The organism is Coprococcus sp. TM115-187, from assembly GCF_027679115.1.
Taxonomy (GTDB): domain Bacteria; phylum Bacillota; class Clostridia; order Lachnospirales; family Lachnospiraceae; genus Allocoprococcus; species Allocoprococcus comes.
Genome location: NZ_JAQEKS010000021.1, coordinates 1 through 49777, shown reverse-complemented (window position 1 = coordinate 49777; position 49777 = coordinate 1). Strand labels below are relative to the sequence as shown.

45 protein-coding genes and 6 pseudogenes are annotated in these 49777 nt (G+C 39.6%); 30 read left to right on the top strand and 21 right to left on the bottom strand.

What is annotated here, in order from left to right; all coding sequences use genetic code 11:
• Positions 1-71 precede the first annotated feature (71 nt).
• On the top strand, positions 72-1292 hold the full coding sequence (gene tet(40), locus PGW42_RS12385; protein ID WP_118442957.1) for a tetracycline efflux MFS transporter Tet(40): 1221 nt from the start codon (positions 72-74) through the stop codon (positions 1290-1292).
• Positions 1293-1891: 599 nt separating this feature from the next.
• A pseudogene (locus PGW42_RS12380) lies at positions 1892-2122 on the top strand (sigma-70 family RNA polymerase sigma factor); the annotation flags it as partial.
• A 511-nt stretch (positions 2123-2633) separates the two neighbouring features.
• Here the strand turns inward: PGW42_RS12380 and tnpC are convergent.
• From tnpC to PGW42_RS12355, 5 genes are all read right to left on the bottom strand, one after another.
• Positions 2634-4271 carry an IS66 family transposase gene (tnpC, locus tag PGW42_RS12375; RefSeq protein ID WP_270204030.1) on the bottom strand — a complete coding sequence of 546 codons (1638 nt, stop codon included), beginning with the start codon at positions 4269-4271 and terminating at the stop codon, positions 2634-2636.
• A 144-nt stretch (positions 4272-4415) separates the two neighbouring features.
• Positions 4416-4754 (bottom strand): IS66 family insertion sequence element accessory protein TnpB, encoded by a 339-nt coding sequence (gene tnpB / locus PGW42_RS12370; RefSeq protein ID WP_024852967.1) that lies wholly within the window; start codon positions 4752-4754, stop codon positions 4416-4418.
• The gene (tnpA, locus tag PGW42_RS12365; protein WP_117989149.1) at positions 4748-5164 is read right to left on the bottom strand and encodes an IS66 family insertion sequence element accessory protein TnpA; all 417 of its coding nucleotides are present in this window, start codon (positions 5162-5164) and stop codon (positions 4748-4750) included. Before tnpA ends, tnpB begins: the two co-directional genes overlap by 7 nt.
• Before the next feature lie 132 nt (positions 5165-5296).
• Entirely contained in the window at positions 5297-6505 is a 1209-nt protein-coding gene (locus PGW42_RS12360; protein ID WP_117559307.1) for a metal-dependent hydrolase family protein, read from the bottom strand.
• 214 nt (positions 6506-6719) lie between these two features.
• Positions 6720-7778, bottom strand: a complete 1059-nt coding sequence (locus PGW42_RS12355) for an AraC family transcriptional regulator (protein ID WP_117559305.1) — start codon at positions 7776-7778, stop codon at positions 6720-6722.
• A gap of 248 nt (positions 7779-8026) precedes the next feature.
• Here PGW42_RS12355 and PGW42_RS12350 point away from each other — a divergent pair, with 248 nt between their 5' ends.
• From PGW42_RS12350 to PGW42_RS12340, 3 genes are all read left to right on the top strand, one after another.
• Positions 8027-9403, top strand: coding sequence for an MFS transporter (locus tag PGW42_RS12350; RefSeq protein WP_117559303.1), 1377 nt, complete (start codon positions 8027-8029; stop codon positions 9401-9403).
• 10 nt (positions 9404-9413) lie between these two features.
• Positions 9414-11807, top strand: coding sequence for a glycoside hydrolase family 2 TIM barrel-domain containing protein (locus PGW42_RS12345; protein ID WP_117559301.1), 2394 nt, complete (start codon positions 9414-9416; stop codon positions 11805-11807).
• Positions 11808-12092: 285 nt separating this feature from the next.
• Positions 12093-12524 (top strand): helix-turn-helix domain-containing protein, encoded by a 432-nt coding sequence (locus tag PGW42_RS12340; protein WP_117559299.1) that lies wholly within the window; start codon positions 12093-12095, stop codon positions 12522-12524.
• Positions 12525-12732: 208 nt separating this feature from the next.
• Here PGW42_RS12340 and PGW42_RS12335 read toward each other — a convergent pair.
• A pseudogene (locus PGW42_RS12335) lies at positions 12733-13657 on the bottom strand (radical SAM protein).
• 174 nt (positions 13658-13831) lie between these two features.
• On the opposite strand from PGW42_RS12335, the gene PGW42_RS12330 reads away from it, so the two are divergent.
• On the top strand, positions 13832-14161 hold the full coding sequence (locus PGW42_RS12330; protein ID WP_117559297.1) for a winged helix-turn-helix transcriptional regulator: 330 nt from the start codon (positions 13832-13834) through the stop codon (positions 14159-14161).
• A 59-nt stretch (positions 14162-14220) separates the two neighbouring features.
• Here the strand turns inward: PGW42_RS12330 and PGW42_RS12325 are convergent, their stop codons facing one another.
• The 4 genes and pseudogenes from PGW42_RS12325 to PGW42_RS12310 form a co-directional block, all read right to left on the bottom strand.
• Entirely contained in the window at positions 14221-14610 is a 390-nt protein-coding gene (locus PGW42_RS12325; RefSeq protein ID WP_005334921.1) for a hypothetical protein, read from the bottom strand.
• Complete coding sequence (locus tag PGW42_RS12320; protein ID WP_119196260.1) at positions 14610-15176, bottom strand: immunity protein YezG family protein; 567 nt, start codon at positions 15174-15176, stop codon at positions 14610-14612. Before PGW42_RS12320 ends, PGW42_RS12325 begins: the two co-directional genes overlap by 1 nt.
• Before the next feature lie 35 nt (positions 15177-15211).
• Positions 15212-15694, bottom strand: a complete 483-nt coding sequence (locus PGW42_RS12315; protein ID WP_187306740.1) for an SMI1/KNR4 family protein — start codon at positions 15692-15694, stop codon at positions 15212-15214.
• Between the two features lie 118 nt (positions 15695-15812).
• Positions 15813-16013 (bottom strand): annotated as a pseudogene (locus PGW42_RS12310) (conjugal transfer protein); the annotation flags it as partial.
• Between PGW42_RS12310 and PGW42_RS16280 the strand changes: the two are divergent.
• The 13 genes and pseudogenes from PGW42_RS16280 to PGW42_RS12250 form a co-directional block, all read left to right on the top strand.
• A pseudogene (locus tag PGW42_RS16280) lies at positions 16014-16169 on the top strand (IS30 family transposase); the annotation flags it as partial.
• A 25-nt stretch (positions 16170-16194) separates the two neighbouring features.
• A pseudogene (locus tag PGW42_RS16170) lies at positions 16195-16293 on the top strand (cytidylate kinase-like family protein); the annotation flags it as partial.
• 533 nt (positions 16294-16826) lie between these two features.
• Positions 16827-17834: a nuclear transport factor 2 family protein gene (locus tag PGW42_RS12300; RefSeq protein WP_270204029.1), complete on the top strand. Its 1008-nt coding sequence runs from the start codon at positions 16827-16829 to the stop codon at positions 17832-17834.
• A 32-nt stretch (positions 17835-17866) separates the two neighbouring features.
• Positions 17867-19024: an ester cyclase gene (locus tag PGW42_RS12295; RefSeq protein WP_330677049.1), complete on the top strand. Its 1158-nt coding sequence runs from the start codon at positions 17867-17869 to the stop codon at positions 19022-19024.
• Between the two features lie 2 nt (positions 19025-19026).
• On the top strand, positions 19027-20280 hold the full coding sequence (locus PGW42_RS12290) for an MFS transporter (RefSeq protein WP_270204028.1): 1254 nt from the start codon (positions 19027-19029) through the stop codon (positions 20278-20280).
• A gap of 22 nt (positions 20281-20302) precedes the next feature.
• Entirely contained in the window at positions 20303-21898 is a 1596-nt protein-coding gene (locus PGW42_RS12285; protein WP_270204027.1) for a sodium:solute symporter family transporter, read from the top strand.
• Between the two features lie 14 nt (positions 21899-21912).
• Complete coding sequence (locus tag PGW42_RS12280) at positions 21913-22944, top strand: LacI family DNA-binding transcriptional regulator (RefSeq protein ID WP_270204026.1); 1032 nt, start codon at positions 21913-21915, stop codon at positions 22942-22944.
• A gap of 265 nt (positions 22945-23209) precedes the next feature.
• Positions 23210-23542: a DUF3784 domain-containing protein gene (locus tag PGW42_RS12275; protein ID WP_270204031.1), complete on the top strand. Its 333-nt coding sequence runs from the start codon at positions 23210-23212 to the stop codon at positions 23540-23542.
• Between the two features lie 62 nt (positions 23543-23604).
• On the top strand, positions 23605-24057 hold the full coding sequence (locus PGW42_RS12270) for a VOC family protein (protein ID WP_270204025.1): 453 nt from the start codon (positions 23605-23607) through the stop codon (positions 24055-24057).
• A gap of 360 nt (positions 24058-24417) precedes the next feature.
• Positions 24418-24783, top strand: a pseudogene (locus PGW42_RS12265) (transposase); the annotation flags it as partial.
• 333 nt (positions 24784-25116) lie between these two features.
• The gene (locus tag PGW42_RS12260) at positions 25117-25275 is read left to right on the top strand and encodes a hypothetical protein (RefSeq protein WP_270204001.1); all 159 of its coding nucleotides are present in this window, start codon (positions 25117-25119) and stop codon (positions 25273-25275) included.
• 111 nt (positions 25276-25386) lie between these two features.
• Complete coding sequence (locus PGW42_RS12255; RefSeq protein WP_270204002.1) at positions 25387-26448, top strand: Fic family protein; 1062 nt, start codon at positions 25387-25389, stop codon at positions 26446-26448.
• A 97-nt stretch (positions 26449-26545) separates the two neighbouring features.
• Positions 26546-26821, top strand: a complete 276-nt coding sequence (locus tag PGW42_RS12250) for a hypothetical protein (protein WP_270204003.1) — start codon at positions 26546-26548, stop codon at positions 26819-26821.
• A gap of 36 nt (positions 26822-26857) precedes the next feature.
• Here the strand turns inward: PGW42_RS12250 and PGW42_RS12245 are convergent, their stop codons facing one another.
• The 6 genes from PGW42_RS12245 to PGW42_RS12220 form a co-directional block, all read right to left on the bottom strand.
• Complete coding sequence (locus PGW42_RS12245; RefSeq protein ID WP_270204004.1) at positions 26858-27487, bottom strand: YczE/YyaS/YitT family protein; 630 nt, start codon at positions 27485-27487, stop codon at positions 26858-26860.
• Positions 27488-27490: 3 nt separating this feature from the next.
• The gene (locus PGW42_RS12240) at positions 27491-29734 is read right to left on the bottom strand and encodes an alpha-galactosidase (protein ID WP_270204005.1); all 2244 of its coding nucleotides are present in this window, start codon (positions 29732-29734) and stop codon (positions 27491-27493) included.
• A 33-nt stretch (positions 29735-29767) separates the two neighbouring features.
• Entirely contained in the window at positions 29768-31186 is a 1419-nt protein-coding gene (melB, locus tag PGW42_RS12235) for a melibiose:sodium transporter MelB (protein ID WP_270204006.1), read from the bottom strand.
• Positions 31187-31363: 177 nt separating this feature from the next.
• On the bottom strand, positions 31364-32281 hold the full coding sequence (locus tag PGW42_RS12230) for an AraC family transcriptional regulator (RefSeq protein WP_270204007.1): 918 nt from the start codon (positions 32279-32281) through the stop codon (positions 31364-31366).
• Between the two features lie 195 nt (positions 32282-32476).
• Complete coding sequence (locus tag PGW42_RS12225; RefSeq protein ID WP_270204008.1) at positions 32477-34237, bottom strand: diguanylate cyclase domain-containing protein; 1761 nt, start codon at positions 34235-34237, stop codon at positions 32477-32479.
• Positions 34238-34439: 202 nt separating this feature from the next.
• Complete coding sequence (locus tag PGW42_RS12220) at positions 34440-35198, bottom strand: GntR family transcriptional regulator (protein WP_270204009.1); 759 nt, start codon at positions 35196-35198, stop codon at positions 34440-34442.
• A gap of 414 nt (positions 35199-35612) precedes the next feature.
• Between PGW42_RS12220 and PGW42_RS12215 the strand changes: the two genes are divergently transcribed.
• Together PGW42_RS12215 and PGW42_RS12210 are read left to right on the top strand one after the other, a co-directional pair.
• Positions 35613-36374 (top strand): creatininase family protein, encoded by a 762-nt coding sequence (locus PGW42_RS12215; RefSeq protein WP_117824036.1) that lies wholly within the window; start codon positions 35613-35615, stop codon positions 36372-36374.
• A 12-nt stretch (positions 36375-36386) separates the two neighbouring features.
• The gene (locus PGW42_RS12210) at positions 36387-37463 is read left to right on the top strand and encodes a M42 family metallopeptidase (RefSeq protein WP_118219167.1); all 1077 of its coding nucleotides are present in this window, start codon (positions 36387-36389) and stop codon (positions 37461-37463) included.
• Positions 37464-37639: 176 nt separating this feature from the next.
• Here the strand turns inward: PGW42_RS12210 and PGW42_RS12205 are convergent, their stop codons facing one another.
• The 3 genes from PGW42_RS12205 to PGW42_RS12195 are packed head-to-tail and all read right to left on the bottom strand — an operon-like array spanning position 37640 to position 39644.
• Entirely contained in the window at positions 37640-38581 is a 942-nt protein-coding gene (locus PGW42_RS12205; RefSeq protein ID WP_118199478.1) for a TlpA disulfide reductase family protein, read from the bottom strand.
• A gap of 42 nt (positions 38582-38623) precedes the next feature.
• Positions 38624-39511, bottom strand: a complete 888-nt coding sequence (locus PGW42_RS12200; protein ID WP_117558043.1) for a 4Fe-4S binding protein — start codon at positions 39509-39511, stop codon at positions 38624-38626.
• Positions 39504-39644 carry a CD1871A family CXXC motif-containing protein gene (locus PGW42_RS12195; protein ID WP_020435933.1) on the bottom strand — a complete coding sequence of 47 codons (141 nt, stop codon included), beginning with the start codon at positions 39642-39644 and terminating at the stop codon, positions 39504-39506. Before PGW42_RS12195 ends, PGW42_RS12200 begins: the two co-directional genes overlap by 8 nt.
• A gap of 45 nt (positions 39645-39689) precedes the next feature.
• On the opposite strand from PGW42_RS12195, the gene PGW42_RS12190 reads away from it, so the two are divergent.
• Together PGW42_RS12190 and PGW42_RS12185 are read left to right on the top strand one after the other, a co-directional pair.
• Positions 39690-40430 carry a response regulator transcription factor gene (locus tag PGW42_RS12190; RefSeq protein ID WP_270204010.1) on the top strand — a complete coding sequence of 247 codons (741 nt, stop codon included), beginning with the start codon at positions 39690-39692 and terminating at the stop codon, positions 40428-40430.
• Positions 40427-41611: a sensor histidine kinase gene (locus tag PGW42_RS12185; protein WP_117824032.1), complete on the top strand. Its 1185-nt coding sequence runs from the start codon at positions 40427-40429 to the stop codon at positions 41609-41611. The genes PGW42_RS12190 and PGW42_RS12185 overlap by 4 nt, the downstream gene beginning before the upstream one ends.
• Before the next feature lie 133 nt (positions 41612-41744).
• Here the strand turns inward: PGW42_RS12185 and PGW42_RS12180 are convergent, their stop codons facing one another.
• Positions 41745-42593 carry a LysR family transcriptional regulator gene (locus tag PGW42_RS12180; protein ID WP_117835971.1) on the bottom strand — a complete coding sequence of 283 codons (849 nt, stop codon included), beginning with the start codon at positions 42591-42593 and terminating at the stop codon, positions 41745-41747.
• 343 nt (positions 42594-42936) lie between these two features.
• Between PGW42_RS12180 and PGW42_RS12175 the strand changes: the two genes are divergently transcribed.
• From PGW42_RS12175 to PGW42_RS12145, 7 genes are all read left to right on the top strand, one after another.
• Positions 42937-44685 (top strand): ABC transporter ATP-binding protein, encoded by a 1749-nt coding sequence (locus PGW42_RS12175; RefSeq protein ID WP_117824030.1) that lies wholly within the window; start codon positions 42937-42939, stop codon positions 44683-44685.
• A 2-nt stretch (positions 44686-44687) separates the two neighbouring features.
• On the top strand, positions 44688-46418 hold the full coding sequence (locus PGW42_RS12170) for an ABC transporter ATP-binding protein (protein ID WP_270204011.1): 1731 nt from the start codon (positions 44688-44690) through the stop codon (positions 46416-46418).
• 326 nt (positions 46419-46744) lie between these two features.
• Complete coding sequence (locus tag PGW42_RS12165) at positions 46745-46951, top strand: helix-turn-helix domain-containing protein (protein ID WP_005341250.1); 207 nt, start codon at positions 46745-46747, stop codon at positions 46949-46951.
• Between the two features lie 69 nt (positions 46952-47020).
• A complete protein-coding gene (locus PGW42_RS12160) occupies positions 47021-47449 on the top strand; it encodes a hypothetical protein (RefSeq protein WP_117558053.1) in 429 nt (142 codons plus the stop codon).
• Positions 47450-47501: 52 nt separating this feature from the next.
• Complete coding sequence (locus tag PGW42_RS12155; protein ID WP_055155951.1) at positions 47502-47717, top strand: DUF3791 domain-containing protein; 216 nt, start codon at positions 47502-47504, stop codon at positions 47715-47717.
• Positions 47674-47931: a DUF3990 domain-containing protein gene (locus PGW42_RS12150; RefSeq protein WP_227084783.1), complete on the top strand. Its 258-nt coding sequence runs from the start codon at positions 47674-47676 to the stop codon at positions 47929-47931. The genes PGW42_RS12155 and PGW42_RS12150 overlap by 44 nt, the downstream gene beginning before the upstream one ends.
• Complete coding sequence (locus tag PGW42_RS12145) at positions 47919-48149, top strand: hypothetical protein (protein WP_055155952.1); 231 nt, start codon at positions 47919-47921, stop codon at positions 48147-48149. Before PGW42_RS12150 ends, PGW42_RS12145 begins: the two co-directional genes overlap by 13 nt.
• Before the next feature lie 170 nt (positions 48150-48319).
• On the opposite strand, the gene PGW42_RS12140 is transcribed toward PGW42_RS12145, so the two are convergent.
• Positions 48320-49663 (bottom strand): D-serine ammonia-lyase, encoded by a 1344-nt coding sequence (locus tag PGW42_RS12140; protein ID WP_270204012.1) that lies wholly within the window; start codon positions 49661-49663, stop codon positions 48320-48322.
• Between the last annotated feature and the right edge of the window lie 114 nt (positions 49664-49777).

The window sequence follows — 49777 nt, the reverse complement described above, 5'->3', positions numbered from 1 at the left end:
ATGTTCCACAAGTTAGCTTAACAGCTTGCAAAAGTCATATAAAATGAGATTTGAAAGGAGAATGTAACTTCATGTTTGCTAAAAATTCAAAGGCATATTCTGTCTACCTGCTGTTCCGATTTGTCTGTTCCCTGGCGGTTTCTATGTCCACAGTGCTTTCCATCGTGTACCACCTGGAGGTGGTGCAGCTGGATGCTTTCCAGCTTGTCCTGGTAGGGACGGTTCAGGAGACCTCCTGCTTTCTGTTCGAGATGCCCACCGGTGTGGTGGCGGATTTGTATAGCCGTCGGCGCTCGGTGCTGATTGGAATGTTCCTCTACGGCCTGGGCTTTCTGATGGAGGGTGCGCTACCGTGGTTCGCGCCGGTTCTGCTGGCCCAGGTTGTCTGGGGTTGCGGTGATACCTTCATCACCGGCGCTCTGGAGGCGTGGATTGCCTCGGAGGAAGAGGACAAACCCATAGACAAGGTGTTCCTGCGGGGCAGTCAAATGGGGCAAATCGGCGGCGTTCTGGGCGTGGTGCTGGGCACACTGCTGGGAAACATAAACCTGCAAATGCCTGTCATCTTGGGGGGCAGTTTGTGCTTGTTGTTGGGGCTGGTGATGGTTCGCATCATGCCAGAAACCAACTTCTCCCCTGCTATTGAGGAACGGCAGGGCTTGCTTAAAGACTTTGTCTGCCTGTTCAAGCTCAACCTGGGCTTTGTGAAAGGCGCACCTGTGTTGCTGGCGCTCTTAGCAATCACACTATGCGGGGGACTTGCCAGTGAAGGCTTTGACCGGCTCTCCACCGCTCATTTTCTGGATGACACGGTAATACCCGTTATCGGGCCGCTGAACAGCGTCACTTGGTTCGGTGTTATCAGTCTTATCGGCAGCGGCTTAGGTATTCTGGCTTCTCAGTTGCTCATCGCCCGCATGGAGAAAAAAGGGACTGTCAGCCGAACCAGTGTGGTCATGTCCACCAGCGCCGGGTATATCCTGTTCCTGGTTCTCTTCGCGGTGGGGCGGAGCTTTTGGTTCATGTTGTTGGTGTTCCTGCTGGCGGGGCTTATGCGCACCATCAAGGAGCCTGTGCTGGCCGCCTGGATGAACGACCAAGTGGATGAGAAAATGCGCGCCACAGTCTTTTCCACCAGCGGACAGCTGGACTCTTTCGGGCAGATCATCGGCGGGCCTATTGTGGGGCTGGTAGCCCAGCAGGTGTCCATACCCTGGGGGCTGGTCTGTACCGCTTTCCTGCTGTTGCCCGCGCTGTTCTTAGTGCCGGTGGCGGGAAAGAAGCGGGATTGATATGGCATAGTTAAGTTTACTGACGAGCGGGAGATTACTTCCGCTCGTCTTCATTTAGTAGCGCAAAATTTGAGGACTCTTTATTTCCTTATTCGGTATAGCGGAGGCGGCTGTCAATTCGACATAATTTTCTTGTGATACTTTACCGTACATGAGCATTTGTTTCGTATTTGAAAGAACAAACTCACCAAATAAAAAAAACGATATTCGGGTGGGTTATTTTGTTATACCCTAAATTACCCTCTGAATTTGTTTTTAAATTTGGAGGGATTTTTTTATGTCCTTTTTTCGGGCAGTTATCTATCTGCTCATACGAAGCAAAATTTATCAATACATAGCATATCAGAGAACGGCAGGAAACCAGTTAAAAAAATTTCTGCCAGTGCAACGGTACTTCTCACCTTGAAAGTAGAAGTACAATCTCCATACAATAGAATTACTATTTCCTATAACCGTAAAGGTCACAGAGCCTTTGCGGTTTTTCTTTTGTCGATTTTTGTTGGAAAGTGCCGTAGGGCTGTTTCTGATATGCGGTGTCGTTCTCCGCCTCTCCATCTGGATTTTTTACATTTCAAAAATTCAGATGGGAGGTATTTATGGTGAAATATGCACCAAGAAAGGTATATATCAGAGAAAGTGGCGGCTATGTGGAATTATCCTACACGGAGTTCTGCCGTTGCAGGGAATCCGACCAGACCTATATGGACAAGCTGTTTATCCCCATTCAAGGCTGTCTGCTTGAAGTCGTGAGGGAGCAATACACAGACTTCTACCGTGACAAGGAACGGTGGCGTTATCTGCAAAAATTAGATACAAAGAATAGACTGCTATAAGTCCTTTTTAAGTAATCCAAGAAGAAAATCATTTGAAGAATATAAAGATATTGCTTTGGTTTGTGGATGGTATGGAGAAAAGAAAATACTTGACGATATCCTCGAATATATTTGGAATAATGTGCAAAAGGATAAAAATCATCCTTTTTTTAGAAATAAAGATAGAGGAGTAGAAGGATGGTTTGAAAAAATTTGCAAGGACTCAAATGATTATGAGAGACTTCATGAAATATGTGGGAGAGAAATACAAAAACATAAAGTAGAAAAGTTGCCATATAGAAACATTATTTAAAATCAGGTATACTTCAGAAGTGTCAAAAGGACTTCTGCCTATTATAGAAAGCTGATAAAATAGCTATGACATAAAGCACAGTTTACTGTACCCTAATATCATAGCTATTTTAAAATCACTCTATATTATGTAAGCGCTTAAATTTTAGACATGGATACAAAAATCCCCGGCCACATTTCTGCAACCGGAGCACCTTGATAATTCACATATGATTGATTATTGACTTGAGTCGTTTGCACGACGTTCGATTTCAGCTTTGACTTCTTCGTTCCATGAGGCAAGCCTATCTAACTCTTCATCGCTCATCCTATCATTCGGGAGTTTTTCCAGAAGATAGGTTAGATAGTGATAGACGTTTACTCCATTTGCTTTCGCCATTTCTACCATTGTGTAGACGATAGCACTGGCCTGGGCGCCGTTTGGAGTATCACAGAACAGCCAGTTTTTCCGGCCTACTGTAAACGGACGAATAGCGTTTTCACTGAGATTATTAGAAAAACTGCAGTGACCATCTTCCAAATAGGTCATAAGATAGGATCGGCGATTCTGAATATAGGTAACTGCCTTATCCATCCTTGATCCACGGACTGGATTTTGTTTATCAAGCCACGACAAAAAGCCTTCTACTATCGGCTTTTCTTTCTCAAGACGAGCTTTCTTGATAGCATCGAAGGATGAGTACTTCGCTTTAATGACATCTTCCAAATGGAAAAGCTGGTTGATATACATCATGCCTTGAACAGATGGCTGTGTATAATCCAGTTGCTTTCCTTTCGGAATCGCATCTGTCAGATATCTGCGGATGTGTGCCCAGCATGCTGTCCGTTTGGCATCAGGAACTTTGTTGTAACCACTGTAACCATCACACATCAGATATCCCTTGAATCCCTCAAGGAATTCTACTGCGTTATTCCCGGCACGGGTTTCTGAATATTTATAAAGGATGATTGGGAATCCGCCATCTTCCCCGCTGCGGAATAACCACATGTAAGATTTGGTCTGTGCACGCCTACCGGATTCGTGTAATACCTGGAGTGGTGTTTCATCTGCCATTGCGAATTCCCTTTTTAAGAGTTGCCGGTGGAAGTAATCATACATCGGGGTGAAATAATCCAATGTATTACGGATTACCCAGTTTGCCATCGTTGCTCTTGTGATAGCAACACCGTACTGTTCCCAGTCTTTTTCCTGCCGGGTATAAGGAAGACTGTTACAAAACTTCTGATACATGACCCAGGCGATAGTATCTGCCGCAGCCATACCGTGAAGCATATGTGCATGGCCGTCTTTTCCCTTTTTGATAACAGTAACGTCATCGTTATTACATTCCGGGCAAATATAATTTAAGCTGTATATTTCGATCACTTTTAACTTTGCCGGTACGAAGGAAAGTTCGCGGCGTACGAATTCTTCACCGATTTTTACCAGAGGAGCGTTGCAAACAGGGCAGACTTTTTCTGCATCCGGAAGATCCAGATATTTTTTGACTACTGGAATCCCTTTGAACCGTTCTGCGTTAGTTGCACGGGATTTCCGCTTTTTTGTCTCTTTCTCAGGCAAAAGACTTTCCAACGCTTCTGGTTCTGCAATAGTTGGATTCTGTTCCAGTTCGGCTTCATTAAATAAATTCAATTGTCCCGGAACATCCATGGAACGTTTTTCGCTGGAAGAACCGAAAAGCTTTTTGCGAAGCAGATCCACTTCTTCCTTTAAATTATCCCGTTCCTGAGTAAGAGCCTCTTCCCGTTTGTTAGCGGCATCTACAGTTGCCTGAAGTGTTTTTATCATTTTTTTCAGATCGTTGATCATGTCTTTCAACTCACGGAGTTGAAGGTCTTTAGAACTGTCTGCCACTGCGTTTCCCTCCCGGTTTTTGATACTTTTATTATACCAGAAATCATGGAAAACTCCTAGGAAAACGGGTCAATAAGAGGCTTGAAAAACGCTGAATTTTCAAGGAAATCCAGTGCTTTTATGTGTATTTTTTTGCCGTACAGTTTAAGTGGTTTTAATAGCTTTTGGCTGCTCGATATCGATGCCTGACATCAGCCAGTCGAACTCTCTCCAAGTGAGATTCCGGACTTCTGATTTATCCCGGGGCCACCGGTAAGAGCCTTGGGCGGTGAGTCTTTTGTAGATCATAACAATTCCGTCAGGCTCTTTTAAGATAGCTTTAATCCTGTCGCATTTGCGTCCACAGAATAGATAGAGCGAATGGTCGATTTCCATAGAGAACTGCTCCTGAATAATTGCGCATAATCCATCGATAGATTTACGCATATCTGTTCTGCCACAAACGATATAGATTGCATCGACATTGGAAATGTCCGCTAACATAATGGCTCCTTTAATGCATCCATTAAAATTTTTAGAAGCATAGGCTGAACAGTATTGCTCATACGGATTGTTAATCCTTTTGCTTCAATCTCAATCGTATGTGAATTGTCAAGGTACATAGAACTGCTTCTTTCATCTTGAAACAGTTCTGCCGGAGAAAGTTCCGGTTCTATAGCAATCTGAACGACATCCTGTTTGTGGGATGTAAGATCAAGAGTGCTGGCTTTGCCAATCGGATCTGGTATCTGACAGGCTCTTTTGCGCAGACGGGAAACGGCATTATAGAAGCAACTTGGAGAAATACCTTGTGCTTCACACCATGCAGCGTCTGTTAATCCACTTTGCCTGCATTCAGTTACCAGCTCCATCCAATCATCCAAGGAACGCCTTGGTGCACGTTTATCACTCATAATGAAACCTCCAAATGTAGTAAATTTCTACTTTCTATCAAAGAAGTGGAGTAAAAATCTATCTTCTATTATTATGAGTTAGAAAAGGGCGAATATCTAGTTACCCAAAAACTAAGCGCTTACTATATTATTTCATGATTTGTAAACTTCTCCATCTTTCATAACAAATGAACACTCTGTCATAACAGAAATATCTTCCAATGGATTTTTATCAAATCCAACAATATCTGCCAATTTTCCCGGTTGAATTGTTCCAATCTGGTTCTGTAGTTTTAGAAGTTCAGAATTTACCTTTGTTGCAGAAAGTAGTGCACCAGCTGGAGAAAATCCATACCTTGTCATTAACTCAAACTCAAAACCCTGATCACCATGATTGTCGAATGCACATCCAGCATCTGAGCCAAATCCAATCTTAACTCCCATATCAATCATTCTTTTAATATGCTTTCCATGATTTTTTAAACATTCCTCCGCCTTTTCGGCCATCCATTTTGGAAGTGCACCTTTTTTCCCAAATTCAATAATTCGTTCTGCCGCAATTATTGTAGGAATTAAATATACACCATGTTCTACCATCATCTCCATTGCTTCCTCATCTATGAGCATTCCATGTTCAATAGATGTTACGCCTGCCTTGATAGCATTTTTGATTCCTTCTGCTCCATGTGCATGTGCTGATGAAATTCTTCCCTTTAAATTAGCAATCTCTAATGCCGCCTTCATTTCGTCAAATGTTAATTCTGCTGCACCTGGCTCATCTCCGAATGACATAACACCTCCAGTTGCAAAAAGTTTTATTTGATCTGCTCCATACTTTAAATTTAATCTGGCAGCATTTCTTGCCTCATCCGCTCCATTCACAACAATTCCCAAAGATGCATTCAAAATTTGGGGACTAAAATGACTATCACCATGTCCACCTATAGAAGTTAGGGCCGGACCCGAAACAAACATTCTTGGTCCTTTTATGAGTTTATTATCAATAGCCTTCTTAACTGCTATATCAGAAAAATTAACTCCACCTTCATCTCTTATAGTAGTAAATCCAGCCATAAGATCCTTTTTAGCCTCTAACATAGCACTGATTGTAACTTCTTCTGGAAGTTTATGATACATAGGATCTACTGTGGGTGAACCATCTAAACATACATGTACATGGGCGTCAATTAATCCGGGCATTATAAACTTATCTGTTAAATCAATAACTTCACCTTCATCCTTGCACAAATTTTCTTTGATAACATCTATAATTATATTATCCTCTATCACAATACACATATTGTGTTGAACACTTTCATCCTCTGCTGTAAATAGCTGACCACATTTTATTATTTTCTTCATCTCTCTACCTCCTAAAAAATCATAGGTACAATAATACCTGCAAAAACAACTGAAGCAATTGTAACAGTTGTAAAACCACCAACTAGAGCTTTGAATACGAAATCTAATATTTTCAAAACTTCAATAAATAAACACAATTATCAATACAATACTCTTCATAAAAAATAAAATAGGATATTTAGTTGATCTGTTCCAATTAACGAAAAAAGGATCCTCATTTTGATCGTAGCTGGCTGTTTTTCCGATATTGGGCAGGCGTAACACCGTATTGTTTTTTAAAAAAGCTATTAAAATAGGTGTGCCCTGAGAATCCCAGATCATCAATGATCTCCGAGATTGTTTTGTCAGTGCAGGAAAGCAGGCGTGCAGCTTCTTTGATCATAAAAAATTTTCGGTATTCAAGCAAACTCATTCCCACAGAACGGTTGACGATTTTATTCAGATAACTGTCACTGTAATGAAGGATATCCGAGATTTCCTGACGGCTGATCTTACCGCGGTGGGATTCCAGAAGCCTTTGGATCTGTATAAATAAATATTCATCTTTACTATTGTCCACGGATATTTTACGTGAAGTATAGAGAGAGTAATCAAGCATTATCCCTAAAATTTTAGATATCATACCTTGCACTGCGGCATAACTTCCGAAAGAAAAATGCTGGTTTTCTTCCGATAATCGGTCAAAGAGATCTTCCAGTGCAGGAGTGATCCTGTCAACAGGAACTTTTGGATAAAAATCAAGGTATTGTTTCTCTCGATTGTTTAATGATCTTCGAAAAAAGTCATATATTTTATTTTGTCTTTGGCTGAGGACCCCTTCCTTGTTAATGGAAAGATCATTTGCCATTAATTTAGAAACAAAATCATCTGAAAGCATTAAAAAGTATAGAGTAGTATTTTGGAAAGGTAATTCACGATGACGGACCGAATGATCCAGTAGACAGCACTGTCCTTCATGATAGAGGTATTTTTGGTCCTCGATCTTTTGTTCTGTACTTCCCCTCATTACAAACATGATCTCAAAAAAGTTGTGTTGATGTCGTCGGGAAAAATTTTTAATAGTTTCTGAGAGCACATGCTCATTCTGGTAAAAATAGTGAGGAGCCTCTGCATATGTCTTAAAGAGATCACTGTCATAGTCAAATACTTCTTTTATCAGCAGATAGGGGGATTTTAGCTCATATAGAGCTGATATGGAACTGTCAGAATAATAAATATCGAATGCATTTTGAGGACCTGGATACATATTTTGATAACTAGTGGTATTGTGCATGTATTCTGAACTCCCTTCTGGTGGACTGATCGAATTTCCATTCTTGTGTTAGGCTTATTATACTATAGAATGAGATCTGTATGAAAGTACTTTGCAGTATTTTGGCGCGTTTTTGATATAAAGTGGTGGTTGTGTCCTGTTTTTATTATTGGATATTTCGGAGAAAAAAGTAATATTAAATTGACATTTATCATATGTTTCCGGAAACTATATTTTAACAAATTTTATGAGAAAGGTGGAAAAGAGGAATGGAAAATACGTCAGAAAAAAAATATTTAACCTTTATCCAGAAGGTGGGATACGGAGTCGGGGATCTTGGATCTAATTATTGTTGGACCTTTGTGGCATCATTTATTATGATCTATTGTACGAATACTTTAGGAATACGCTCAGGAGTGATCGGCGTTATCATGATGCTTTCTAAATTTTTGGATGGAGTATCAGATGTTATAATGGGGAGGATTATCGATCGGACAAAGAGTAAAATGGGAAAGGCGAGATTCTGGTATGCACTCAGCGCTTTCCCGGTAGCTTTTTTTACCTTTTTGCTGTTTAACGTACCGTCTGGTTTTACAAAGAACACGCAGTATGTGTATATATTTATCGCCTATACACTTATGGGAGTTGTATTTTACACGATGAGCAATATTGCATACTCCTCTTTAACTGCACTCGTAACAAAAAATCAAAAAGAACGTGTCCAATTGGGAAGTTACCGTTATATTTTTGCGGGATTGGCTGTTATTTTGATCGGTACATTTACATCTGACCTGGTAGAGTATTTTGGCGGGGGACAGCACGGATGGACGATCGTGTCATTGATCTATTCTTTGATCTGTTTTGTTTTTCTTTTTATTCCTGTTTTAGCGGTAAAAGAATTATCAGACAGTGAACTGATGGAAAGTGGAAATGAAACGGAAAAAGAGAATAAGATCGGATTTATAGAGTCGGTTATGCTCCTTTTTAAAAATAAATATTTTATTATGCTCCTGGTTTGGTATCTCGTTATGTATCTAGCAAGTGGAGTAACAAGTGGTCTTGGTATCTATTATACAACATATAAACTGAACAATGCCGGATTGCTGGGAACATTGAGCATGGTTGGTATGATCCCGGCAATGATCATTCTTCTTTTTGTACCCCAGCTTACAGAAAAATTTGGCATTCGCAGGGTTTCAATCTGGGGAGCAGTATTTGGAATCGCAGGAGGTATTCTGGCGCTCATCGGCGGGAATACAGAATTCTGTTTCATAGCAATTGTTATCGGTCTTGTAGGGAAGTCAGCTGGAACTGCACCAATGCGAGGCGGAGTGAATGCTCTTATTGCTGCTGCTGATGACTATTCTGCACTGAAGTTCGGAAAACGTGTGACGGGAATGATGTATTCCTGTTCTTCTGTAGGATTGAAAGTGGGTACTGGATTTGGAACAGCAGTGACAGGGATTTTACTCGAATTTGCAAAGTTTAATGGAACTACAGAGGCACAGTCGGCTTTTACAGTGAGCGTTATTAATTATGGATATATCCTGGCGGTTGTGATTCCTTCGGTGGTGACATTGCTTGTGCTGGTTTTCCTGAATGTAGAAAAGGAAAATAAAAGAATGAGAGAATTAGGGAAAAAGTAGGGAAATCAAAATGAAGAAAATATTGCTTAATTCAGATTGGTACTTTAAATATAAAACAATTGGGAATAAGGCGGCAGACATACCTGGGCAAATGATCACTCTTCCGCATGATGCGATGATAGGACTGGACTGTTCAGAAGATGGCGATAGAAAAAAAGGATTTTATCCAAATGTACATCTTCTATATTCAAAAGAGATTTATATACAGTCAGAGTGGAAAGGAGAGTATATCGCTCTTCAGTTCGATGGAATATATAAGAATTCCAGAGTATATGTCAACGGAGTTTATGCCGGGGGGAACAGGTGCGGTTATGACCGTTTTATAATAGAAGTTCATGCATTACTGAAATATGGAGAGACAAATCTGATCACGGTGGAAGCGGACTCATCATGTGATTCCCGTTGGTATACAGGAGCAGGAATATACAGGAACGTTTATCTACTCAGGGGAGGAAAGATTCATTTCTGCCCGGGAAAAGTAAGGTTTAGCACCATATCTGCCAATGAGGAAGAAGCGGTTCTTGAGACAGAGCTATATATTTGTAATGAAGATATGCTCACTCATGAGGTGGAAGCCATGGTGGAACTGCGAGACGGAAATGGAAACATCGCGGCTGTCAGCAAAAGAGCAGTTACATTAAAAGATAGAGAGACGACCCGTGTATCGTGGAGGATTTATGTTGATGATCCGAAATTATGGAGTCCGGATGATCCTCATATTTACAGATGTACGGTAAAGCTGTTGAAAGAAGAAACGATAGAAGAGGTGCAGACAGAAACCGGGATCCGTATGATTTCCCTCAGCAGAAAAAAAGGATTTTGTGTCAATGGAAAGACCGTGTGTATGTATGGAGGGTGTATCCACCATGATAATGGAATCCTGGGAAGCGCTGTGTATAAAGAAGCGGAATACAGAAAAATCCGAATGCTTAAAGAAGCCGGATATAACGCAGTCCGCTGCTCTCATAATCCAATGAGTGAGGAACTCATGTCAGCATGTGACAGATACGGCATGCTGGTGATGGCGGAACTTACAGATATGTGGAACTACAGAAAATCGGAAAATGATTTCAGTGAGAATTTTGAGACAGACTGGAAGCAGTCCGCAGAAGCACTGGTAAATCTGTGTTTTAATCATCCGAGTGTTGTTATGTATTCCATCGGAAATGAGATACGTGAACTGGGTCGTCTGGATGGGAAAGTTATTTGCAGAGAGCTTGCTAATGCATTTCGTCTGCTTGACTCCACACGCTTTATTACAGCAGGTATTAATTCCATGTTGACAGTAAAACCAGGTCCGTCAGCTATACCGGAGAAGAAAAAAGAAGTTGATATCAATACGGTGATCTTTGATTTTATGGATAAGATAAATGAAATGCAGTGTGCGGAACCGGTGATAGAATCAACGAAAGAAACAAGTGGTATCCTTGATATTGTCGGTTATAATTATGCGGAGGATAAACAGTTACTGGATATGGAGAACTTTACGGATTGGATCTGCGTGGGCAGCGAGACATTTCCAAAAGATATTGCTAAAAACTGGGAACTTGTAAAAAAATACCCTGCTATTCTGGGAGATTTCTCCTGGACCTCCTGGGATTATCTTGGAGAACCGGGAATTGGGCGGAACCGGGGAACCGTTAATCGAAGCGGGGATATTTATGAAGTTTTCCCCTATAAAACAGCAAATTGCGGAGATTTTGATATAACCGGATATCGCCGTCCCCAGAGTTATTATCGTGAATGTATGATCGGACACAGGACAGATCCTTATCTTGCTGTGTATAATATGAAATGTGAGGCAGAAAAAGCTATAAAAACCCCTTGGTCCTGGCCAGATGTAGTCTCAAGTTGGAGCTGGAGAGGTCATGAAGGAGAACCGGTTCGTGTAGAAGTGTATGGGGTCGGTGAAGAAGCAGAATTGATCATAAATGGCAAGAGTGTAGGACGAAAGCCTGTAAGAAAGGTAACAGAAGGTAAAGATCTTGCAGGAGTTACTGTGTTTGAAACAATCTATCAACCTGGATATATTGAAGCAATCCTATATGCAGAAGGTAAAGAATTCGGGAAATATCGTGTCGAAACAGCTTCAGATGAATTGGAGCTCCGTATCTGTGAAGAAAATGGAGAGTGGGGAGACATCAGGTTCTTTGAAGTGTGCCTTACAGATAGAAACGGTGTATTAAAGACTGACTGTGACAGAAAGATCACAGTGAGTGTGGAGGGAGAAGGAGTCCTTCAAGGATTTGGAAGTGCACTTATGACCAGTACGGAAAATTTCACACAAGGTGAATATACCACATTTTACGGAAGGGCGCAGCTGGCAGTGCGGCCTGTCGGAAGAGGAAAGATAATAGTGAAGGCCGAAACAGATGGAACGGAAACTCTGAAAAAAACATTCTGAGCGGTAGATTTATCTGGGAGCATTAATAAACATATGAGTTTGAATTTTCCGAAAGGGCTCAAAGAATTTTTCAATATCAGAATAAAGAAACAATAAATGATAAGGGACAAGATCAGCATCTTGTCTCTTTTATTTGTTAGGGCAAGGCCCTGTTTTGCATTGTGAAGTTTTTCGTTGATCCGAAAAACGAAACTTTGAAAAACAAATAAACCACCTGCTGTTGATATGATACCTCTAAAGTAGACAGATTAAATATAAAAATCTGTTACTTTGGGGGTATTTCTCATGTCCAGAAAAGCAAAGTTTACACCAGAAGAAAAAGAACAGGCTGTTATAGATTATCTTGAAGGAAATAAATCCAGAACACAGATATGTGGAGAACTATGTATATCTTCAAGAACTATTCAGGACTGGGTCTTGATTTATAACAAACATGGACTTGCCGGTTTTTCAAGAAAAATACGAAATGGTTCTTATTCAAAAGAATTTAAAATGAAAGTGGTTGAGGAATATATAAGAGGTGACGGCTCTTCCATTGATTTAGGAATAAAATATGATATCCCTTCCGGTCTTTTAAGAAACTGGATCAGGATGTATAATGCCAATAGAGCGCTTAAGGATTACAATCCGAAACAGGAGGTCTATATGGCAGAACGGATGATATGGAAAAAGAGTATCATCAGAAATGGTTTCATGTTAAGGTTTTACTTCCTATGATTCCTGTTTTTGCGGTAGGCGGAATTATTATATCATTTTTGATGGTGTGGTCCTGGTGATTAATTAAGGAATATTAAGTGGTATGCAAATTCCAGTGATGATGTTGAAAAATCGGCGTTTGGCTGGTAAATCGGGCGTTGCATGAATACAAGAATACACCCCATAGTGTATTTATATTGCTACAGGGTGTATTCACAAACAGGTTTGCTTATAAATGAGGGAGATTTTTTCTGTAGTGTAGCAGTTCAGTTTCATCGGCTTCCGAAATAATTCTATCGAGTGTCTTCAGTAATTTTTCTTTGTCCTCCGGCAAAAGTCCCTGAAGTTGAAAGGCGTTGGAAGCTCCCATGGCGGCAAAATAGGTTGAAATATTCAAATTCTCCACAAGGACACGGAGTTCCCGATATTTTTCAATTTCATCTTCTGCTTCCCAGTTTCCGTTTTGTATTTCCTGATACAGTTCTGATTCCGGGTAGATTGTCAGCATATTCGGCCCGATCAGAAAAGGATGTAGCTGATTGAAAATTTCTGCTGAGGCTATCGCACCGGTTTCTCCATTTCCTTTACCAGAAATGCTGGTCAGATAGAAGAAGCCGTACTCAATGCCCGCCTGCTCCAACCTTTTGCATTGGGTTAGAATATCTTGCGAAGTATAACCTTTTCGCATGAAGGACAACGCCGCATCATCTCCGGTTTCTACTCCAATCGTCAGTCTGTTATATCCTACCTGCCGGAGTTGCAGCAATTCTTCATCCGTCTTATTCTTTGAATCTGTAATACGGGCAAAACAGCCGATTGATTCGACAGATGGCAGATACTTTCGGATGAGTGCTGCAATTTCAAGGAGTTTGTCTGTTTTGAGAACGAATGGGTTTGCCCCAGTTAGGAAAACTCTTTGTATCGGCTTTGGACGTGGCAATCCATGTAGTTTGTTTGTTATTATGGAAGCAGGATTATTGCGTAAGACCTGTACCTCCAATAAGTCGCTTTCGATATCCTTTATGGGTGTCATCCTGAATTTGAAGGGCAGGTCACTGTACAGCGTGCAAAATTTGCACTTGTGATGTGTGCACTTCTAAAAGCAGTGAATCTGCCTCGTAGGGTGGACGCCAGATGGTTCCTGTATAGTGCATGGTAAATACCTCCTGTTGCAATGATTATGTGCAGGTAACGGGCAAACCTACACATGACTTTCCCGTTAACAACATTATAGAAAAGCACAGCGAAAATAAAAGTACGGTACTTTTTTATAGTACCTTTTTTTGGGCGTGAAATTGGATATAATGACAGAGAAGGAGATGAAAAGAATGAGAAAATCTGAATCCGCAATCAATCGGTGCAAAACAATTTCCACCGTGCAGAAATTACTGGGAGGAAAATATAAAATTGAAATTCTTTGGTATATCGGAAAATGTGATGTCCGGAGGTTTGGTCAGCTTCGCCGCCAGATCGGAGAAATAACGGAAAGTTCCCTTACAAAGCAACTCCGAGAATTAGAGGCAGACGGTTTTATCCTTCGCCACGATTTTTGTGAGGTTCCTCCACGTGTGGAGTATTCATTGACAGAACTGGGAGAAAGTTTTTTATCTGTTCTTGACTATATGAAGGATTGGGGAGATGCGAATCTGTCTGTGTAAAAAGCGGATACTAAAAATTCAAAATTTTCTATTTTATCAAAAACAAATTGAGGTAATTTTTAAATTCCCTTATAATTTAACAAATCTTCTCTAAATTGTTCCCAATTAAACTTTCCTTTTGATTTTACCTTTTTAATTGCCTTAATTAACATTTGTTTAATTAACTCAATTTTTTCTTTACTATCCGCATTATAATAGCTTTCAAAATCCATTCTAATATCAATTATTGCACAAGTCCCTAAAGATATAATTTGAACTTTTTCTTTCCATAATCCTTGATTATATATTTCTTTTGGAGCAACAATAGGTGTTATTCCAATTATAGTTAAAGTTTCACTGTATTCTTTTGTTTTAAAGAAATTATGCAGATTCTGACAATAGCTATATACCTCATCATCTACACCATAATAATTTGTAAAATATGCAGGAGAATTTATATTCAATTCCATTATGAGTCCTCTTTCTCTATTTTCTGCTCTAAATACCTGTTAAAAATATTTGTTAAAAACGGACTATTTTCAGGCTTTGCTCCAAAAGTTTCGTAAGCCCAGATAATTTCCCTTTCTACTTGTCCATACTCTGATTTTGCCATTACATCGTAATTAAAGTTTACCTTAAAATCTCCTGTGTTGTGAACCGAAAGACACATTTGTTCCCAAATTTTAAGATTATTTTGAACAAAACAATCATATATTCTAAGTAAAACAGAATCCATTTCATTACTACATTGGTCATTAAATGAAGATAAATCAAAACATTTTATATATTTTTCTTCATAAATCCCTTTTACAAAAAATACGGACGACCAGCTATTTTTATTTGATTCTACTTCTCCCAGATAATGAAATACTTCCCATTCCATAGGAAGTGTAGATATAATAGTATTTGCTAATTCACTGTATAAATTATCTAACGTAAGCTCAATCCTATCGTCTGTCTTTGGTTCTTCTATTTTCTTTATTTCTTCGGGTGTAGATTTAAGATTCTTTTTCTTAAATTTATCAAAAAGTCCCATTATAAATTCCTCCGATTTTGTGTAGTAAGATTAGATTAAAAATTTTCTATCGCATTTTCCAGATTATCTCTAAAAAAATCATAGAAGTTATCAAAACGATATATTACACCGTCATTATCATATTGACTCCATGAAGTAATCTTCCCATTAGAAGTATCCAAGCAATGATAAAATTCATCACAATCTTCAATAACCAAGAAGTTTTCCGGCAACCCATTTTCTCTCTGATTAAGAGTTTCTTCAACAAATTGTGCTTTTCCGTTTTTAGTGTAGCCAATGAAATCAAACCAATAGCCACCACTACCAAATTCTTTTAAAAACCATACAAAAGGTGCAGGAATTTTTACTCCTAATTGTTGCTCTGCTTGAACTATTTCCTTATCGGTAGCTCTTTTTCCCAAAAAGGCATTATCAAATATAGCATGATTTTGTTGGACTATATTTTCAAGTTCTCTTTGTTCGTCTGTTTTTATTTGCTGTACGTCCTCTTTTTTCTTGAATTTATCAAACAATCCCATAATTATGACTACCTCCATAACAGCATGTTTGTATCTCTCTTAATTCATACTATATCACAACAAAATGCAGAATAGTATAGAGAAAACAACAAATTACCATACTATTCTGCTGTAATATTTATTCTACAATCTTCCAGTTATCGTCCTTATGAAGCACAAGGTCATACTGTGAGATTTGCGTCATTTTCGACTTGTTATCCAGATATTTTACGGACACGCTAACTTTGAGATTATCGCCATCTTTGGTAAAGACAGGATTTACCAGTTCTGAAAATACATAATCGCCAGATACAGGAGCAAGCACGCCGTCTTTGACATAATCGCTCATAAGTATCTCTATGATGCCAGATTTGCAGATAGAAAGTATCGAGAATTACTAACTGATTCCCGTGCTAGAATCAACATGTCCAAGAAACAATTACACCAAAAAGATCGGATTATTACTCCTCTTATTGAACAGGGGCAGAGAATATACTTTTAGATAGCATTGATTATACAGACAGAAATGGGGAAAAGCGAGTAATTATACACTGTGTTTGAACAGCTCTCAGCTTGGATATGACCGATGTGAAGCAATAATTATAGAGTGTGCAAAATAAAAATTTGCTTACATTTTTGAAAAAAATAAAGTATATATAGTGGCTCAGTTGTCAAGACAAAAATCTAAGATTTTTATAATGAACTGATATGGTGGATAAGTTACAGTATTACAATGTTGATGATTTGAAAAATAGATTCGTAGTTACAGATAGAATTATAAATCAGTTTTGAGTCATTTGGAAATTGCTCCGAGAAATTGGTATCTGACAACTATGTTATATCACAACAGTTCACAGTATCAACCCAGTATAAATTGAAAAGAAAATTAGTTGCAGAACGTGCATGCAGTAGAAAACAAACTGAATAGGTATTCTGATTTGCCCTTTAAGAAGTGAATATCGAAAGAACAGATTATATATCAATAATTTAAGTCTTAATAATTAATATGCTGATTTTTTTAGTCATACTGCACAAATCATAATAAAAATTATTGTTAAATATGTGTATGATGTATATGTAGACATTTTTCTGCCCATATGTTAATCTTAGAGTATGAAATGAATACGTATTCAAAAAGAGAAAGGAGTTCATAATGATGAGTTTTAAAAAAGAAAAGGATTTAGTAAGAAAGTATTTTTCTGATATGGAAAATGCTTCGCCAGAAGAATTGAAAAATGTCATGAGAAAATATATGCCACAGGATTATAATTTTAAAGGTGTATATCCGTTTCGTGAACAAGAAGGAGTTGATAATGCTGCAGAAGTATTTTTTATTCCGTTAAAAGAAGCACTATCATCTATGCAGAGAAGGCAGGATATCTTTATTGGAGGCAAGAATGAAATTGATGGTAGCACATGGATTATGAGCATGGGACATTTCATGGGGCTGTTTGATAAGGATTGGTTAGGAATTCCGCACACAAGAAAAATGATAAGTTTAAGATATGCAGAGTTTAATTGTGTAGAGAAAGGTAAAATTATTAAGACAGGCTTATTTGTTGATATTATTGGATTTATGCAACAGGCTGGTGTAAATCCAATGCCTCCGCAGACGGGAAATTATTTTGTTTATCCGGGACCGAGAAATCACAATGGATTATTATTTGAAGATGTAGCGGAGGAAGAGGGAATTAAGACTTTAGCCTTGGTGAATAAAATGGTCGATGATTTAGATGAGTTGAACAAAAGCGGAGCAATGGGATGCCCTCCTGAAGTATTGGAAAAATCTTGGGCTAAGAATATGATCTGGTATGGACCTGGAGGAATTGGAGCATCATATACAATTACCAGATACCAAGAGCAGCATCAATTACCGTTTAGGAATAACCTGAAAGATAAGACATTTAATGGACATGTATGTAGATTTGCAGAGGGAAATTTTGCTTGTTTCTTCGGATGGCCGAACCTTACAAACAGACCAATCGGTGGTTTCCTGGGTATGCCGGGTGGAGAGGTAAGAGCAGATATGCAGGTTGTCGACGTTTATTGCAGAGAGGGAGATAAACTTTCTGAGAACTGGGTTCTGATTGATATTCCTTACTGGTTAAAGCAGCAAGGACTGGATATTTTGGAGAGAACAAAAAATATTTATAATGCATAAAATGAATACGTATTCTAGCGGGAGAATGTAAAATGAAGGAAGAAAACAAAGTACAGGAAGTAAAAGCAATGGAAACAAAAGGAAAAGTGATGGAAGAATCAAATAAAATATTTTATGGAAAAGGCTCTGAGGTAGTAGCTGTAGGAACATTTGATTATAATGATTTTTCAAAACAAGAAAATCGATTACAGAAATTACCAGGATTTGATCCGCAATATAGAGATTTTGTAGATTATATTTTAAAAATCACGCATCAAATTTGGGAAGAAAAAGGCATTGGAGTTATCTATGACACTTATCATAATAATATTACAATGCATTTGGGATCTTCAAATCTAGTAGGTATCAAAGATGTAATTGCCAATACATTACAGACACTACATGCATTCCCAGACAGAAGATTGATTGGACAGAATGTTATTTGGTCGAATTATGGAAAAGAAGGATTTTTATCGTCTCATCGAGTTCTTTCGACAGCAACTAATCTTGGAGACAGTAATTTTGGGCCGGCAACAGGTAATAAGATCAATTTCCGAACAGTTATTGATTGTGCTGTGACAAATAATAGAATTCATGAGGAATGGCTTGTAAGAGATAACCTTTGGATTGTAACACAATTGGGAATAAATCCGGAGGAGTTAGCTCGAAATATGGCTAAGACGGCCAATCAGAAAATGAATTACTTACAGAATACATATGGTTTATGCGAATCTATGGAAGGACAGTTCATGCCAGAAAAGTATAATGCGAAGGATGATTCTGTAGGTGAGATGATGCTAGAAATGCTCAGTCATATTTACAATTATAAATATATAAATGAAGTAAAAAAATATTACTATGATAATGCTGTTGTACATTTTATTTGTGACAAGGATTTGAATGGATACGATGAGATTCAGGGAATGATCATCAGTTTATTATCATCAGTACCAAATGGAAGTTATGAGGTGGAGAGAGTAACCTGTACAGATAGACCTAATAATGACGGATATGACGTAGCGGTTAGATGGCGATTAAGGGGAATCAATGAAGGTATTGGTTTCTTTGGGCAGCCATCAGGAAAACACCTTGAAATAATGGGAATTAACCATTATCATGTAGTCAATAATAAGGTTCGTGAAGAGTGGATCACCTTTGACGGTTTAGATGTATTAAAACAAAAATATATGGGAATTAAGGAGGAAGAGTAAAAATGGAAAAGGATGATATTATCTTAGGAAAAGATGATTCCATGACAAAAAAAATGCTTGCTTTTTTGGCAATAGCTATTATTTACTTTTTCTATTGCTATAATTTTATGGTAGGTACATTTATCAAGCCAACGATGATTGGAGATATTAGTGCAGGCGGTTTTGGATTTACATTAAAACAGTCAGAAGAAATTTTTGCGGTAATGTCATTCGGAACAATACCCGGAACATTTTTGTTTGGTATGATTTCGACTAGAATTGGTAAGAAAAAGACATTAATTTCTATTGCACTTTTGATTGCATTGACTACATTTATTCCGATGCTTTCACCAACAAGTGTGATGCTGTGGAAATCCGCGAGATTCTGTACAGGTGTAGTATTAGGAGGAGTATTTGGATGTGCAATGCCGTTAGTTGCTGATATGTTTCCTGGAAAATATAGAGGGAAATTGGCTGCAACATTAACTGCATTATATTCTCTTGCTATGATGTTTGGAGGAAAAGTATATGGAGTATTAGGCGATGCCAATTGGAAAACATTGATGTATACAGTAATTATTCCACCGATTATTGGTGCTATATTAGCAGTTATTTTTGTGCCGGATGATTCCGAATATGCACAAAAGATGTTTGAGCAAGGAAAAGAAAGTGGAGAAAAGATTAATTATCTTAGTATGTATAAAGGGAAATACTTGTGGATTGGTCTTGGAACAATTATACTTTCGGGAGCAAACTTTACAGCATACTCAGCATTCTCAAATAATGCTACGACATATTTGGTAACAAGTATCGGCATGACAGCTGCAGTTGCAGGTTCTATTTTTAGTTTGCAGGGATTAGGCCAATTATTGGGATATTTTGTCTGGGGAATAATCGCAGATAAATTTGGAAGAAAAATACCATTCATTGGTATGGCAGCCAGTGCAGTATTTGTATTCGTTTATACAAAACTTGGTGTCGATAATGTAACATCATTCTATATGGTATCCGTCTTAATTGGATTTGCAGTCGGATATTCAGGAGCATGGGGTGCATATTATACAGAGTTATTCCCAAGCAAATATCGGGCATTATCGGCAGGCATGTCCTTTAATGGTGGAAGAATCATTTCTACCTTTGCAGTGCCGGCTATTGCAGGAGCAGCGTCAGGTAACATGGGAATGATGATTATTTTCTATATTGCAATGGCGGTATTCATTGCTGGATCGATTGTTTGGTTGGTGTTACCTGAAACACTGAATAAAGTTCAAGAATAGCTTGGAAAGGATAAGGTGAATTATGGGGTCAGCGATAGATATTGGAATTATTATTGGCTATTTTATATTGATGTTAATCATTGGATATTTTTCAGGAAAAGGGAATGCTAATCAAGAAGATTATTTTCTCGCCGGAAGATCGATGCCCTGGATTCCTGTTGCATTATCTATCGCGGCCACTATGATTAGTGCAAACGGATTCATTGGAGGACCAGGATGGGCATACAACTCAGGAATGTATCCGGTTATGGTTAATATAGCAGTCCCTTTAGCGGTATTATTTGCGTTAAGCGTAACAACTCCAGTTATTTACAGAATGGAAGTAACTTCGGTATATCAATATATGGAAAAGCGTTTGGGAAGATACTCCAGAATTCTGACAATTATGCAATTTTTTATCAATTCAATTATTCAAATTAGTTCTATGGTATACATACCGGTTTTGATATTGAAAATGATGACTGGATGGTCTGTAAAAATATTGGTTCCAGTTGTAGTTGTGATAGCTATAGTTTATACACTTATGGGAGGAATCAAAGCAGTTATTTGGACGGACAGTATTCAGATGATTGTAGTTGTTGGAGCAGTTTTTTTAGTAATCAACAATGCGTTAAACGGAATTGGTTTGGGATTTTTTGATACTTTGGCGATTGCACAAGAGGCCGGAAAACTAGATACACTTGATTTTAATACAAATCTTACACTTGAAAATACATTTTGGGCAACCTTGATAGGCGGAGCATTCATGTGGATACGTTATTTTTGCTTCGACCAGGCACAAGTACAGAGGGTTTTAACGTCTAAGTCTTTAAAGCAGGCAAAGAATTCTTTTGTTGTAAGTGCTATTGTTATGAATGTTGTGTACTATATCATGTTGTTAGTAGGTGTAATTCTGTTTGTATTTTACCAGGGAAGAACGTTTGAAACATCAAATGAAATCATGATTTCATTTATTCTAAATGAAATGCCTGTGGGCGCAATTGGACTAATCATTGCCGGAGTATTCGCGGCGGCAATGTCGAGCATAGATAGTTTGTTAAATAGTATGACGGCAGTATTCACAAAGGATATTTATGAACCTTTAATGCGCAAGAAAGAAGATGCATCTTTGAAGGTGTCCATGATTATTTCGGCCAGTATCGGAATTATTATGATTTTTGTTGTTCTGATAGGATTTAATGGAACAGTAAAATCTGTGTTGGATGTAGTTGGAAGTTATATATCTTATTTTGCAGGTCCAGCTACAGGTGCCTTTATTTTGGCAATGTTTACATATCGTGCAAGTGATAAAGGTGTGGCAAGTGGTTTTATTATAGGTCTGGTATCAGGATATATGATTGCGGTAAAATATCATTTGAATTGGTTGTGGAATCCGGCAGTTGGTGCTATAATAACTACCACGTTTGGATATTTTCTAAGTCTGGTTTTTAAAGAGAAAGATAATGATGATAAAAAGGATTATACAGTTTGGGGAATACGTAAGAAAATCCTACAGGAAAATAAAAGCAGTAAAGATGGTACAACATCCATCGCCCCATTTACATTTGGAATACATGAGCTGATTGTACTTTTGCTCTTTCTGGGACAATATGTATTTTTGGCAATGATACAGTATTAGAAAGAGGTTTTTATATGGCTGACACAAAAAATCTATTGAATAAATCGATAACTTCTAAAGATGTTGCAAAACAAGCGGGAGTTTCGCAATCTACCGTGTCAAGAGTATTTAATTCACCACAAGGATGTACAGTGAAACCGCTTGTAAAAGAGCGTGTTTTGTCTGTGGCAAAAGAATTGGGATATCGTCCTAATCTAGTGGCAAGAGGTATGATTAGTGGAAGAACGAACATAGTGGGTCTTGTTGTCGGGGATAGTTTGGGACCGTTTTATAATGCAATTATAAATAGTTTTGTAAAGAAATTACAAGATATCGGAAAACAATGCCTAGTATTTAAAGTGCCACGCCAAGATCAAATCGATCAGATTATAGAGAGAGTCATACAATTTCAAGTTGACGCGGTTGTGATTACTGCTTCTGCTATGACAAAGGTTATGGCTGAAACAATTATAGGTAACGATATCCCAGTAGTACTTTTTAATCGTTTTATTCCGGGAACAGATATTAATACCGTATATGTTGATCCTATATATGGTTCTGGTTTGGTTGCAGATTATTTGTACAAAAATGGACATAGAAATATCGGTTATATTCAGTTTACAAGAGAAACAAGCGAAGAAGTAGAGAAGAAAGTAGGTTTTTATTCTAAACTGAGACAGCATCAAATATATCAGATTCAAGAGGAAAAGTCAGAATATGATTATCAGGCAGGTTATGAAGCTGGAGTCAGAATGCTTCATAAAGACAATCCGCCAACAGCAATCTTTTGCACGAGTGATTTGATTGCTATGGGTGTCATGGATGCTGCCAGATTTAAGTTGGGAATAAAAATACCAGAAGAGCTTTCTGTTATAGGATATGATAATATTGATATGGCATCTTGGGAAGCATATAGTCTGACAACTGTACAACAACCTATACAAGATATGATTGAAGAGGTAGTACATATGGTGGATGTATTATTAAAAGATGGAAAATCAAAAAATCGTATTCAGATGATTGAACCAAGACTCATGATACGAAAATCTTCTGGAAAGAATAACTGAACCAATTATCGAACAGAAAACTATGAAGAAAAGTCTGTAAATAAGATCTTCTATGATAAGAATAGGTGAGAGGCTTGAATAAAATCAGCTTTTCGCCCTTGCTTTATATATAACCAGTTATAAAATTGCATGTAAACGCAAAATAGCAAGTACCTGTTCAAAATCATTCAATGTGAAGTTTTGGATGAAGCTACTGGTGAAAAAGAATACATCATGCTATGGAAACAAAAATAGAAATCGAGATTTGGTGGGAGATGTTATACAAATGAAAATGGTAGACTTATCAACTGGACCAGACTGGGTAGTATATGTTGGATTTATAATATTTGCTATACTTTCCATAGTTTTGATTTCTGGACATGGAAGTTGGTTAATTTCCGGATATAATACAGCTTCAAAAGAAGAAAAGGCAAAATATAATGAAAAAAAGCTATGCAGAACAATGGGAATTGGAATGTCTATTATAGCAATTCTTCTATTAATTATGGGAGTGTTTGAAAATATTTTACCGGCATTTTTTGTGTATATTGCATTGGGTATTATTTTAGCTGATGTTGTGATAATTATTGTCTTGGGAAATACAATATGTAGAAGGTGACAATTTTCGACTTGTGGACTTTAACAATTCGGGATTTATCGTTTGTTAAGGAGGAATAGTAAATGGTTGGAAGAATATATCATGTAGGATTGACGGTTTCAGATTTAGACAAATCAATTGCATTTTATAGAGATATACTTGGACTTAAATATCAAGGAGAAATCATGATGGTTGGCGAAGAGACAGATAAAATGTTTCAAAAGAAAAATTGTAAGGCAAGGGTTGCTTATTTGAATGGTTCTGAGAATATTGAAACACCACCTGTTGAATTGATCCAGTTTGTAGACAGCAAAATCCACAAAGAACAATCAGACTTGTTTACGACATCTATCTCGGAAGTATGCTTTTATACGGATGACATTGATTCTGTCTACAAAGCCCTTATCGAAAATCATGTGGAGTGCCTGTCTGAACCACAGTATTTTGATTTTAGTTCACAAGGATTTGGTAAAAGCAAAGCATTTTACTTTAAGGATCCTGATGGAATTATACTTGAAATGATGCAACCTTTGTAAAACAATATACAACTTCAAGTTGAACAAAATCGCTGCGCGATGGCCTGCCAAGGCTGTGGCGCAGCTTTCTTTTTTCTCAATAATAAAATAGGCAATGGCAATTCTTACCAGTATTTGATATTGTAAAGTTACCACACAAAACAATTCAATACAGAAAGACACCACTGCCTATGAAAAGAATACCATTTGACCGCTTTTCTGACAAGCGGTTTTATTATGCTAATGCGCCTCCATGTAAGCAGGGTTTTCATTAACTACTGATTTCACATGGAGGATTTTATTATGTACGAAGAAATTTTTAATCAGATTCGATCTGCTGCAAATAAACGGAATCTCAAGGATTCCACGATTCATGCATCCATGACAGATACGACAGTTACATATGTAGTAAAAGACTATAAAAACGAAGGCTGCTGGAAAGAGAAAACAATTTCAGGAGAAGAATTCATCCGTCGATTCATGATGCATGTTCCTCCCAAACGATTTGTCAGAATCCGGCACTATGGTCTGCTATCATGTAGAAACAAGAGAAAAAAGATAACTCACTGCAGAAACCTGCTAGGATGTAAGAAATACATTTCTACATTAAAAAATCTAAATGCAGTAGAAATGATAAGGGTTTTATATCACATCGATGTATGCAAATGTTCTTCTTGCGGAGGGAATATGGTATCACCCCGCAAAGATAAATACAGTTCTTCTTTTCGTGCACATATGAGATGTTAAAATCTACAATTGCATAGAATAAATGACTTCCGCATAGGAGGTTTGTTTGTCATGCCTGAAATTGATTTCTTGAATAAAAAAACTTTTACCAAAACATCCGGTATGATAAACTTAAGGAAAAGAGCAACGATTGAATCCCCATAGCTATCGGCTAAAGGGACGCGACTTTGCTCACCAAGGAAAAATCGAAATTGATGTAAACGAAAGGGCAGTTTGATAAAACCGCAAGACTGCTTTTTCGTTTACACCAACTCCAATTGTTTCCTTAACAGTTTGTTGAATTAAAAATGAAATAAAGTTAAAGAACAGAGGATAAAGAAATGTCAGAAAAAGATGTTATACAGTTCAAGAGTTACAGGAAATCTTAGGAATCAGCAGGAAAATAATAATAATACTGTTGCTGATGAAGTCGATCCGGAACTTCTGGCAAAAGTATTGGCAAATCCAGAGATGCAGGCGTTGCTCAATTCGCTGGCAAAGACGATGAAGTAATAAATTCTATATCCAAATGAGTATATTTATTGTGCATATGGAGAATTTATCTCCATCAAATCTATTGAAATCTCCATCATTTAGCATTAAAATGATGGAGATAAATTCAAAATGAAGGAAATTTCAATGAAAAATTTTGATTATATTACAAATCCTGCGAAGTTGCTGACACCTGAAATTGTTCAGATGGTTGGCAGCATTCATGAGCATAAAGGTAAACAGGAATTATTTCTGGAAACAAACATAGATGAACTGAAAACACTTCTGGAAGTTGCTTTAATTCAAAGTACGGGAGCATCTAACCGAATTGAAGGTATATTTACAAGTGATAAACGTTTGGAAGAACTGGTAAGTCAGAAAGCAGAGCCACGTAATCGGTCTGAACAGGAAATTGCCGGCTACCGTGAAGTGCTGGCTACGATTCACGAAAGTTATGAATATATCACTCCAAGACCAGACATTATTTTACAGTTACATCGTGATTTATATTCTTATTCCCAAGGAAACATCGGTGGTACCTATAAGAATTCAGACAATGTAATTGCAGAAACCGATGCCGAGGGACACCAGAAAGCTCGTTTTATTCCAGTTCCAGCTTTTCAGGCTGCAGAAACAATAGACGAACTTTGCGCTCATTTTCTTGAAGCATGGGAAGCAAATCTCATTGATAAACTGATTTTAATTCCCATGTTCATTCTAGATTTTCTGTGTATTCATCCTTTCAATGATGGAAATGGTAGAATGAGCCGTCTGTTGACTTTATTGTTGTTCTATAAGGCTGGATATATCGTTGGAAAGTATGTCAGCATGGAAATGCTGATTGAAAAAACGAAAGAAACATATTATGAAGCTCTTCAAGTAAGTTCTGTCGGTTGGCATGAGGATGAAAACAGTTATGAGCCTTTTGTTAAGTATTATTTAGGTATTATGCTGAAAGCATACAATGAATTTGAAAACCGTGTAGAACATTTGAAGTATCATAATCTTTCCAAGCCGGATAGAATTAAGGCGGTGATTGATAATAAGGTCGGTAAGATAACGAAGAAGGAAATTATGGAACTATGCCCTGACATAAGTAAGGTTACCGTTGAAAGAACACTGACGGATTTAGTTAAAAGTGGGTATATCGCAAAGGTCGGTGCAGGTCCATCCACCGGTTATGTCCGTATTTGAAAAATTATTTTCAAATAAATTACTTGTTTTGCTTTTAATTTCGATAAGAAGCATGTTCTTCTTTTACGGCCTGTAATTCGTCAGGATGCGATGCTAAATGAATGATAGCATTTATAACAAAAACGGACGCTTACTTTATGGAACGATTCCAACCCAATTTCCAGAAGAAACTATCCTCATGTCGAATACACCGCGAATGATAACCGGATCAAATCGAAAATGGATGATATATGACAGCGTTTACACTTACGGTGATGATAAGGAAATGTTCGAGCGCTTGGAATTTTCGTTTGAGAAGGATTCATTATTCAATATGAAGGTTTGGATGAAGCTACTGGTGAAAAAGAAAGGCCCGTATCCGTTCTGGATATGAGCCTTGCAAGAATTGGAGAATTGTAATCCTTAGATTTTACAAGTAAAATCTCTCCAGTTTTGTTTTAAAAAATTGAATTAATGGACCATTGAAGCAGGCATTTATAATTGTACCAATCCCTACTACCGACCAGATTCCCTCCCCAGATGCAGTGGCAAATATGATTCCGATAATCACGACAACAACATCCGAAAGGATCCTTGCTTTATGGAATGGAATTTTCTGATGTGTCAGTTTTTCGATTATAATTGCGACACTGTCATATGGAGCGATTCCCATATCTGCGACCATATATAATGCCACTCCCATGGATGCCATCAGCTGAGCAATCAGCAGTGCAAGGATACGCAGTGGCAGATTCATCTGAATCTGCACTACATCATTTGCTACATAACAGATAAAATCTGCAATATATCCGACAAATACCATATTGATAATGGTTCCCGCACCAATGCAGGATCTTGCCTGAAAGAATACAACTACAAGAATGATCGCATTGACAAGCAACTGCCACGTTCCAAAGCTCCATCCGATAAATCCGCTGATTCCGAGATTCATTGCACTGAATGGATCCACGCCAAATTGTGAAAGTCGTAAGAAAGATACACATAATCCAATAAACAATATTCCCAGTACCATTCCGCCAGTTCTTTTTGTCTTCGTCATGACCTATCTTCCCTCCTGAACTTTTTTGCCTTTCAGCATATAGATTCTGGATTCAAAATCGGTACAAGGAGTCACATTTCCTGGCACTTCACCAGCTGTCACATCAGATGTGATCAATCCATAATTCATCAATTCATCTCCGTAATTTTCTGTATGATTCCATACATTTTCATAAACCATATCCGGGTCCAATCCCTGTAATCTAACACGGCTATACGGCTGATTCACTCCATTTAAAACACGATAGTAGCCTACGATTACAAGCGTTCGGTCTTCATTTGTCACCATCCATACCGTCTCATTTCCTTCAAATGGACTTTTCAGACGATAAAATGTTCCAAACTGTAACACTTCTCTGTATTCTTTCATAAATGCGATTTGTTCTTTTACTTCTTTGATCTCTTCTTCTGTCAATTTGTTGAGATCCAGTTCATATCCAAAAGTTCCAAAGTATGCTACATTCGCTCTTGTATGTAATGGAGTATTGCGAAATACCTGGTGATTCGGGACAACAGACACATGGCTTCCCATACTGCTGAGCGGATAACACATAGAAGTTCCGTACTGAATCTTCAGACGCTCAATTGCATCCGAATCATCGCTTGTCCATCCCTGCGGTGCATAATACAGCATTCCCGGATCAAATCTTCCGCCACCGCTGGCGCAGGATTCAAATAATACTTCTGGAAACTCATTTGTCAACCGCTCGTACAGATCATATACACCCAAAATATAACGATGGAACACTTCTCCCTGTCTGTCTGAAGGAAGTTTGTTACTATAGCATTCCGTAATGCTTCGGTTCATATCCCATTTAATATATGAGATTTTCGACTCCGATAATAACTTTGTCATCATACCATAAATATAATCTACTACTTCTTTTCTTGCGAAATCGAGTACATACTGGTATCTGCCGTGTGATGTATTTCTTCCAGGTGTCTGTAAAATCCAGTCTGGATGTGCTCGATAAAGATCAGAGTCTTTATTTACCATCTCCGGCTCAAACCAAAGGCCGAATTTTAATCCAAGTGCTTCAATTCTTTCTGACAGACCTTTGATGCCATTTGGCAGAAGCTCTTCATTTGCCACCCAGTCGCCAAGACCGGCTCTGTCATTTCTTCTCGCACCAAACCATCCGTCATCTAAGACAAACAGTTCTACTCCACATTCTTTTGCTTTCCCGGCAATCTCTACAAGGCGATCTTCTGTAAAGTCAAAATAAGTTGCTTCCCAGTTGTTATTTAAAATCGGTCTTGCCTTATCGCGCCAATACCCTCTTGCGAGTCTCTTTGCATACAGCTTCTGAAATGTCTGACTCATGCCATTTAATCCATTTTCACTGTAAACCAGAACTGCTTCCGGTGTCTGAAAGCTTTCTCCCGGTTCTAATTTCCAATCGAATCCTTCTGGATTGATCCCGGCTGTAATTCGTGTCACATTATGTGTATCTACCTCTGCCTGCATACGGAAATTTCCACTATATACAAGGCTTATTCCAATTGCTTCTCCTGCATTCTCATCTGTGTTGTGACGTTTTAAAGCAAGGAACGGATTATGTTCGTGAGAAGAATTTCCGCGCATGCTGTCGATAGCTGTTATGCCTTGCTCCAATGTTCGATTCTTAATATAGCGCTCTCTGGACCACGCACCGGACAACTGCATCCATTCATAATCCTTATCCGGAAGATCCAGGCTTAAGCTCATCATATTTAATACATGCAGATTTTTCTCACCAGCATTTTCAATATAAGCACTTCTTGCAATTGCACTATATTCATCAAAAATCGTATATAAAAGTGCCAGTTTTGCACCAGTCAGAGCATCTTTCAGAAAGATGCGCAATGTCTGTGCTTCCCCTTCGGACTCCGTATATGTTGCCGGCAATCCGGGAAGCTTTGGTTTTCCATCAATGATCTCATAACTGTCATATTGGAACTCACTAATCCTGCTGCCGTTTTCCTGCAACAATTCAATTGCCGGATGTCTGTAATCTGTCGTACCGTAAACCGGATATTCCTGTCGGATATGTTCCAATGAAAAAGTACGATCCCACTCATATATATACGATGTCATTGGGCGTTCACATTTCTCAACCAGATAAGAAAAATCTGCTTTATCATGAAGTCGTTTTCCAAAATATAATTGTCCCAGATGTCCATTTTCTAATACACATAAGATATAACTGATTTTTTCATTGTATAAATGGAAAGTTTTTGTTTCCTCGTGAAAAATAATCTGTCTCATATACTACCTCTTTTACAATTGAATTGTTGTCTCTTAAGCTGTCTGCTTTTTCGCATGCATTTCATTTACTTTTCTTGTGATTTCTTCCATCTTCTCACCTTTTAAAGTGTAGTATTTTTTGTAAATACCAAAGCTTGCACATGCAAGAATGATTGGAATCACAAGCATTAACACGCGAATACCCATTACGGTCGCTGCGCTCTGAGTTACCGCTTTTGCGTTGTATCCTACAATCTGAAGACCAATTCCTGTTAATCCACCTGCTACTGCCGTAGCTGCCTTCATAAGAAATGTCTGTGCAGAGCATGTTACGCTTTCATTTCGTACACCAAATTTTACTTCTCCATAGTCGATAACGTCTGCCATACAGCATGTTGTTACTCCAAGTGAAAGACCTGATCCGAAGAAAAGCAGTGCACAACATACAACAACTAATACATTACTCTGTGGTGCTACATATCCTGCTGCACCGAGCAGTACAAATCCAGCAATTGGAAGTCCACATACAAATGCGTATACCTTTTCACGGCTAATTTTTGCTGCGATTTTTGGGAAGCATAAAAGTCCTGCCATCTCAGCAATAATTGCAAATCCAAAGATAGAATACAGATATTCATCGTGGCATACACATTTGAAATAATACACAGCAAAGCTTTTTGCAATCTGTGTACAAAGGTTAAATGTCAAAAGTAATCCGATAAATGCAAGCAACTGATCATTTTTTACAATTACATGAAATGCCTGTTTCAGACTTGTCTTTTCTGCTGATATACCTACTGTTGATTCCTCTTTTACATTAAATACAGTAATTCCGATTGTAACGATGAAAATAACTGCGATAATAATTGCAAAAAGTGTATATCCTTTTTCTGCGTAGAGATTGCTCTCGCCTGCTGCTTTATTCAGGTAATTGATAATATAAAGCCCAAATGTTGCTACTGAAAATCCTGCAAGACTTGCGAAAAATCTTGGAATCACGGATACTTTCTCGCGTTCGTGCGGATCATTTGTCAAGTTCGGAAGCCATGACCAGTAAGGTACATCCATGATCGTATAAGTCATTCCATATAAGATATACATAACGGATACATATACGTACAATGCTGTTCCTGACAGGTTAAAACTGTGGAATAACAAAACAAATACAACTGAATTTACCAATGTTCCGATTACAAGCCAGATTCTGAATTTACCAAAACGTGTATGTGTATTGTCAACGATCATTCCCATCATCGGGTCATTGATCGCATCCCATATTCTTGCTACCAAAAACAGTACGCCGACAAATGCCGGTGCCAGATACAAAGTATCTGTAAAATAAAGCATTAAAAATGCTCCTACTAAATTGCAAATCGCATCTTTGCCGATTGCTCCAATTCCAAAACATAATTTTTCTCTTGTAGACGCATATTTATATTGCGGATTTTTCTGAGTATCTTTTTGATTTTCCATGATTCTCCTCCTCTAATACTCCTTTGTTTATTTGATATCTGAGTGAAGAAACCTGTGCACTTGTTCCTTATATCTGCTGATACTAGTATAGCGTACAAAAAAAGACATCCGTTATACCTTTTTGTTAAGCATTATATCTCAAATGTTAGGTATCGGATATCTTTTTCAACATTTCGTCTATTCTTTTTCGACTTCTCCTACATAAATTTTTTTATGTTCCTTGTATTCTTTCAGTTCGTTTTGTGCACTGATCAATTGTTCTCGGGCAGCCTTTCTGTTATCATTACGATATTGGGTCGGCGTCATTCCCATTTTCTGTTTAAATACTTTGCCGAAAGCAAGTGAATTGCGATAACCACAAGAAACTGCGATTTCCTCCACAGAGAGATCTGTAAGTGTGAGCTGCTCCTTTCCTCTGGAAATTCGAAATTTCGTCAAAAAATCCTTCGGCGAGATTCCAAGACTGTTCTTAAATATTGTATATAAATAACTTCGGTTAAGTGCCAGATAATCAGCTATATCTTCCACTGTGATTTTCTGTGAATAGTAATTCTTTATATAGGCAATTGCTTCCTGTACATGTATACTTTCTTTTGTATCATCCGCATATTGCTGAATTTCAATCCCGCGAGCCAGCACGGAGAAAAACTGATACAATTTTCCCTGGAGATAATAAAGATTTTCTGCAGTTGAACTCGTATGATGAAGCATTTCAAATACAATTTCTTTCAGTTCTTCCCCATATTCACACTCGCATGTAAGCTGACGACTGTTCAGTCCGAGATCTCTGACAAATCTCTGTGCCTCCGTACCACCAAATCCTACCCAAAGGTAAGACCATGGGTCCGTTTTATCTGCCTGATAAAAGGTAAGGCTTTCCGGTTCAATCAGAAAGGCCTGTCCTTCTTTCAGCGGATACTTCGTTTCACCAACCTGATAGATACCTTTGCCCTTCATTACATAATGCAAAATATAATTGGGTCTTGCGGCCGGTCCATAGCTATGTAATGGCTTACATTCTGCAAATCCGCAGAAACACAAATGAAAATCTTTAAACTTTGGTTTCAACAGTTGTAATACGTAAGAATCTTCCATAATCTGTATCCTCTCTTAATCCCTAAGATCACAAGCACTTTCCAGTCATGCTTACTTTTGCTGTTGCTCACTCAGCAATAGTTAGTTTAACCGTTTTCCTTATTCTATCGCAGTATCATGTTATTCTTCCATCAGTTTTCAAACCAAGTATTAATATGAAAATAGATCATACGCTCTGTTTTTTGCAATATTTTATTATCTTGCGAATTTATCATTGTAACGAATATGCATATCTTTCCAATCCATAAACAATACGTAAAATACCTTTCCGTATTGCGAGTTCTCTACAATTCTTCCATGATCAAGCACAGAAAAATAAGTTCCGTCAGCTTTTCGAAGATGGAAGTGAATATAGTCATTTTCATTACCACTGTCAATCTGTTCCCAGATACTTGATTCTATCCGTTGCTGTTCATCTTCCCGGATCAAGTTGCGAAAACTTTTCTTAGTAAGTCTGAACAGTTCATCTATATCTTTATATCCTGACATATGAAGAAATTCATCATTTGCAAAAAATAGTTCATCATCTTCTTTGTCAGCTCTGTATATGATGAATGCACCTGGAAGATGTTCCGCGATATCCTTGAATGCGAATCCAAGCTGTTTGCGGGCACCTGACCGAAATCCTTCTCTGTAGACCATACATCCATTTTTTCCATGAAGCTTTATTTCATAAAGAGCGGCATCTGCGCAGCGCATGAGTTGTGAACGATTGGATGCAAATGTTGGATATTCTGCATATCCTAGAGAAATATAAAATGCATGTTCCTTACCATGGTATGAGAATGATTTAGGAAGTTTGGTGAATTTCTGCAGCTGTATATCTGCTTCTGCAAAGGTACAATTTGGTAAAAGAATGCAGAATTCGTCACCACCATTTCTTCCAAGTAATGCATCGGATGGGAAAAAAGTCTTCATGCTGTCTGCAAGATTCTTTAATGCCCTGTCTCCGTAATTATGTCCATAGATATCATTAATAAACTTGAAATCATCGATATCAAGGAGCGCAGCCACAAAATGTGCTTTTGGATTTTTTTGAATCATTTTTTCTGCAAATTCATCAAATCCATAGCGGTTATAAATATTTGTAAGAGAATCTGTGCGCGCCAGTATCTGAAACTTTTTCTTATGTTCTTTTGCTACTAACCATACTCTGGTAAGAACTGACAGGAGAAGGCTTATTGTAAGAAATATTCCGATGATGATTATCAATAATGTGGCATTTCTCCATCCACTTTTAGGAGTTACTTCAAATTTCCAGTTTTCATCTCCTATTGTAAATGTATAAGAAACAGGACGATTTATTTGCCCATCTGATTGATAAACCACTTTATAAGTATCACTCCATGGAGCGTCTGTTTTTGAAATTTTGTATTCGTATCCAAAATTTGAAAGTGCACTGATTGAATCTGAAAAAATATCCGGAACACGCAGGATAACAATAGTAAATCCCCAGAAATACTCATGTCCGTTTTTATCTTTCAGGTATACGGGATTGCGGACTGCAATTCCATATCCTCCCTGTTTTAATTTGAAGGGTCCCTGCGTAATGATTGTATGGTTGTCTCTTGCGTAACAGGAAATTTTTCCGCGGTCTTTATCATGGATCAAATCAATCTTACCTGCCTCCTTTTCATTAGCCGGATAAATATCTGTAACAACACCATTAGGAGCGAGCTGTACACTTTCAATAGAATCAGACATAAGATTTCCTGCAATTGTTTCAAACTGATGGATTTCGCCATCTTCACTTATTAAGATTTGCTTCAAGGTATCTGTGATCTCAATTCCATTTGTAATTTCATTCTTTATTCGTTCGCCATAGGTGGCTACGTTTAATTGTGCTGTTATGTGTCTCTGCTCTTTTTCGTGGGTGTCTGTTTTGTATACAATCAAACTAACAAAGCATATGCCCAGTAAAAAAATAATAAGAGGCACAAGTGTTTTCTTTTTCACTTGGTTCACCTCATTTTGTCCATGGGAATTATTATAATAAAGCATTATATCACAGAAGTTGAAAAACAGAATAAGTTTTATGAAAAAACGGACTGTGCATAATCCTTATACATGAAATGAAAGAAATCCTTGCTGATGAAGTCGATCCAAAAGACAAAAGAAACATATTATGAACCCCTCAAACCATTATCAATGAAACGGATCAAAAACTCTGTTCTTTCATGAGTGAAAGTCTATATACACGTCTGCCGGTTTCTTCATAATGCTGATCCAAAAGATCACAGGTTGTCTGGAGATCGTTAATCCGGATGGCCTCCAACAGACATTGGTGTGTCCATACCGCAGCGCCTCCGTTATAAGAGGTATTTGGATCCGGTGTGTTTGGTTCTAAGCATTTGGCATTCTGAAGCGTTTCAGCATCTCCGCTTAACTGTCCAAAGCGATTAGCATTTTGAACCGAGAGGAACATGGCACCATTCAGTGGACTCAGCAGCTCCCACATTTTGGTCAGTCGGTTAAGCTGGGCAGAACGAATGATCTGCAGGTGGAATGTCTCATCTGCACGAACAGCCTTCATAGTATTGCCTTCGAGAATAGCCTTTCGAAATTCTTCAATACTGGCTTCCATTATCATGAGACTATAGTCACTAAGGAGGCAGTTACTTTTTTGGATTGCCAGTTTTTCAAGGCTGCCGCGCAGAAAAAAGACTTCATAAGCGTCTTGTGGAGAAAGCAGTGCGACTGTACATCCTTTGTTAGGACAGTAATCGACTAAACCTTCGACGGCGAGCTGTCGGAGTGCTTCGCGCACAGGACCTCGGCTGAGTCCGAATTTCCGGGCAATTTCAGCCTCTACCAGTTTTTCTTGAGGCTGAAGGATTCCATTGATAATCTGCTCCCGCAGAGATTCAAGAACAATTTCTGATGTAGTAGTATTTGATGTTTTTCGTTGTTTCTGCATATTTACCTCATAAAATTTTCAGAATAAGTATCCGTTTTCGATAGGTACGCTTGGTTCATAGTAGAACATACCGCCAATTTCTCGCATGTTTCATTTTCTTACTAATTAATAGAAAAAATTATACGGATGTCTTTTGTCCGTTAGCAAAAAACTTATTATAATTATAGTGGATTGTTGGCAAAAACGAAAGCACTATTTTCCCGCTGTTAACATTAAGTTGAAATTGTTGACAATCATATTTGCATGGACTATACTTGGGTTATCAAGAGTAGCTCAAAAATTCTGCATTGTCATAAAAAAATCCTAAAGGGGAATAGGAAGCAACGCAGTAATTGATGGATGTCGGACTGTCTGGTTTCCGAATAGTCCGATTTTCAGCTGAGAAGAATAATTATAGTAGGAAGGAGAGAACTTATGAGACTTACAAATTTGACCTGGCCGAAAGCCCAGGAATATTTTGAAAAAAACGATATGGTACTTATTTCTATCGGCAGTATTGAGTGTCACGGCCGTCACATGCCACTAGGAACCGATACACTGATTCCGGAGCATTTGTTGGAGAAAATCGAGAAGAAGAGTGATGTTTTGATTGCTCCGACGATTCCGTATGGTTCCTGCCAGTATTTAGCTCCGTATCCGGGTACAATTGATATTGACAATGAGGTACTCTATCAGTTTTGCCGTCAGATTTTTCTGAGTCTGTATCGTCACGGCGCAAGAAAATTCGTTTTCCTGAACGGACATGGTGGAAACATCAAGATGATTGAACGTCTTGGCATGGAATTCGAAGATAAGGGCTGTCTGGTGGCTATGCTTAACTGGTGGCTGATGGCATGGGATATGAACCCGGCGTGGAAAGGCGGCCACGGCGGTGGTGAGGAAACAGCTGCGATTCTTGGAATTGATCCGTCTTTAGTTGATAAGAGTGAGATAGGCGGTGAACTCCAGTTTAAGCACCTGTCTGAAAATCTGAAGACAACCGGTTTCTGTTCTGTTGAGTTCAAGGGAGTTAACGTTGATATTATACGCAATACTCCGCATGTAACAGACAACGGCTGGATCGGACCGGATCATCCGAATACCGCTACAGAAGAGTGGGGCAAGGAGATGCTTGAGACCACAGCAAACTATATTGTTGATTTCATGGAAGAATTCAAGAAAATAAAACTTTCATAAAGAGGTGTCAGAATGGATAAAAAAACAACGCTTGAAATGATTGCAGCAATTTCAAATGCAAACGGTACATCCGGTTTCGAAGATGAAGTGGTTGCAGCAATTCGTCCTTACGCAGAAGGACTCGGAGAAATTACAGAAGATCGCATGCGCAACCTATATATCCGCCGTAAAGAAAATAACGGCAAACGTCCGGTTGTTCAGCTTGACGCACATAGTGATGAGGTTGGGTTTATGGTGCAGGCTATCTGCCCGAACGGAACTCTCCGCATCATTCAGGTCGGAGGTTGGGTTAACCATAATATTCCGGCTCATAAAGTCTTGGTTCGCAACCGGTTCGGAGAATATATTCCGGGACTTACTGCCAGCAAGCCTCCGCATTTCATGACAGAGCAGGAGCGTAAAGCTCCTCTGGATATGAAAGATATCACGGTTGATGTTGGCGCTGTTTCTAAAGAAGAGGCGGTTGAAAAATTCGGCATTCGTATCGGTGAACCGGTAGTGCCGGATGTGACATTTACATATTCAGAAACCACCGATCTGATGGTGGGCAAGAGCTTTGACTGCCGTCTGGGATGTGCGGCAATTCTTAAGACCATGCATACCCTGGCTGGTCAGGATCTGAATGTAGATATTGTTGGTGCTTGTGCAGCACAGGAAGAGGTTGGTGTGCGCGGTGCCACCGTGACAACACAGGTAATTAAACCGGATATCGCAATTGTTTTTGAGGGATGCCCGGCAGATGATACCTGCGTTGAGTCGTATATGGTTCAGACAGCTATCAAACGAGGACCGATGCTGCGTCACATTGATGCCCGTATGATCACCAATCCGCATTATCAAAGATATGCACTGGATCTGGCAGAAAAGCTTGGTATTCCGGTTCAGGATGCAGTTCGCAGTGCCGGTTCAACAAATGGTGCAGCTATACATTTGTCTGAAAAAGCGGTTCCGGTTATCGTTATCGGAGTTCCGGTTCGCTATGCACATACACATTACGGAATTTCAGCTTATGCTGATTTTGATAATGCGGTTAAGCTGGCATGTGAAATTCTTAAAAGACTTGACGAAGAGCAGATTATGAGTTTTTAAATACAATACATTAAAAAAATTCTGGATTTTATGCAGGAGCTGAGATAAGCAGAAACTGCATAAAATCCATTTTTTATCTTCGTTGAAAAGATTTCGGGTGAGATAACACTGGTGGTCTGCCCCAAATGTGCTCAACCTTTGTCAGCCTCATTTAGCATACATCTTCAGTAAATGAATTATTTCTGGTCAAGTACGGACTGGATCTGCTTCATCAGCTGATCGTAGTTTGACTGATCGTCAATGCCACCCATGAAAGGTTCGCCAATGATATTTCCGTCTTTATCTACGAGAACTGTTGTCGGGAATGCCATAATGTTTCCTGCATATTTTCCAACTGTTGAATTAGAATCGAAAGTCAGGTTCTTGTAGGAAGCGCCTTGAGCTTTCAGGATTTCTTTTGCCTCTTTAATTCCGGCTTCATTGTTGTCTAAAGTATCCGTGTTGATACCAACAACTTCGCCACCCATTTCTTTGAGTTTCTCATTTAATTCATTCAGCTTAGAGAGCTCTCCGACACATGGCTTGCATCCGCTGAACCAGAAGTTTACAACTGTAACTTTGTTTTTAGCGAAAAGACTGTCATCTACATCGTTTCCATCCAGATCTTTTCCTTTGAAACCTTTGAATACAGCTGTGGATTCGTCTGATTTGGAGGAAGAGCTGTCAGAAGAATCGGATGCAGCAATCTCTTTCTCAAGCTTGGCAATTTCTTCTTCAATTCCGCGGATTGTCTCGATGTCTTTGCACAGAGTTTCATATTCTTCTTCAGAGAAAGAGTCTTTGTTAGATTCCACTGTGCTTGCGAGGGAATCAGCATAGTTTTCGCTCATGGCATCACCGGCAGCGTTCTTGTTCATAAGACCAAAGGCTTTGTCCCATGCATCTTTGTGATCAGCAAAAAGCTGGTTTTCCTGCTGGTAAAGGTCATCCCGTTTTTTGTTCAGCTCGTCTGCGCTGCCCGTTTCTGTTGTGGAAGAAGATTCCTGTTTTGTGTTTGTATTGTCTGTTGAGGAGGAATTTCCGCAGCCTGTAAACGCAAAAAGTACAGAAATGGCAAGGGATGCAGCAATTACCTTTTTTAATTTCATTGAGTTTGTTCTAAGTGTTTTGTTTTTCATGAGTTTAAATCTCCTTTTCAATTTTATTTTGTTCGTTTTAGTTTATTTATTGTCAGCCTTTTTTTTGTTTGAAAATCCGTAATGATAGCAGATTGCATCAGTCGGACAGGCTTTCATACATTCTCCGCATCGGATACACTCCGGATGGTTTGGTGTGTCTACTACATTGACATCCATCTTACAGACACGACTACATTTCTGGCAGCCAACACATTTCTCATGATCAACCTGAATCTTAAGAAAAGATACCTTGTTAAACAGTGAGTAAATAGCACCCAGCGGGCAGATCCATTTACAAAATGGACGGTAAAACAAGATGCTCAGGATGATAAAAAGCGCAAGGATTGTGAACTTAAATGTAAATAAATGTCCGAGTGCGGCACGGATTCCTGAGTTGGCAAGTGCCAGCGGAATTGCGCCTTCAAGTACGCCCTGTGGGCAAATGTATTTGCAGAAGAAAGGATCTCCCATACCAAGTGAATTGGTTACAAATGCCGGAAGTAGTATAACAAAGACGACCAGAATCACATATTTCAGATACCGCAGAGGCTTCAGTTTTGCGGTGGAAAGTTTCTTGCCCGGAATCTTATGCAGCAGATCCTGGAACCATCCAAACGGACAGAGGAATCCACAGATAAACCGTCCTAACAGAACACCTAACAGGATGAAAAATCCGGTGATGTAGTAGGTAAATTTGAATTTTGAAGAACCGACCACGGCCTGAAATGCTCCGATCGGACATGCTCCGGTAGCGGCAGGACAAGAGTAACAGTTTAGTCCCGGGACGCACATCGTTTTTACATTTCCCTGATAAATTTTCCCTTTAAACAGATTCGGGATGTGAATGTTGGTCAGCAGTGTAGCAGCTGCCTGAATCCATCCGCGGAAGCGGGCCAGAAAGTTTTTGTTTGATTTCATTTTCTTATCCAATTCCAACACACTCCATACATAATTTTATTGCCTTACTAAGTACAACCGCTGCTTCTCCGCGGAAGATCCCGACAAGGAAAAACACCAGACCGGCTGCAAGTAAAAGAATCTGTGTTGCTTTTTCAGATTTCATTAAAATACTCCTTTCAATGTTCAAAGTCCGTTTATTGACCTTTCGATGTTTGCATTATACAATAGAGGATGTAAAATTCCTGTTAAGAAAATGGAGAAAAATAAATTGAGATTATTAGTTGTTGAAGATGAGAAGAAATTATGTGATATGATTGCGAAAAGTCTGCACCAGGCAGGATATGAGGTAGACACGTGTAATGACGGAGAGAAAGCACTGGATATGATCTATGCGGAAATGTATGATTTGATCGTGCTTGATCTTAACCTTCCGGGGATGGATGGGATGGATATTCTCCGGGAACTTCGAAAGGAAAATGAAGAGACAAAGGTATTGATTCTGTCTGCGAGAAGTCAGATCGCTGATAAGGTTGACGGTCTTGATGCGGGGGCAAATGATTATATGGAAAAACCCTTTCATCTGCAAGAGCTGGAAGCCCGTGTGCGAAGTCTGACAAGAAGAAAGTTTGTACAAAAAAATGTCTGTCTGGAATGTGGCAGTCTTCGTTTTGATACAAGAGAAAGGACTGCATATGCAAAAAACAAGCCGGTTGCATTGACAAGAAAAGAGAATGGAATTCTAGAGTATCTTCTTTTGAATCAGGGAAGACCGGTCAGTCAGGAAGAACTGATCGAGCATGTCTGGGATTCTTCTGTGGATAGTTTCAGCGGCTCGATCCGAGTGCATATGTCTTCTCTGAGAAAGAAACTGAAAGCCGGGCTTGGTTATGATCCGATCGTGAATAAGATCGGTGAGGGGTATAAGATAGGAGGAGGTGGTAAAGCATGAAAAAAATATCACTCCAGTGGAGACTGACGATTCTTACGACGGTGTTGATTACAGTATTGTGTGGATGTCTTACATTTTTCCTATATAAGAACGGAGTCTATTATATTGACACGCTTCAGGAGACTGTTACGGATCAAAGTGCCGCACCGGAGGCAGTGTATATTGATATTCCGGATAATGAATGGGATGATTTTGCAGCGCAGTTTGCTACGAAGGTTTATAATTCGAAATCAGATTATAGAAATAGAAGTCTTCTGATTACTGTTGTCGTGGCACTGATTGGTGGCGCAGTTACATTTTTTGTCAGCGGCAGGGCATTAAAACCACTCAAAGAATTTTCAGAGACAGTAGAAAAGGTTCAGGCACAGAATCTGGCGGATTATACGATTGAAGAGAATAGAATCGCAGAATTAGACCGACTTCGTACTTCTTATAACAAGATGCTTTTGCGACTTTCGGAATCATTTGAGACACAGCGTCAGTTTACAGGAAATGCAGCACATGAGTTACGTACTCCACTGGCTTTAATCCAGGCACAGCTGGATCTATACCATACAACAGAACATCCGGATAGTACAACAGTGGCAGGAGAGACTATTCAGATGGTAACGGAGCAGAATGAACGTCTTAGCAAGTTGGTCAGAACGCTTTTGGATATGAGCGAATTACAGACCGTATCGCGAAATGACAGAATTGAGCTCCATAGTCTGATCGAGGAAGTGCTGACAGATCTGGAACCGCTGGCACAGGAAAAAAAGGTTGAACTGATACAGAGGTCACAGGGAGCAGGAGCAAAGGCAGATGAAGAATTGTTTTTGACAGGGAGTGATATTCTGATTTACAGAATGCTATATAATCTTGTGGAAAATGCGATTAAATATAATCGGGAAAATGGATCCGTTACGGTATCGGCAATAAAGGAGAAGAACAAAGTTATTCTGAAGGTTTCGGATACAGGAAATGGAATTGATGAAGCATTCAGGGAGCAGATCTTCGAACCGTTCTTCCGGGTAGATAAGTCAAGAAGCCGGGAACTCGGAGGTGTGGGGCTTGGTCTTGCGATGGTGCGGGAAGTTGTGCGGGTTCATGACGGAACGATTGAAGTTTATACAAATAAGCATAGCGGGACGACATTTGAAGTGAAAATGGGTATAGGGGCAGACTTTGAAAAAGCAGTATAATCGAAAAACAATTCGCAAATCGATCATACTGATGTTTATCGCTTCCACCTGCCAGAACATGGAGAATCCGTCTTACAATTCACTTACCGTATCAAAAATAAACCAAGGATTATTATTTTTGATACGGTTTAAATTATTTCAGACAGACATCCATAAAATCCTGCACTACCGCCGTCGGCTTCCGCCCCTTCTGCCAGATCAGAAGGATCTTCGTCACCAGATCCGGTTCATCAAGCACCTGACAAGCCAGCCCTTCGCAAAGCGGCTCCATGGACTGCGGGAAGATCGCCGTGGCAAGCCCTTCCTTCACCCAGAGGGTAGCGCCCCTGGCATCATCACACAGGCAGAACACCTCCGGAACCAGATTCTGCGCGTGAAATGCATCCATAATCAGCTTTTCATAGCGCCGGTAGAGAATTAACGGTCTGTGGACTAACTCTTCAAGAATGAGTGATTTTCGCCTTTCTGAAGGCATCTCCGGATTGGAAACAGCGATCATCGGCTCCGAATGCAGGACTGCGGACTCCACATCATCCAGCCGGAGCGGCGTGCGGACAACCGAAATATCGATGATCCCTTCCTGAAGATAATCATATAACGTATACGTGATCCCATCGTGAACCTCAAAATTCACGTCGGGATTTTTCTTTGAAAATTCTGCGATAAACGGCATGACTGTGCCGACCGTCGTCGGCGTGATCCCGATTCTCAGAACCCTTTTTTTACCCGTTTGGGACACCTCAAGCTCTGTCGATCTGGCATAATCCAGAAGGCTCGCCGCACGGTCATACAAAAGCTTACCTGCCGCCGTCAGGATCACCCCTTTATGGGTACGCTCAAACAGCTGCACGTTCAGTTCATTTTCCAACTGCCTGATCTGATAGCTGAGGGGCGGCTGTGACATATTGAGCTTTCTCGCCGCTTCATTGATGCTTCCCGTATTCGCGATTTCCCGGAAATATTCCAGCTGTCTGAGTTCCATTTTCTTTTTTCCCTCCGTTTAGTTATATGATGATACCAGGGGCAAAAGCCGATGCAAGCTTGCTTGCAAGAGGATTTTTGACCTCTTGACCCGCCAAAAACATGAGTAAGTAGCCATTTTTCAAAGAAAAATGAGCGGATTACGAATGTTTTTGAGGATTGCGAGAGTGCAAAGCACGTAGCAATCTGGTATCAAATAGGTCAAAATACCTTTTGCCACTCACATTGTTATACTTTTTTTATATTAAGCTGTCATAAAAACAATATTATTCATATTGATGGTAGCGCATTATAATGAGTAAGTCAAGAAAAAACTAAGAAGTAAAGAACAGGAGTGAGTGTGTTTGAAGAAACTTTGGGTTTATCTGAAAGAATACAAGACAGAAAGTATTCTTGCACCATTATTCAAACTGCTGGAAGTCGTATTTGATCTTTTGGTTCCGGTGGTTGTCGCCAAGATCATTGATATTGGTATTGCAAACAATGACCACGGCTACATCGTAAAGATGTTCCTGGTGCTGATCCTCATGGCTGCAGTCGGTCTTAGCTGCAGTTTTACCGCACAGTATTTTGCTGCAAGAGCGAGTGTCGGCTGTGCAACCAATTTAAGACAGGCCGTATTTGACCACATTCAGGGCTTTTCATTTACCGAACTTGATACGATCGGTACGGACACCCTGATCACACGGATGACCGATGATATCAACCAGGTCCAGAACGGCATCAACATGGGACTTCGTCTTCTTCTGAGAAGTCCGTTTATCGTAATCGGTTCGATGATCATGGCATTTACGATCAACTTTAAATGTGCGCTGGTATTCGTTGTGGCGATCCCTCTTTTATTTGTCGGCGTCATTTTCATTATGCTGGTCAGCATCCCGCTTTTCAAAAAAGTGCAGGCTGCCCTGGACCGTGTCACAGGACTTACCCGTGAGAATCTGACAGGTGTCCGCGTGATCCGCGCATTTTGCCGCGAAGAAGAGTCGGTAAATGAATTTGAAAAGAGCAACACCGAACTGACCAGGTTAAATGAATTTGTCGGAAGAATTTCCGCCCTGTTAAATCCATTTACCTACGTGTTGATCAACATTGCAACTGTCATCCTGATTGCAAGAGCAGGACTCCAGGTCAATCTCGGAACCATGCATCAGGGACAGGTTGTCGCGCTTTACAACTACATGGCACAGATGATCGTCGAACTGATCAAGCTGGCTTCCCTGATCATTACACTGAACAAGGCGATGGCATGTGCAGACCGTGTAGCCGGTGTCCTGGATATCAGGACTACCATGCATTATCCGGAAACCCCTTCTGCAAAGGCAGATCCTTCTGCAAATGAAGTTGAATTCGACAAGGTATCCTTCACCTATGCAGGTGCCGGTGCATCAAGCCTTTCTGATATCAGTTTCTCTGTAAAAAAAGGGCAGACAGTCGGTATCATCGGTGGTACCGGATGCGGAAAATCCACTCTGGTCAGCCTGATCTCCCGTTTCTATGATGTAACCTGCGGAACCGTTAAACTGAATGGACGCAATGTAAAAGAGCTTACCAATCAGGAAATCCACGACAAGGTCGGAATCGTACAGCAGCGCTCCGTCCTTTTCAAAGGCAGCATCCGCGATAACATGAAATGGGGCAATGAAAATGCATCTGACTCCGAGATCTGGGATGCACTGAAAGTTGCACAGGCAAAAGAAGTCGTAGAAGGAAAAGACGGACAACTTGATTTCATGCTCGAGCAGAACGGAAAGAACCTTTCCGGTGGACAGCGTCAACGTCTTACCATTGCCCGCGCTCTTGTGAAAAAGCCGGAAATCCTGATCCTCGACGACAGCTTAAGCGCACTTGATTTTGCAACTGACGCAGCACTTCGGAAAGCCCTCGCAGGACTGGAAGGAGAGACAACAACCTTCCTGGTATCCCAGAGGGTTGCAGGCATCCGCCAGGCAGACAAGATTTTAGTATTAGATAATGGAGAACTCGCCGGATCCGGTACACATGATGAACTTATGAAATCCTGCGAAGTTTATCGTGAGATCTATTTCTCACAGTTCCCGGAAGACCGTGCAAAATATGAAAGAGGGGAGATGTAGGTATGAAAAAAGACAGTATAATGAAAAAGCTTTTTAAATATATCGGAAAATACTGGATTCTCCTGATCCTCAGCATCATCCTTGCCGGAATATCAGTGGTTCTTCAGCTTTATGTGCCGGTTCTCTTCGGTAATGCGATTGATGAGATCGTAGCAGCACACAAGGTAAACTTTACCCAGATGTGGCTCTATCTGAAGCAGATTCTTCTGTTCGTAGTGATCGCTGCAGCCGCAATCTGGATCATGAACCTTGTCAATAACCGCATGACCTATCATATTGTACAGGATATCCGATCCCAGGCAATCCGCCACATCCAGAAGCTTCCGCTTTCTTATCTGGACCAGAACAGCACCGGCGATATTGTGAGCCGTATCATTGCCGATACCGATATCCTTTCTGACGGATTACTGCTCGGATTTACCCAGTTATTTTCCGGCGTTGTGACCGTTGTTGTAACCTTGATCTTCATGTTTTCCAAGAACGTGTGGATCACTTTGATGGTCATCCTTCTGACACCACTCAGCTTCCTGGTGGCAAAATTTATTTCCTCACGCTCTTTTACCATGTTTAAAAAGCAGAGTGAAACTCGTGGAAAACAGACTGCTCTGATCGAGGAAATGATCGGAAATCAGAAGGTTGTCAAGGCATTCGGATATGAGGACAAGGCTTCAAAGCGTTTTGATGAGATCAATAAAGAACTCAAAGAATACAGCCAGAAAGCCGTATTTTACAGCAGCCTTACCAATCCGTCCACCCGTTTCGTAAACAACATTATTTACGCTGCCGTAGCACTTGCAGGTGCATTCCTGATCCCGCTTGGAGCCCTGACTGTCGGCGGTCTTTCCGTACTGCTTTCTTACGCGAACCAGTACATGAAGCCATTCAACGACATTACATCCGTAATCACGGAAATGCAGAACGCCCTTGCATGTGCGACACGTATCTTTGACCTCTTAGAAGAACCGGAAGAAGTAAACGATTCTTCTGAAGTACTTGAAAAGGTGGATGGAAATGTGGATATCGACCACGTAGATTTCAGCTATGACAAGAGTAAATCTCTGATTGAAGACTTTAACCTTCAGGTTGAACCTGGTATGCGTATTGCGATCGTAGGTCCTACCGGATGCGGAAAAACAACATTTATCAACCTCCTGATGCGCTTCTATGACGTGGATTCCGGAAAAATCTGTATCGACGGTAAACCGATCGATGAGATTTCCCGACATTCACTCAGAAAGAGCTTCGGTATGGTGCTTCAGGATACCTGGATCAAATCCGGTACTGTCCGTGAAAATATCAACTTCGGAAAACCGGATGCCACGGATGAAGAAATCATCCGGGCAGCAAAAGAGGCAAAAAGCTGGGATTTCATCCGCAGACTTCCGCAGGGACTTGATACCGTCCTGCATGAGGACAGCATCAGTCAGGGACAGAAACAGCTCCTGTGTATCACAAGAGTTATGCTCTGTCTGCCGCCAATGCTGATCCTGGACGAAGCGACTTCAAGTATCGATACCCGTACCGAACTGCAGGTACAGGAAGCATTTGATAACCTGATGAAAGGTCGTACAAGCTTTGTCGTTGCACACCGTCTGTCTACGATCCGCAACGCTTCCCTGATCCTCGTCATGAAAGACGGTAAGATCATTGAGCAGGGAACCCATGAAGAACTGCTGAAAGAAGGCGGCTTCTACAGTCATCTGTATAACAGCCAGTTCCAGGCAGTGTCATAAAAGGATAACGGTGCTAAGCGGATTCGTCGGAAACATCCAAAACAGTTAAGGATGGATTCATGGAAGCACCAGATGGTGAGATTCCATTTGATTAATTCAGAATAAATGGTTGGAGAGGCTGCCCTTTGCCGGGGCATCCTCTTTTCCATTTTACAGAAGAAATCAAAAATTACAGGTATTCGACCTAACGAAATCGTGATATAATGAGTGCAAGAGAGCCAACATGCTTGCATGATTGGCGAACGGCGAATTGGATCATGATAGTTGCGAAGCAACGGTCATGATATAATCAAAATATATTTGAATGAGAAATATGGAGATAGCTTATGGGCGTAAGTTATAACAGATTGTGGAAAATGCTCATAGATAAAAATATGAAGCGAATAGAGATGCAGTACCTCACTGGAATCAGTGGAAATATTCTTGCCCGGATGGGGAAAAATCAGTATGTATCAATGGAGACGATTGAGAAGATCTGCAAGAAGCTAGACTGCACTGTTGATGAGATGATGGAATTTACAGATGATGAGTAACAGGAGGTTAACTTCCCGTTTATCGGGAAGTCGCAGAGAACGAAAAAACGGTATTTGGAGGTATTCACTATGAAAAAGATTATAACCGTAATGCTTTGCATTGTGCTGGTTCTTCTCTTTGCCGGATGCGGAAAAGACGGCGATACATCAAAAGTGGAAATTGATTATGGAACATCTTCCGTTTATTCAAAAGAAGAAATAGACTCTGCCATTGAGATTATAAAAAAGCAGTTCACTTCATTTGAGGGCTGTGAATTGCATAGCCTTTCTTATATGCCTGATGAAGAATGCAACAATGCAGATAACATTGAATGGATGAACAATTTAAGAACGGATGATAATAAAGAAGCCTTTACGCAATGTATTGCATTTGAAAGCAGTTTCCGTTCGCCGGAAAAAGGTGGCGGTGCATGGGAAGCTAACGAAGAATACACTTGGTCATGGTGGCTTGCACGGAGTGAAGGCGGAGAATGGAATCTGATGACTTGGGGTTATTGATAAGAGTAAAAAATTCCAGTATTATTGGCCAAGAAATTAAGGAGGATTCATTATGAGTGAGAAAACAGAGATTACTTTCATGCAAACAAGATTAATCCGGCTTGCTTCAGAAGAGTGGCATTTACCTGTTGAACAGATTATCCACTTGTTTAAAGAAGCCGATGTTCTTGGATATATAGAAAAATGCTATGGGATTTTTCATTGTGAAGGTGATGAAGCTGTGCTTGAAGATATTACTGAATTTTTGCAAAGAAATGGCAAGGTATGATATCATTGCAGGAAAGATTGCGGATGATGCAACAAACGCTACCCTTACTGCTTATCTTGCCGGGGCTTTCGGGACAGCAGGCGATAAGGAAGCAGACGATTTCTGCATCAGACAGTTGCTGCCCAATAAACTAAAAGATCAATATTGCTTCAAAACAGAATCCGCTATTGAGTGTCTGAAATTTGTGAAAGGTGAGAAGATATGGCTGAAGTAACAATTCCAAAAGAAAAACTGGATTATACAATCGACCTTCTTATCGCTATGGTGACAGAAGAAATCGCAGAAGAGACGGGCAAGGACAGAAAAGAGGTATTGACAGATTTTCTATGTTCAAAGACAGGAAAAGCACTGTATGATGAGAAAACAAAACTGTGGTGCAATGGTCCGGCATATATAACCGAATTGTATAGGGAAGAATTAAAGAAATCCTGATATGGAATGTGAGTTTAAATTTATACAACAATGGCGAGCAAAACTTTTATTCCATATAGAGCAACAATTAAATATTTCAAAAACGCTGAGGTCAGCATTTCCTAATCATGGAACAATGACCTCAGTTTTTTTATACCAGAAATCGGCATTCATGAATCAGCCGGTTCTTTTTATTTCTCCAGATACGTGTTTTTGTATTCTTCACGAATTGCTTCCGGCACAAGACTTCCGCCTGTTGCCCATGCAATGTGTGTCGCATTTTTCATTTTCTCTTCAAGATGATTCTCCTGTAAATATTTATGTGCAGATTCATTCCTTTCAATCTGTATTGGTCCTTCAAAAGAAGCACAAGCACTTGGCTCAAGGAAAATGTTCTCTGTTCCGAGAAGGTCTCTCATGTAATCATATAATTTTCCATCGCGGATAGTAAATTCGCCGCCAAGCAGATTCTTCATTACTCTGCCTACAAATCCAGAAGGACGTCCCACGGCAAGCCCATCTGCATGGGTAAGTCCGGTAAGCCCTATATCCTGTACGGAAATCTCCTGGTTCAGTCCGGTTGCCATTCCGACTAACATACACGGTGCCTGTGTCGGTTCTATGAAAAAGCAGTGTACATAATCTCCGAACAGCAGCTTAAGTCCAAAGCATACACCACCCGGTGCTCCGCCTACTCCGCAGGGAATATATACAAAGAGCGGATGTTCTTCGTCTACTGTAACATTCTTTTCTTCCAACTGCTTTTGCAGACGTTTTGCCGCTACTGCATAACCAAGAAAGAGTGTTTTTGAATTTTCATCATCCACAAAGTAGCTGTTCGGATCTGCATCAGATAAAGCACGTCCGTTTTTCACCGCTTCACTATAATCTGACTCATATTCCTTTACTGTTACCCCGTGGCTTCTGAGCAAGTCTTTTTTCCACTGTTTCGCATCTGCTGACATGTGTACGATCACCTGATAGCTAACTGCTGCACTCATGATTCCGATACTCAGTCCAAGGTTTCCGGTGGAACCCACCTGAATGGTATACTTTTTGAAAAACTCTCTGCATTCTTCACTCGCCAGTTTCTCATAATTGTCTTCCAGACTCAAAATTCCATGCTCTATTGCAAGTTCTTCTGTGTGTTTCAAAATCTCATAAATACCGCCGCGTGCCTTGATCGAACCGGCGATCGCCAGATGGCTGTCCTGCTTTAATAATAAGTTCCCTTCCAGATTGCTGTCGTATTTCTCATTCAGCAAATCCTTCATCTTCGGAACCGGTGTCAGAACAGATTCGATGATTCCGTTTCTCTCTTTTGTTTCCGGGAAACATTTCATAATGAACGGTGCAAAACGCTCTAGTCTGCGCTCCGCATCTTCTACATCTTCCATACCAAGTTCGATCTGTTCCATTGCTTCCCCACAAGCTGTTTTGTCCGGATTTTTCCAGAACACCTCTTTTTCACTACAGATCTCCTTCAAAATCGGAGTCTTTTCCTCCAGCATTTTCAAATCAACCATTGCTTTCATACCGTTACTGAAAACTTATAAAAAGTTACAAACTTCTATGTTTCATTCCTACTTCAACGAGTATGCTTTTGATGATATAAATATCTATCTACTCACAAGTTCTTGTACTCTCCA

Bases quoted from the DNA above. Each gene is read 5' to 3' on its own strand.
- tnpB (WP_024852967.1), bottom strand. From the start codon at position 4,754: ATGTTAGCGGACATTTCCAATGTCGATGCAATCTATATCGTTTGTGGC.
- tnpA (WP_117989149.1), bottom strand. From the start codon at position 5,164: ATGAGTGATAAACGTGCACCAAGGCGTTCCTTGGATGATTGGATGGAG.
- PGW42_RS12360 (WP_117559307.1), bottom strand. From the start codon at position 6,505: ATGAAGAAAATAATAAAATGTGGTCAGCTATTTACAGCAGAGGATGAA.
- PGW42_RS12355 (WP_117559305.1), bottom strand. From the start codon at position 7,778: ATGCACAATACCACTAGTTATCAAAATATGTATCCAGGTCCTCAAAAT.
- PGW42_RS12350 (WP_117559303.1), top strand. From the start codon at position 8,027: ATGGAAAATACGTCAGAAAAAAAATATTTAACCTTTATCCAGAAGGTG.
- PGW42_RS12345 (WP_117559301.1), top strand. From the start codon at position 9,414: ATGAAGAAAATATTGCTTAATTCAGATTGGTACTTTAAATATAAAACA.
- PGW42_RS12340 (WP_117559299.1), top strand. From the start codon at position 12,093: ATGTCCAGAAAAGCAAAGTTTACACCAGAAGAAAAAGAACAGGCTGTT.
- PGW42_RS12330 (WP_117559297.1), top strand. From the start codon at position 13,832: ATGAGAAAATCTGAATCCGCAATCAATCGGTGCAAAACAATTTCCACC.
- PGW42_RS12325 (WP_005334921.1), bottom strand. From the start codon at position 14,610: ATGGAATTGAATATAAATTCTCCTGCATATTTTACAAATTATTATGGT.
- PGW42_RS12320 (WP_119196260.1), bottom strand. From the start codon at position 15,176: ATGGGACTTTTTGATAAATTTAAGAAAAAGAATCTTAAATCTACACCC.
- PGW42_RS12315 (WP_187306740.1), bottom strand. From the start codon at position 15,694: ATGGGATTGTTTGATAAATTCAAGAAAAAAGAGGACGTACAGCAAATA.
- PGW42_RS12300 (WP_270204029.1), top strand. From the start codon at position 16,827: ATGATGAGTTTTAAAAAAGAAAAGGATTTAGTAAGAAAGTATTTTTCT.
- PGW42_RS12295 (WP_330677049.1), top strand. From the start codon at position 17,867: ATGAAGGAAGAAAACAAAGTACAGGAAGTAAAAGCAATGGAAACAAAA.
- PGW42_RS12290 (WP_270204028.1), top strand. From the start codon at position 19,027: ATGGAAAAGGATGATATTATCTTAGGAAAAGATGATTCCATGACAAAA.
- PGW42_RS12285 (WP_270204027.1), top strand. From the start codon at position 20,303: ATGGGGTCAGCGATAGATATTGGAATTATTATTGGCTATTTTATATTG.
- PGW42_RS12280 (WP_270204026.1), top strand. From the start codon at position 21,913: ATGGCTGACACAAAAAATCTATTGAATAAATCGATAACTTCTAAAGAT.
- PGW42_RS12275 (WP_270204031.1), top strand. From the start codon at position 23,210: ATGAAAATGGTAGACTTATCAACTGGACCAGACTGGGTAGTATATGTT.
- PGW42_RS12270 (WP_270204025.1), top strand. From the start codon at position 23,605: ATGGTTGGAAGAATATATCATGTAGGATTGACGGTTTCAGATTTAGAC.
- PGW42_RS12260 (WP_270204001.1), top strand. From the start codon at position 25,117: ATGTTATACAGTTCAAGAGTTACAGGAAATCTTAGGAATCAGCAGGAA.
- PGW42_RS12255 (WP_270204002.1), top strand. From the start codon at position 25,387: ATGAAGGAAATTTCAATGAAAAATTTTGATTATATTACAAATCCTGCG.
- PGW42_RS12250 (WP_270204003.1), top strand. From the start codon at position 26,546: ATGAATGATAGCATTTATAACAAAAACGGACGCTTACTTTATGGAACG.
- PGW42_RS12245 (WP_270204004.1), bottom strand. From the start codon at position 27,487: ATGACGAAGACAAAAAGAACTGGCGGAATGGTACTGGGAATATTGTTT.
- PGW42_RS12240 (WP_270204005.1), bottom strand. From the start codon at position 29,734: ATGAGACAGATTATTTTTCACGAGGAAACAAAAACTTTCCATTTATAC.
- melB (WP_270204006.1), bottom strand. From the start codon at position 31,186: ATGGAAAATCAAAAAGATACTCAGAAAAATCCGCAATATAAATATGCG.
- PGW42_RS12230 (WP_270204007.1), bottom strand. From the start codon at position 32,281: ATGGAAGATTCTTACGTATTACAACTGTTGAAACCAAAGTTTAAAGAT.
- PGW42_RS12220 (WP_270204009.1), bottom strand. From the start codon at position 35,198: ATGCAGAAACAACGAAAAACATCAAATACTACTACATCAGAAATTGTT.
- PGW42_RS12215 (WP_117824036.1), top strand. From the start codon at position 35,613: ATGAGACTTACAAATTTGACCTGGCCGAAAGCCCAGGAATATTTTGAA.
- PGW42_RS12210 (WP_118219167.1), top strand. From the start codon at position 36,387: ATGGATAAAAAAACAACGCTTGAAATGATTGCAGCAATTTCAAATGCA.
- PGW42_RS12205 (WP_118199478.1), bottom strand. From the start codon at position 38,581: ATGAAAAACAAAACACTTAGAACAAACTCAATGAAATTAAAAAAGGTA.
- PGW42_RS12195 (WP_020435933.1), bottom strand. From the start codon at position 39,644: ATGAAATCTGAAAAAGCAACACAGATTCTTTTACTTGCAGCCGGTCTG.
- PGW42_RS12190 (WP_270204010.1), top strand. From the start codon at position 39,690: ATGTTTGCATTATACAATAGAGGATGTAAAATTCCTGTTAAGAAAATG.
- PGW42_RS12185 (WP_117824032.1), top strand. From the start codon at position 40,427: ATGAAAAAAATATCACTCCAGTGGAGACTGACGATTCTTACGACGGTG.
- PGW42_RS12180 (WP_117835971.1), bottom strand. From the start codon at position 42,593: ATGGAACTCAGACAGCTGGAATATTTCCGGGAAATCGCGAATACGGGA.
- PGW42_RS12170 (WP_270204011.1), top strand. From the start codon at position 44,688: ATGAAAAAAGACAGTATAATGAAAAAGCTTTTTAAATATATCGGAAAA.
- PGW42_RS12165 (WP_005341250.1), top strand. From the start codon at position 46,745: ATGGGCGTAAGTTATAACAGATTGTGGAAAATGCTCATAGATAAAAAT.
- PGW42_RS12160 (WP_117558053.1), top strand. From the start codon at position 47,021: ATGAAAAAGATTATAACCGTAATGCTTTGCATTGTGCTGGTTCTTCTC.
- PGW42_RS12155 (WP_055155951.1), top strand. From the start codon at position 47,502: ATGAGTGAGAAAACAGAGATTACTTTCATGCAAACAAGATTAATCCGG.
- PGW42_RS12145 (WP_055155952.1), top strand. From the start codon at position 47,919: ATGGCTGAAGTAACAATTCCAAAAGAAAAACTGGATTATACAATCGAC.
- PGW42_RS12140 (WP_270204012.1), bottom strand. From the start codon at position 49,663: ATGAAAGCAATGGTTGATTTGAAAATGCTGGAGGAAAAGACTCCGATT.